Below are 55,742 nucleotides of genomic sequence, written 5' to 3' on the forward strand. Positions count from 1 at the left end.
TGGACCGCCGGATAGCGTTTGGCCAGCGTCGGCGCGTACATCCAGTGCGTCGTGGCGGGTCGGCCGTCCAGCAGTCCGGCCGCGGCGAGCACGAAGGCGCCCGTGCACAGGCCGATGATGCGTGCGCCCTCCTCGTGCGCCCGACGCAGGGCGTCGAGCGAGGCGGAGGGCGGTGGTTGGGTGATGGATCGCCAGGCGGGGACGACGATCGTCCCGGCCCGGGACAGGGCCTCCAATCCGTACGGAGCGCTCAGCTCCAGGCCGCCGGTGGTACGCAGAGGTCCCTCTTCGCCCGCGCACACCAGCAGGCGGTAGCGGGGGACGCCGGCGTCCTGCCGGTCGATTCCGAAGACGGACAGCGGGATGGAGCTCTCGAAGATCGGGCCGCCGCTGAAGAGCAGTACGGCGACGATCTCGCGGCGGCGGCGCGCGGACAGCTTGCGCGCCGGCGCAGGGCCGTGCGTTGGGTCCTGGCTCATGGAACTAAGCCCCCCTCGGTCGTCGCTTCCTTCCGGTCCTGCACATGTCCCCCGCCGTAGTCAGCCAAGATCGAATCTACTGTGTTCGACGAGGCTGATGGGACTAGTTCACCACTCGCCGCTATGTCGACAAGACAACTTGGCGTGAAGCATTCGATCACGGAGCGTTCCATTCGTCGCCGCCCCCGGGAGGGACGCCTCGTCCCCCCTGTCGTCCGTCCGCAGGGTGCACATGTTCCCCTCGGTTCTGGCCGCCCTGACGGGCGGTATCCGGATTCGCCTCTGGCAAGTTGTGTACCACGGCTGGAAGTTGGCCGAAAAGCACAGGGGTGGGGAAGGCAGGGGACGGCGTCCCCGGAAGATTGCGTTCCGCGCGGGGGGAGCGTCCTACCGCCGCCGGTGTCCGCCCCTGTGCGCCCCCGCCCCGGTGCGACCGTGCCGGCCGCGGTGCGGGCCGACCCGGTCCACCGCCGACCGGGCGGCGGTGCGCTCACAGTGCCGCAGCAGGACGTGGCAGACGGCCGTCACCAGGGCGAGTCCGCCGGTCGCGGCGATCGCGCCGCCGAGCGGGGAGCCGCACGCGAGCAGGACGACGGGGACCAGGACGCAGCCGAAGGCCGCCCAGCGGACGACCTCGTCCGCCCCGCCGACCCCGCCGCCGACCCTGCCGTTCGCCCGGTCGTCCATCCGGTCGGCCGGACGCGCCGCGGGGGAGTGCGGGCGGCGGTGGGCGCTCTTCCGCGCGGATCGGGGAGAGGGCAGGGGTGCGGGCATGCCCTGCCCAACGCGGAACCGGCGTCCCGGTCACCGCCCAGGGAACCGTTCCGGCCGCTCCACGCCCCGTGGGGAGCCTCCGGGGCCTTCTCCGGCCCTTTCCGGCCGCGGAGGCCGGAAAGGGCCGGAGAAGGCCGTGAGAGCGCTTTCAGGGAGGTTCGGGGGGTCCGTCGGGGGGCGTGGAGGGCGGGACGGGCATTGCGCAACGTCTCCCGCTCCGGCATGCTGCACCGAGCCGACAGGCCGAACCGACGGACCGAACCGACAGTGACCACGGCCCTGGGCAAGAGGGGAGTGTCGACGTACCCTCAGGGGTATGGGCTGAGGAACATGATTCCCGGTCGTATTCCAAGGCGCACGTGAAGTTACCGATGGCTGGACACGAGATCCCCGACCCCGCGGACCGCAAGCGGGTCGCCGATCCGACGGCGACACCCCAGGCGGCGGAAGAAGCGCGCCACTCCTGCGATCCGGCGTTCCAGCACGGGGTCGTGGTGGGTTTCGACGGTTCCACGTCGAGTGAGCGCGCCTTGGCCTATGCCGTCGGCATGGCCCGACGCTCCGACTCCGGCCTGATCATCGTCCACGTGGCCAACCGACTCCCCACCACCGTGTGGGCCGGCTGTGAGCCACCGGTCTTTGTGGACGTGCCCGACCACCGCACCGAGGTGTTGGGTCTGGAGCTGGCCTGCGCGGACCACCTGTCCGACGTGCCCTGGATCCTCGTCGAGCGCGGCGGGGACATCTGCCACGAGCTGGAGGAGGTCGGCCGCGAGTACGAGGCCGACGCCATCGTCGTCGGCTCCACGCACGGCCTCGTCGGCCGGATCTTCGGCTCGGTCGCGGGCCGTCTCGCCCGCCGCGCGCGGCGGCCGGTCATCGTCATCCCCTGAGCCGTCCCCCCTGAGCCACCACCCCCCTGAGCCACCACCCCCCGGGGCCGTCCTCCGGGCCGCTCTCCCGAGTCGTCCACCCCGGTCCCGGACTTCCCGGGCCGCCACGTCGCCGCGACCGACGCGCGCTCTCCCCCAACTCCCCTGCCAAAGCGGGGAATCGACAAATCTACCCGCGCGTAGAGGTGGAACACCCGCTCGATGCGGGCATACAGCAGGCAACGTGTCGCCGCGCGGGAAGTGACGGTCCCGTGGGGCGGCCCACCCGCCGGTGTGATGGGCGACGCCGGCGAGAGGGAGGCGGTCCCCTCGTGCGCTTGGTGGCACGGACGAGGGGACCGCCCGCACGTCGCGCCCTACTCCACCGTCACCGACTTCGCCAGGTTGCGCGGCCGGTCGATGTCCCGGCCCAGGGCCAGGGCCGTGTGGTAGGCGAGCAACTGGAGCGGGACGCTCATCAGGATCGGGTCCAGCTCGACCTCGTTGCGCGGCACGACGATCGTGTGATCGGCCTTCTCCTGCTCGGCGTGCGCGACGGCCAGGACGCGCCCGCCGCGCGCCTTGATCTCCTCCAGCGTGGCGCGGTTCTTCTCCAGCAGTTCGTCGTCCGGGACGAACGCCACGGTCGGCACCGCGGGCTCGATCAGGGCGAGCGGGCCGTGCTTGAGCTCGGAGGCCGGATACGCCTCGGCGTGGATGTAGGAGACCTCCTTCAGCTTCAGCGCCGCCTCGCGCGCCACCGGGTAGCCGCGCACCCGACCGACGAACATCATCGATTTCGCGTCCGCGTACTCGGCGGCCAGCTTGGCGATCGCCTCCTCCTGCTCCAGGATCTCGGCGATCTGTCCGGGCAGCCGCCGCAGGCCCTCGATGATCCGCCGGCCGTCCGCCACCGACAGGTCCCGGATGCGACCGAGGTGGAGGGCGAGCAGCGCGAAGGCGACGGCGGTGTTGGTGAAGCACTTGGTGGACACCACGCACACCTCCGGCCCCGCGTGGACGTACACGCCGCCGTCGGTCTCGCGGGCGATGGCCGAGCCCACGACGTTCACCACGCCCAGCACCCGGGCGCCCTTGCGCTTGAGCTCCTGGACGGCGGTCAGGGTGTCATAGGTCTCGCCGGACTGGCTGACCGCGATGTAGAGGGTGTCGGGGTCCACCACCGGATTGCGGTAGCGGAACTCGCCGGCCGGCTCGGCGTCGGCCGGGACGCGGGCCAGCTCCTCGATCAGTTGGGCGCCGATCTGCCCCGCGTGGTGGGCCGAGCCACAGCCGATGATCTTCACCCGACGCACCCCGCGCGCGTCGCGGGCGTCCATGTTGAGGCCGCCGAGGCGGACGGTGGCGAAACGGTCGTCGATCCGGCCGCGCAGCACCCGGTCCACCGACTCGACCTGCTCGGTGATCTCCTTGTGCATGTAGGTGTCGTGGTCGCCCATGTCGTACGACTCGGCCTCCCACTCCACCGTCGTCGGGGTGGCGGAGGTACGGCTGCCCTCGGTGGTGTAGGTGCGGTAGTCGTCGGTCGTGAGGGTGGCCATCTCGCCGTCGCCGAGGGTGATCACCTGGCGGGTGTGGGAGACCAGCGCGGCCACGTCGGAGGCGAAGAACATCTCGCGCTCGCCGATGCCGAGCACCACCGGCGAGCCGTTGCGGGCCACCACGACGCGGTCGGGGAAGTCGGCGTGGAGGACGGCGATGCCGTAGGTGCCCTCGATCGCCCCCAGCGCCTCGCGGACCCGCTCCTCCAGCGTCGGGGCCTTCGAACGGCCGATCAGATGGGCCAGCACCTCGGTGTCCGTCTCGGAGGCGAACTCCACGCCCTCGGCCGTCAGCCTCGCGCGCAGCTCGCCGGCGTTGTCGATGATGCCGTTGTGGACGACGGCCACCCGACCGCTCGCGTCCTGGTGCGGGTGGGCGTTCTCGTCGCTCGGGGCGCCGTGGGTGGCCCAGCGGGTGTGGGCGATGCCGACGGTGCCCGCGAAGCGCTCGGGAACACGGTCCCGGAGATCGCGGACGCGGCCCTTGGCCTTGACCGTCCGCAGGCCCGCGGCCCGCCCGGTCCCGGTGCCGTGGACGGCGATTCCGACGGAGTCGTACCCCCGGTACTCCAGGCGCTGAAGCCCCTCCAACAGGAGAGGGGTGACTTCGCGTTTCCCGATGTATCCCACGATTCCGCACATATCAGGTCCTCCGATTCCGTCGCGCCGCGTCCATGTCGTCCGAGGCGTCCGTGTCGATGGGGTCGTCCGCGTCGTCCGTGCCGCTCGGGACGCCCGTGCCGCTCGCGTCGCCCGCCGTGTCGTCGCGCGGCTCAGCCGTAGACGATGCGGCGCAACTGCCGTTGGGAGAGTTCGGGCGGCGCCACCGCGCGGTGCGGCAGTTCGGCCGCGATCCGCTCGAAGATCTCCGGGTTCGTCAACCCTCGGGCCTGCAACTCCCGGTGGCGGCGGCGCACGAACTCCTCGACCGTCTCGTCGAAGTACGCCAGGACGTCCAGGACCACGCGGACCGCCTCGCCGCGCCGGAGCGGCGTGGAGCGGACCAGGTGGTCGACGAGGTCTTCGTGGAGTGCGAGGCGTTCGAGCACCCGTTGATACTGCGGTTCGACGGTCCCTTGCGCAAGAAATCTGCCCGATATCGGGCAGGAGTGAGGTGAAAGAGCGACGGACGGGCCGGAAGGTGATCCGTGCTGTCCGCCCGTACCCGGACAAGAGGGGACGACGAGACCACCCCGCCGGGCCTGAGCCGGACGGGGTGGGTCGAGGTGCGGCACTCCCACGGCCGGGCCCCGGCACCCGTGTCGAGGGCGCCCGAGGGCGGCGGGACGTTCTCCGGAGCGCCGTCCCGCCGTCGGAGCTCGCCGTCGGAACCCGCCGTCAGAACCTGCGCAACACCGCCTGCTTGGCCGCGGTGAACTCCTCGTCGGTGAGGATTCCGTCCCGGCGCAGCTCGCCCAGCTCGCGCAGCCGCCGCAGCAGGACGTCGTGGTCGGTGTCCGAGGCGGCCGGGGTCTTCGGCTCGCCCTTGGTGAGCGCGGGCGGGGCGCTCTCGTCGGCGGGCAGGGCCTCACCGGCCTCGGAGACGGCCGAGGGGAAGACGGCCGAGGGGTGCGGCAGACGGGCGACGACGGCGGCGGCCAGCAGGACCGAACTGACGTCCTTCGCCTGCCGCACACCCCACAGAACCAGGCAGTTGGGGTCATGGTCGGGCTTGAGGGCGGGGTGCGCCCCCTTGGGGCGGAACCGCAGGTAGCCGTTCTCCAGGCCGATCGCCGGGGACCACTCCACGCTCTCCAGGTCGTGCAGCGCGAACGCGCGGGGGCCGGCGGAGGACTTGCTGCTCTCGGCCATCCAGTTCCATTCGAGGCGGACGCGTTCCCCGTCGAAGGACGCCGTGCCGTCGGTGCCCTGCACCGACAGCGGCACCGACGGGCCGGGCAGCAGGTAGTGGTCGCAGGGCTCCTCGGTGGGCACCTGCTCCAGCAGCAGGGCGTTGCGGACCTCCTCCACGAGGTAATCGGCGACCCCGGAGCGGCCCGGCTCCACCTCCAGGCGGTAGGGGTCGGCCGCTTCGGGCAGTCGCCCGCCCGCGGCCTGGAGGAGTGGGTCGGCCCCGTGCCGCAGCCGCAACCGCAGCCACCCGCTCTTGCGCCCGCGCTCGTACGAGATCCCGGCCACCGCCTCGAGGGGCACCGCCAGCTCGCCCAGCAGCCGCCTCAGCCTGTGCACGCTCTTGTGGTGTCCGGGCACGATGCGCACGGTGCCGCCGTCGAACGTCCAGGTCCCCGACTGCTGGATTATCTCCGCCATGGGCCGATTCTCTCAGTCCGCGACGGTGGGGGCCTCGGGGTTGCACGCCCGGGTCGTCCGGTCGCCCTCCACGCCGTCGGACGTCCGCCTCCGGTGCCCCCACCGCCTTTGACGCCTGTCACGTCCAGTACAGGCCGCGCAGGCGGGAGGTGGTGATGGTGGCCGGTTCGTCGTCGGAGGAGTCGGCCGGGTAGTAGACGGCCTCGAAGCGCAGCCTCTCGTTCCTCGCGATGCTGCCGGAGTGGTGGAAGTCGGCGTAGGTGTTCCCCGAGGTGCCGACGCGCTCGATGATGCCGGATTCCCAGCGGCTGCCGTCCGGCCGCAGATGGTAGAAGCGGCCCTGGAGGGTGGAGCCGGCCGGGATCGTGGTGGTGAGGTGCGCCATGATCTGGTAGCGCGTCGCGCCGGTCACGATGTCCGTGCCCTTGATGTCGAGGGTCGTCCACTTCCTGGGGGCGAGCCGGATGTCGCCGGTCCGGTACTCGCCGATCACGTTCGGCACGTCGTCGTCCTCCTCGTTCCGGTTCCAGCCGGGTGAGTGGTTCAGGCGCTCGCGTACGCGGGAGCGCATGGTGTTCATGGAGAAACCGCGGGGGTCGACCTTGCCGGGCTGCCACTCCAGGTGCCCGATCACGGACTCGGCCTTCCAGCCGTGGTGCCGGCACAGGGCCGCGGAGGCGCGTTCGATCGCGTCGAGCTGGGCGGCGGGCCAGGGGTCGCGGCCGTCGCCGAGGTTCTCGCACTCGAAGCCGTAGAAGTGACGGTTGCCGTCGGTGTTGGCCTCGTTGTCCGCGGGGAGGGGGGAGCGTTCGGCGATCACCGCGCGCAGCACGTCGTCGTCCCCCATGCCGGCGTGGTTGGCGCGGCCGTGGCCGACCAGGTGCACCCGGCCGTCCTTGGTGATCACGCCGTGGCACAGCGGACCGGGCAGGGAACTGTGGCCGTTTCTGCAGATCTCGACCGTCCGCGCCGATCCGGAAGTGACGGTGTGGTGGATCATCACCCCGTGCACCGGCCCCCAGGGGCCCTTGTGGTTGCGGTTGTGCGTGCGCCAGCCACCGACCTCGACGACCCTCAGCCCCTCCTTCTTCAGCGCGGCGACGAGCGCGCTCGCGCCAATGGGAGTAGCCATATGTATTCTCCTGACTACTTTGAGTAGGGGTGTTTGCTTGTTTCTTACCCACTTCCGGGTGTGCGCGCCGGGAGTTTCCATGATTTTTCAGAGCGCTTCGCCGTGCGGCGCGGGCCTCGCCGGCCCGAGGGGCGCGAGGAGGGCCGTGGCGCCCCGGATACCCTGGTGGAGCCGTCGCCCGGTGGGGCGTCGGAGGCGACCGCTCGCATCCGAGCGGCAAGGGATGTTAAGAATAGGCTTGTGATCGGACTTTTCAGCCGATCTTGGGATTCGTTGTCCCGTCTGCTCGGCACCCGTCGCCCGTCGGAACGGAGCGGGAGCGGCGGCACGGAGGGCGAGGATTCCGGGCACCGGACAAGGCGATCGTCGTCGGGGCGGCACCCCGGCTCGCTGCTGGGCGTGCGCAGCCTGGCGGGTCAGGTCTTCGTCGTACAGGCCGTGCTCGTGCTCCTGCTCGTCGTCGCCGCGGTGGTGGCCCTGCTGGTCCAGGCCGGGAACACCGCCGAACAGGAGGCCCGCAACCGGTCGATCGCCGTCGCCGAGACGTTCGCCGCCTCGCCCGGGCTGCCGGAGACGTTGGGGAACGAGAACCCCACCGAGGTCCTCCAGCCGCTCGCCGAACGGGCCAGAGAACGCTCCGGCGTGGACTTCGTCGTCGTCATGGACACGGACGGGATCCGCTACACCCACCCCCTGCGCGACCGGATCGGCGAGCGCTTCGTCGGCACCATCGAACCGGCGCTGGAGGGGGAGGTGGTCACGGAGGAGATCGTCGGGACCATCGGCCCGCTGGTGCAGGCGGTGGTCCCCGTCGTCGGCCCCGACGGCTCGGTGGTGGGTCTGGTCTCGGCGGGCATCACCGTCGGGAAGGTCAGCAGCGGGGTGCAGGAGCAACTGCCGCTGCTCTTCGGCGCCTCCGCGGCGGCGCTGCTGCTGTCCATGGCGAGCACGGCGGTGGTCGGCAGGCGGCTGCTGCGCCAGACCCACGGACTGGGGCCGGCCGAGATGACCCGCATGTACGAGCACCACGACGCCGTGCTGCACTCGGTGCGCGAGGGCGTGCTCATCGTCGGGGCCGACGGCCGGCTCCTGCTCGCCAACGACGAGGCGCGCCGGCTGCTGGACCTGCCCCCGGACGCCGAGGGCCGTTCCGTCTCCGACCTCGGTCTCCCGCCGCGCACCGGCAGGCTGCTCGCCTCCGGACGCGCGGCCACGGACGAGGTCCACCAGGTGGGGGACCGCATGCTGGCCGTCAACCACGGACCCACGGACCGCTTCGGGGGCCCGCCGGGCAGCGTGGCGACGTTCCGGGACTCCACCGAGCTGCGGGTGCTCTCCGAGAGCGCCGAGGCGGCCCGCCGGAGGCTGAAGCTGCTGTACGACGTGGGCACGGGCATCGGCACCACGCTGGACATGGTGCGCACGGCCGAGGAGTTGGCCGAGACGGTGGTGCCCCGGTTCGCCGACTTCGTCACCGTCGACCTGGCCGACGCCGTGCTGCGCGGGGAGGAACCCGCGGGCGGTGCCGTGAACATGCGCCGGGTGGCCGCCCACGGCATTCGGGAGGTCCCGTCCTTCCACCCGAAGGGCGAACTGATCACCTTCCTGCCGTCCACGCCGCAGGCGCGGGGCTACCGGTCCGGACGCGCGGTCCTGGAGGCCGACCTGACCACTGCCCGAGAGTGGCACGAGCAGGACCCCGAACGCGCGCGGCGGATCGTCGAGGAGGGCATCCACACGCTCGTCACCGTCCCGCTGCGGGCACGCGGCATCGCGCTGGGCGTGGTCAACTTCTGGCGCTCCCGGGAGCACGGGCCCTTCGACGACGACGATCTGTCGCTGGCCGAGGAACTGGTGGCCCGTGCCGCGTCCGCCGTCGACAACGCCCGCCGCTACACGCGCGAGCACACCATGGCCGCCACCCTCCAGCGCAGCCTGCTGCCCCGCGCCCTGCCCGGGCAGGAGGCCCTGGAGATCGCCCACCGCTACCTGCCCGCCCAGTCGGGGGTGGGCGGGGACTGGTTCGACGTGATCCCGCTGTCCGGGGCCCGCGTGGCGCTGGTGGTCGGCGACGTGGTCGGCCACGGCCTGCACGCGGCGGCCACCATGGGACGGCTGCGCACCGCCGTCCACAACTTCTCCGCCCTGGACCTGCCGCCCGACGAGATCATCGGACGTCTCGACGAGCTGGTGAGCCGGAGCGACCGGGACGGGGACGGCGACGGGATGCCGGACGGCACGAGCGGGATGATGGGCGCGACCTGCCTGTACGCGATCTACGACCCGGTCTCCCGGAGCTGTGTCGTGGCCCGTGCCGGACACCCGCCGCCCGCGCTCGTCCACCCCGACGGAACCGTGGAGTTCCCCGACATCCCCGTCGGCGTCCCCCTCGGCCTGGGCGGGCCGCCCTATGAGACGGCCGAGATCGAACTGGCCGAGGGCAGCCGACTGGTGCTGTACACCGACGGGCTGATCGAGGACCGGGGGCGCGACATCGACGTCGGGCTGGCCCTGCTGGGAGAGGCCCTGGCCCGGGCGGGCGAGTCCCCCGAGGAGACGTGCGACACGGTGACCGACGCGCTGCTGGCCGAGCGCCCGCGCGACGACGTGGCCCTGCTCGTCGCCCGTACCAGGGCCCTGGCGTCCGACCGGACCGCGGTGTGGGACGTGCCCTCGGACCCCGCCGCGGTCTCCGTGGTCCGCGGCGCGGTCACGCGGCGGCTGGCCGACTGGGGATTGGACGAGCTGGTGTTCACCACCGAGCTGATCCTCAGCGAGCTGGTCACCAACGCCATCCGGTATGCCACCGGCCCCGTCCAGGTCAGGTTGCTGAGGCTGGAGCGCAGTCTGATCTGCGAGGTCTCCGACACGAGCAGCACCCTGCCGCACCTGCGCCGCGCGGCGACGACGGACGAGGGGGGACGGGGACTGTTCCTGGTGGCGCAGCTCTCCGAGAGCTGGGGCACCCGGCGCACCCGGACCGGGAAGGTGATCTGGGTCGAGCAGCCGCTGCCCTCCGCCTGACCGGCCCGCGGGAGCGAGGCGCCGGACGGGCCGGACAGGAGGAGACGCACGCGCGGACCGAGGCCGCACCGGGTTCCGTTCCGCACCGGCCGGTGCGGAACGGAACCGTGGCGCACGGCGGGCCGTGCCCGTGTCGGAGCGTCAGGAGGCGACGCCCAACTCCCGGGCGATCAGCATGCGCTGGACCTCGCTGGTGCCCTCGCCGATCTCCAGGATCTTGGAGTCGCGCCACATGCGGGCCACCGGGTACTCGTTCATGAAGCCGTAGCCGCCGTGGATCTGGGTGGCCTCGCGGGCGTTGGTGACCGCGATCTCGGAGGAGTACAGCTTGGCGATGGCCGCCTCCTTCTTGAACGGCTCGCCCGCCAACAGCCGGGCCGCCGCGTCACGCCAGGCCAGACGGGCGGTGTGGGCGCGCATCTCCATGTCGGCGAGCTTGAACTGGATGGCCTGGTTGGAGCCGATCGGGCGGCCGAAGGCGTGACGGGTGCCGGCGTAGGCGACCGACTCGTCCACACAGCCCTGGGCGAGACCGGTGGCCAGGGCCGAGATGGCGATGCGGCCCTCGTCCAGGATGCGCAGGAACTGGGCGTAGCCGCGGCCCTCCTCGCCCAGCAGGTTGGAGACCGGGACCCGGACGTCGGAGAAGGACAGCTCGCGGGTGTCCGAGGCGTTCCAGCCGACCTTGGAGTAGGGGGCGGCGACGGTGAAGCCCGGAGTGCCGGAGGGGACGATGATCGTGGAGATCTCCGGGCGGCCGTCGGGCTTGCGGCCGGTGACGGCGGTGACCGTGACCAGGCCGGTGATGTCGGTGCCGGAGTTGGTGATGAAGCACTTGGTGCCGTTGATCACCCACTCGTCGCCGTCGCGGACGGCGGTGGTGCGGGTGCCGCCCGCGTCCGAGCCGCACTCCGGCTCGGTCAGGCCGAACGCGCCGAGCATCTCGCCCGAGCACAGCTTCGGCAGCCACTCGCGCTTCTGCTCCTCGGTGCCGAAGCGGTAAATCGGCATGGCGCCCAGCGAGACGGCGGCCTCCAGGGTGATGGCGATGGAGGAGTCCACCCGGGCCAGCTCCTCCAGGGCGAGGCAGAGGGCGAGGTAGTCGCCGCCCATGCCGCCGTAACCCTCGGGGAAGGGCAGGCCGAACAGGCCCATGCGGCCCATCTCGCGGACGATCTCGTAGGGGAACTCGTGGTTCTCGTAGAACTCCCCGATCTTCGGCGCGACGACGTCGTGCGCGAACTCCTCGACGGTGCGGCGCAGTTCCTCGTGCTCGGGGGAGAGGCGGTGGTCAAGGGACATGGCTTCACTGCTCCTTGTGGGAGTCGCGGGAGTCCTGGGAGGCGGTGGTGGTGCTCCGGGGGGCCAGGGCGCGGACCGTGCGGGAGGGGCTGGGGCGACCCAACCGCTCGGCCATCCACACGCTGGTGGCGGTGAGACGGCCGAGGTCGATCCCGGTGTCGATGCCGAGACCGTGCAGCATCCACACCAGATCCTCGGTGGCGAGGTTGCCGGTGGCGCTCTTCGCGTACGGGCAGCCGCCGAGGCCGCCCGCGGAGGAGTCCACGGTGGTGACGCCGTGCCGCAGGGCGGCGAGGGTGTTGGCCAGCGCCTGGCCGTAGGTGTCGTGGAAGTGGACGGCGAGACGGTCGGTGGGCACGCCCGCCTCGTTCAGGGCGGTCAACAGGGCGGTGACGTGACCGGGAGTGGCCACGCCGATGGTGTCGCCCAGGCTGAGTTCGTCGCAGCCGAGGTCGAGCAGGCGGCGGCAGACGCCGACCACCGTCGCGACGGGCACCGGGCCCTCCCACGGGTCGCCGAAGCACATCGACAGGTAGCCGCGCACCCCGGCGCCCGCCTCCTTGGCGCGGGCCACCACCGGCTCGAACATCGCCAGGGCCTCATCGACCGTGCGGTTGAGGTTGGCCTTGGCGAAGGACTCGGTGGCGCTGCCGAAGACGGCCACCTCCCGGGCGCCGAGGGCCAGCGCCCGCTCCAGGCCGCGCTCGTTCGGCACGAGCACCGGCAGCCGCACGGCCTCGTCCCCCTCGCGGTCGGCGAGGTCGAAGACGGAGGGGAACAGCCGCTCGGCGTCGGCGAGTTGGGGCACCCACTTGGGGTGGACGAAGCTGGTCGCCTCGATGGTGCGCAGCCCGGCGTCGGCGAGCCGGCGGATGAACTCCGCCTTCACCTCGACGGGGACGACGGCCGACTCGTTCTGCAGACCGTCGCGCGGCCCCACCTCGTGGACGCGGACGCGGGCCGGGAGCCCCTCGGCGGGGAAGGCCATGGGCAGTCCGTCGATCATCGCGCGGCCTCCTCGGTCGAACCGGCGGGCTTCTCGGCTTCCCCGGGCTTCCCGGACTCCTCGGGCTCCTTGGGCTCGACGACGGCGAGCACCTGGTCCATGGCGACCGTGCTGCCGGGGGCGACGTCCAGTTCGACGACGGTGCCGTCGTAGGGGGCGGCGATGACGTGCTCCATCTTCATCGCCTCCACCACCAGCAGACTCTGACCGGCGGTGACCACGTCGCCGACGGTCGCCTTGACGACGGTGACCGTGCCGGGCATCGGCGCGGTGAGCGTGTCGGCGCCGTGCGCCCCGGCACCGCCCCGCAGAGCCGCCTCGACCGGATCGTGGTCGGTGAGGCGCCAACCGACCCCGTCGCGGCCGAGCCACCGGTCGCCGGCGGCGTGGGCGTGGACGAAGGAGTGAGTCACCCCGTTCCACTCCAGCAGCACCCGGTCGGGAGCGTCGGTGCGCAGCGCGGCCCGCACCGGCGGGGCGTCACCGACGCCGACCTCGGCGTCGGCGGCCCGGCCGCGCACCCGTACGGCCACCGGGTCACGGCCCGGTATCCGCAGGTGGTGGACCGTCCAGGCGGGTTCGCCGCCGAGCCGCCAACCGGTCGGCACGGAGAACGGGTCGGTCCAGCCCGCGGCGGAGCCGGCCTCGGAGGGCGCCCCCGACCCGGTGGGTTCCAGGGAGGCGTGCCGCAGCAGGGCCGCCGCCGCGTACACCTCCTCGGGGACCTCCGACGGCAGCAGCGAGGCCGCGTCGCGGTCCACCAGGCCGGTGTCCAGATCGCCGGATACCACGGCCGGGTGCGCCAGGAGGGCGCGCAGGAAGGCGGTGTTGGTCTCCACGCCCAGGACCGTCGTCTCCGCCAGGGCCGAGCGCAGCCGCCGCAGCGCGGAGGCGCGGTCCGGGCCGTGGGCGATCACCTTGGCGAGCATCGGGTCGTAGCCGGTGCCCACCTCGGTGCCCCGCGCCAGCCCGGAGTCCACGCGGACGCCCTCGCCCGACGGTTCGGACAACAGATGGACCGTGCCGGCGGAGGGGAGGAAGTCCACCTTCCCGCCCGTGGCCCGCGCGCTCTCCGCGCAGATCCGGGCCTCGACCGCGTGGCCGTCGAGAGTGATGTCCTCCTGGGCGAAGGGCAGGGGTTCGCCGGCCGCGACCCGCAACTGCCACTCCACCAAGTCCAGGCCGGTGATCAGCTCCGTCACGGGGTGTTCGACCTGGAGGCGGGTGTTCATCTCCATGAAGCAGTACGCGCCGGGATCGCCGCCGGGGACGATGAACTCCACCGTGCCCGCTCCCCGGTAGCCGCAGGAGCGGGCGGCCCGGACGGCGGCCTCGCCCATCGCGGTACGGGTGGCCTGGTCCAGCAGGGGGCTGGGCGCCTCCTCGACGATCTTCTGATGGCGACGCTGGAGGCTGCACTCGCGCTCGCCGAGGTGCACCACGGTGCCGTGGCCGTCGGCGAGGATCTGGATCTCGATGTGCCGGGGCCGGTCGATCCACCGCTCCACCAGCAGGGTGTCGTCGCCGAAGGCGCCCCGGGCCTCGCGTCGCGCGGCGGCGATCTCGTCGGGGAGCAGCGCCTCGTCGCGGACCAGCCGCATGCCCTTGCCGCCACCGCCGGCCGACGGCTTGAGCAGCACCGGCATGCCGATCTCCAGCGCGGCGGCGGTCAGTTCGGCGTCGGTCAACCCGCTGCCGCTGCTGCCGGGCACCACCGGCACCCCGGCCGCCCGCACCGTCTCCTTGGCGCGGATCTTGTCGCCCATCAGCTCGATGGCGTCCGCGGGCGGACCGACGAAGACCAGACCGGCCTCCTCCACGGCGCGGGCGAAGGCGGCGTTCTCGGCGAGGAAGCCGTAACCGGGGTGCACGGCCCGCGCCCCCGTCCGCCGCGCCGCGTCCAGCAGCCGCTCGACCGACAGATAGCTCTCGGCCGCCGGCGCCGGGCCGATCCGCACCGCGGTGTCCGCCTCGCGCACGTGGCGGGCGCCGGCGTCCGCGTCGCTGAAGACGGCGACCGAGCGCACGCCCAGTCGGCGCAGCGTACGGATGACGCGGACGGCGATCTCGCCTCGGTTGGCGACCAGGACCGTGTCGAACATCGAACGCATCCCCCTCACATCCGGAAGACGCCGTAGCCGGGCGCCGCGGGGTCCTTCTCGGGCAGCGGCGCGTTGGCGCAGGCCGTCAGCGCCAGACCCAGCACCGTGCGGGTCTCCAACGGGTCGATCACGCCGTCGTCCCACAGCCGCGCGGTCGCGTAGTAGGCGTTGCCCTGAGTCTCGTACTGCGCGCGGATCGGGGCCTTGAACGCCTCTTCCTCCTCGGCGCCCCACTCCTCGCCGCGCGCCTCCAACTGGTCGCGCTTGACGGTGGCGAGCACCGAGGCGGCCTGCTCGCCGCCCATCACCGAGATCTTCGCGTTGGGCCACATCCACAGGAAGCGGGGCGAGTAGGCCCGACCGCACATCGAGTAGTTGCCCGCGCCGTAGGAGCCACCGACGACCACGGTCAGCTTGGGCACCCGGGTGCACGCCACGGCCGTCACCATCTTGGCGCCGTGCTTGGCGATGCCGCCCGCCTCGTACTGCCGGCCCACCATGAAGCCCGAGATGTTCTGCAGGAACAGCAGCGGTATGCCGCGTTGGTCGCACAGCTCGATGAAGTGCGCGCCCTTGAGGGCGGATTCGGAGAAGAGGATGCCGTTGTTGGCGACGATCCCCACCGGGTGGCCGTGGATGCGGGCGAAGCCCGTCACCAGCGTCGTCCCGTACTCGGCCTTGAACTCCGCGAACCGCGAGCCGTCCACGACGCGGGCGATGATCTCGCGCACGTCGTAGGGGGTGCGCGAGTCCACCGGAACCGCGGCGTAGAGCCCGGCCGGATCGACCTTCGGCTCCTCCACGGGCTCCACCGGCCACGGCAGCGGCCCGCGCCGGGGGAGGGTGGCCACGATCTCCCGCACGATCCGCAGGGCGTGGGCGTCGTCCTCGGCGAGGTGGTCGGTCACCCCGGAGGTGCGGGAGTGGACCTCGCCGCCGCCCAACTCCTCGGCGGTGACGACCTCGCCGGTGGCGGCCTTCACCAGCGGCGGCCCGCCCAGGAAGATCGTGCCCTGGTTCCGCACGATCACGGCCTCGTCGCTCATCGCGGGGACGTACGCCCCGCCCGCCGTGCAGGAGCCGAGCACCGCGGCGATCTGCGGGACGCCGGCGCCGGACATCCGCGCCTGGTTGTAGAAGATCCGCCCGAAGTGCTCGCGGTCGGGGAAGACCTCGTCCTGCATCGGCAGGAAGGCGCCGCCGGAGTCCACCAGGTAGACGCACGGCAGCCGGTTCTCCAGGGCCACCTCCTGGGCGCGCAGGTGCTTCTTGACCGTCATCGGGTAGTACGTGCCGCCCTTGACGGTGGCGTCGTTGGCGACGATCACCACCTCGCGCCCCGAGACCCGCCCGATCCCGGCGATCACGCCCGCGGCCGGGGCCTGCCCGTCGTACATCCCGTCCGCCGCGAGCGGCGCCAGCTCCAGGAAGGGCGAGCCCGGATCCAGCAGGGCGTCGACGCGGTCGCGCGGCAGCAGCTTGCCGCGTGCGACGTGCCGCGCCCGGGCCCGCTCGCCGCCGCCCAGCCGGGCCGTGGCGAGCTTCTCGCGCAGCCGCGCGGCCAGCTCGCGGTGCGCGGCCTCGTTCGCCCGGGCGGCCTCGGAGGTCGGATCGACCGAACTGACCAGCGGCGGTGCCTGCTGCATGCCCTTCGAGCCCCCTTGCTCGGTTAGTGAGCGTTAACCTCGCCATCAGGTTAACGGCCGCTAACCCGGCTGTCTACAATTCCCCCATGAGCTCCAGGACCGACGCCCCCACCCGCCGCGAGCAGATCCTCGGCGAGGCGGCCCGCCTCTTCGCCGAGCGCGGCTTCCACGGCGTCGGCGTGGACGAGATAGGCGCGGCGGTCGGAATCAGCGGTCCCGGTCTCTACCGCCACTTCGCGGGCAAGGACGCGATGCTCGCGGAGCTGCTGGTGGGCATCAGCGAGCGGCTGTACAGGGGCGGGCGCAGGTGTCTGACGGAGTCCGCCGAGGCCGGGCTCGCGCCGGCGGCCACCCTGGACGCGCTCGTCGAGCGCCACATCGACTTCGCGCTCGACGACCGGGCCCTGATCACCCTCCACGACCGGGAGCTGGACCGACTGCGCGACAGCGACCGCAAGCTGGTGCGGCAGCTCCAGCGCCAGTACGTGGAGTTGTGGGTGGGCGTGGTGCGCGAGGTCCATCCGGGGCTGCCGGAGAAGGAGGCCCGCGCCTCGGTCCACGCCGTCTTCGGCCTCCTCAACTCCACGCCCCACCTCAGCCGCCCCTCGGCCCTCCCGGACCGCGTGACGACGGCCGCCCTCCTCCACCGGCTGGCCCGCGGCGCCTTCGCCGCCGCCGCGGACGGCGTGGACGGCACGGACGGCGCAGAAGGTGCGGACGGCGCGGCGCTGTAAGACGCCGGACGGCGCCGCATGACGCCGCGTGACGCCGCATGACGCCGCGTGACGCCGCATGACGTCGGGCACACTCGCGAACATCCGATCGATCTCCTCTGGACAGCCTGAGCGACCCTTGGGTAACTTGCGCTGAGCAAGCGCTTAGTTTTCCGGCCCCAGGAGGCGAGACGTGCGTCGCACGGTGTTCAACGAGGACCACGAGGCGTTCCGCGAGACCATCCGCGACTTCATCGCCACCGAGGTCGTCCCCCACTACGACGAGTGGGAGAAGCAGGGGTACGTCCCCCGCGACTTCTACCTGAAGCTCGGGGAACTGGGCGTCTTCGGGATCGAGGTGCCCGAGGAGTACGGCGGCGCCGGCGAGACCAGCTTCAAGTACAACGCCGTCATCACCGAGGAGACCGCCCGCGCCGGCGTCAGCTTCGGCGGCTCCAGCGTCCACACCGCGCTGTGCCTGCCCTACCTGCTGAAGTACGCCACCGAGGAGCAGAAGCGCCGCTGGCTGCCGCCCTTCGTCACCGGCGAGATGATGACGGCCATCGCCATGACCGAACCCGGCACCGGCTCGGACCTGGCCGGGATGAAGACCACCGCGAAGCTGTCGGAGGACGGCACGCACTACGTCCTCAACGGCGCCAAGACGTTCATCACCGGCGGCGTGCAGGCCGACCGCGTCCTGGTCTGCTGCCGCACCGCCCCGCCCTCCCCGGAGGACCGGCGCGCGGGCATCTCCATCCTGGTGGTGGACACCAAGAGCGAGGGCTACTCCGTCGGCCGCTCCCTCGACAAGCTGGGCCTGAAGTCCTCCGACACCGCCGAGCTGTCCTTCACCGACGTCAAGGTGCCCGTCGAGGACCTCCTCGGCGAGGAGGGCAAGGCGTTCTCCTACCTCACCCACAACCTCCCGCAGGAGCGCCTGGGCATCGCGCTGGGCGCCTACGCCCAGGCCGCCGCGGCCGTCGGCTTCGCCCACGAGTACGTCAAGGAGCGCACGGTCTTCGGCAAGCCCGTGGCCTCCTTCCAGAACACCAAGTTCGTCCTCGCCGACTGCAAGGCCGACGTGGACGCCATGCAGGCCGTCGTGGACCGGGCCCTGGAGGCCCTGGACGCCGGGGAGCTGACCCCCGCCGACGCCGCCTCCGCCAAGCTGTTCACCACCGAGCTGGCGGCGAAGGTCATCGACAAGTGCCTCCAGTTGCACGGCGGTTACGGCTACATGCGGGAGTACCCGATCTCCCGCCTCTACGCCGACACCCGCGTCACCCGCATCTACGGCGGGACCAGCGAGGTCATGCGGTCCATCATCGCCAAGTCCATGGGCCTGTGAGACGGGCCGCACGGAGGGCCGCACGACCGTGAACACAGTCGGAAACGGCGGGGGCGCCGGACGGGCGCCCCTGCACGCCCTGCTCGACCTGCTGGACCTGGAGCGGGTGGACCGCGACATCTTCCGCGGCGAGAGCCGTTCCGCCGTCGTCCCCCGGGTCTTCGGTGGACAGGTCGCCGCGCAGGCGCTCGTCGCGGCCTCCCGCACGAGCCCCGAGGACCGGCTCGCCCACTCGCTGCACGCGTACTTCCTGCGCCCCGGCGACCCCAAGGCGCCCATCGTCTACACGGTGGACCGCATCCGCGACGGACGGTCCTTCACCACCCGCCGGGTCGTCGCCGTCCAGCACGGGCAGCCGATCTTCCACCTGTCGGCGTCCTTCCAGACGGACGAGGAGGGGCTGGAGCACCAGGAGGCGATGCCCGACGTCCCGGACCCGGAGACGTTGACGCCCGCGGTCGAGCTGCTGCCGCGCCACGCCCATCTCTTCTCCGACCCGGGCGTGGCCGACCGCCTCGCCGAGGCGCGGGCGCCGGTGGACCTGCGGTACGTCGACGACCCGCCGTACCTGACCGCCGGCCGGCCGCGCGAGCCGCGCTCGCGGATCTGGTTCCGCGTCAACGGCAAGCTGGACGGCGACCTCGACCGTCCGACGCTCCACCAGTGCCTGGCGACCTACATCTCCGACATGAGCCTGCTCGAACCCGTCCTCCTCGCCCACGGCCGCGGCGGCTGGACGGTCGGTGACGTGGTGGGCGCGAGCCTGGACCACGCGATGTGGTTCCACCGTCCCTTCCGCGTGGACGAGTGGCTGCTGTACGACCAGGAGAGCCCCACCTCCCAGTCCGGCCGCGGACTGGGCCGCGGCCGGATCTTCACCGCCGACGGGCGGCTGGCGATCACGGTGATGCAGGAGGGCGTGGTGCGGGTGCCGCGCGGCTGAGACCGCGCGGCCGGGTCAGGCGCTCCCGCCCGGCCCGTCCGCCTCCCCGGGTACGGCTCCGTCGGCGTCCTCGACGGGGTCGGCGTCGTCGGCGTCGTCGGTGTCGTCGGCGTCGTCGCCGAAACGGTGCGCGGAGGCGTCCACCTGGGCGATGCGGCGCAGGGCGGCGATGATCCTGTCGCCGAGGAGCGTGCCGACGACCACGGTCTCCACCAGGCTCTCCCGGTCGGCTCGTTCGGCGACGAACTCCACGTCCGCCCGGGCGATGATCTCCGCCGCGTCGGCGTAGGCGTCGAGGAGCCGTGCGAGGTCCCCGTGCCCGAGGCGCCTCATCGCGGCGACGGCCGTGACGAGCGAGTCGACGGCGGTGTAGCGGGGGGAGACCCGCCAGCCGCGCCGGGCGATGAGGGCCTCGGCCTCCGCCCGGACGGCCTCCTCCCCGTCGTCCCCGTCGTCCTCGTCCTCCCCGTCCTCGCCCCCGGCGCCCGCCTCGCCCTTCCCACCGGCCTTCCCGCCGGCCTTTCCACCGATCTTTCCGCCGTCCTCCATGCCGTGTCCCGCGATGCTCGTGGACGCCACTCCCAGCACCTGGTGCACCGGCTGCGACGGGTCGTCGATCGCCGCGAGAACCTCCGCCACGGCGGCCACGGAGAGGCCGCCGACGCCGATCAGAACGCGGACCAGACGCAGCCTGCGCTCGTGCTCCTCGTCGTAGTGCGCCTGGTTGGGGCTGGTCAGCCGGCCGGGCGGCAGCAGTCCCTCCCGCACGTAGAACTTGATCGTCGGTACGGACACGCCGGTTCTGCGGCTCAACTCGCCGATGCGCACGGTGGGTTCCCTTCCTGCGCTCCTTGTGGAACGCCCTTGCCGGAGCGGCTCCCATGGTAGATAGTTTCACTATCCGATAGCGGATAGTGCTGCTATCCATTGTCTCCGGGGGGTTCTCATGCCTTCGATCCGTCGGGCGCTCGCCTGGCACCGGCCGCTGATGCTCTTCGCCGCCGCCATGTCCGTCCTCGCGGTGGTCTCGGCCGTGGGGACGGCGGTCGACGACCGGGTCCTGGTCGGCGCTCCGATCTGGGCCAAGCCGCTGAAGTTCTCGGTCTCGTTCGTCGCCTACTGCGTGACGCTCGCGTGGATGCTGTCCCTGCTCACCCGGTGGCGCCGCACGGGCTGGTGGGCCGGGACGGTGGTCGCCGTGACCTCGGCGGTCGAGATGGCGATCATCGTTCTCCAGGTCGTCCGAGGGGAGCGCAGCCACTTCAACGTCGGAAGCTCCTTCGACCAGGCGCTGTTCGGCGTCATGGGCGCGACCATCGCCGTGCTGTGGACCGGCACCCTGGTCATCGCCCTGCTGCTGTTCCGCGGGGTGGCGACCGACCGGGCCGGCGCCTGGGCGATACGGCTCGGCGCGGTGCTCGCCCTGATCGGCGCGGGACTCGGTTTCCTGATGACGCGACCCACCCCGGAGCAGCGGGCCACCATGGTGCGGGGGACGGTGGACGTGATCGGCGCGCACAGCGTGGGCGTCCCGGACGGTGGGCCCTCGATGCCGCTCACCGGCTGGTCGACGACCGGCGGCGACCTGCGGATCCCCCACTTCGTCGGGATGCACGCGCTCCAGGCGCTCCCGCTGCTCCTGCTGGTGCTCCTGGCCCTCGCGCCGCGCTGTGCGCGTCTGCGGCACGAGGGCGTCCGGCTGCGACTGGTCCTGGTGGGCGCGGGCGGGTACGCCGCCGTGCTCGGCCTCGTCACCTGGCAGGCCCTGCGCGGACAGCCGCTGACGCACCCGGACGGCCTCACCCTCGGCGCGGCGGCCTCCGTCGTCGTCGCGGGATGCCTCGGTGTCGGGCTCGCCCTGCGCACGCCCGCCGTCCCGGCCCCCGCGCGGTCCCCGCGCCCGTGGCGGAACCGGCCCGAGGCGGACGGGCCCGGAGCGGACGGGCCCGTCCGGGGCGGACGGAGCGCTAGCGACCGCGCTCCAGCACGTGGAACAGCGTGAGCCAGTGCTCCGGCGCCACCAGTCCCACCGGCGTGTCCCGGTCCAACTCCGCGGCGCGGAAGGCCGTCCGCACCGTCCGCCCGCCGTACCGTCGCGTCAGGGTGGCGGCCAGGGAACCGCCGAGCCCGGTGAAGCCGAACGCGACGAACTCCCGGTAGTCGGCGAGCCGTCGGCGGGGCAGCAGCGGCGTCGGGCGGCGCTCGATCCGCAGGAGGGCCGAGTCGGTGCGCGGGGCCGGGACGAAGCTCTCGCGCCCGACCCGGCCGCCCGACCGCCAGTGGTGTTCCGGCCAGGTCCGCACCGTCAGCAGGGGCCAACGGCCGTAGTCCCCGGTGTGTTTGCGGGCGTACTCCCGCTGGGTGAGCAGCGTCGCCGAGGTCAGCGCGGGGGCCTCCAGGCACCACCGGACGATGGCGGAGGTGCGGGAGTAGGGGATGTTGCCCACCACGGCGAACGGCTCGCGTGGCGGCCGGGCCCGCAGGAAGTCGCCCCGGACGAGGCGGACGTCGGGGCGCCCGGCGAACCGGCGCGCCAGCCGGGCGGCCGGGCGCGGATCGATCTCGTACGCCACCACCTCCCGGCAGGTTCGGGCCAGGGCGGCGGTGAGCGGTCCCTCGCCGGCGCCGGGCTCGACGACCAGGTCGTCGGGTCCCACCCCGGAGAAGCGCACGATGCGGCGGATGACGGAGGTGTCGTACAGGAAGTTCTGGGAGAGAGTGATGCGGCGGCGTGCCACGGGCTGACGTCCTCTGGTGGAGGACAGGCCGGAGCCCGCCGTGGCGCGCTGCGGCGGCGCGCGGGCACGGATGTGTGCGGGCACGGGGTTCTCGGGCCTGTCCGGGTCTGCTTCGGACACCGGGGCCCTGGGCGCGCGAGAGAGGACGCGGAGAGTCGGGGAGGCGACCGGAGAACCCGGTGACCGGAGAACCCGGAGAAGAACGCACGGGCGGTGCGACAGGGAGCCCGTGGACGGTTCAGACGCTCGACGTGTCCCGGCGGACCAGGGCCGAACGCCGACCGCGCGGACGACGGATCATCAGCGGAGACCAGCCGAGGCACCGCGCGTCGGCGCGCGCCCCGTCGGTGATCGCCGCGCAGGCTGCGGAACACATGGGACCGACGCTAGGGACGGCCCCCGCCCTCGGGCAACCGAATTACGCGGGCGTCAGACCCGCCGTGTCCAGCAGGTACGCCGTCATGGGCTCGTAGTAGCGCGGGTTGACCACGTGGTCGTCCAGGGGGACGGTGACCGCGAGGGTGCCCTCCGCCTCGCCGATGAACAGCGCCGGGTCGTTGCAGTCCGCGAAGCCGATGGTGAGGATGCCGCGCTGCGCCGCGCGGCCCGCCCAGCCGTGGTCGGCGAAGACCAGGTCCGGCAGCGGCTCGCCCTCCCGCTGGAGGGCGTCCAGGATCGCGTTCATCGGCTCGGGGGAGTGGGTGTGCCACAGCGACGCCCCGCGCTCGTGCATCGCGATGTCCGCGAGCTGCACCACCACGCCCTGGTCCGCGATCAGCCCCAGCGGCACCCGGACGATCTCGCACCCGGCCAGGCGCAGCGCGTTCGCCACCCGGCTGTGCAGGTCGATCAGCGCGCCCGGGTGTCCGGTGGCGAACAGCACCCGGTGCCCGGCCTCCGCCGACTTGCGTAGCTGCGCCGCGGCCCGGTCCAGGGCGGCGACGGTCAGCTCCGGATCGATGGTGTCCTGGCCGTGGCGGTGCGCGGGGTCGTCGACGACCCCGCAGCGCTCGGCCATCACCGCCAGCACGTCCTGTTCGTCGGTCCACCTGTCGCCCAGCTCCAGGCCCAGCCAGTAGTGCCGGTCGCCGTTGGCGAGCCTGCGGTAGTGGTCCAGGTTGTTCTCGCGCGGTGTGGCGACGTCCCCCGCGATGCGGGTGCGGACGAGGTGGTCGATCAGCTCGGCGCGGGTGGGGGCGGCGGGGGTTATCGGCATGGGGGCATTGTCCCCCGCGCACACCGGCGAGGGCGATCGGCTTCCGCCGGAGTGCCGCCACGATGTCCTGTACGGACCGTATAAATCGCCGTGCCGGACTGTGGTGTCCGTCCATGGGAGTCCACCCGCTCCGCCCCTACTCTCGACCGCATGAGCATCGACCAGCAGCCCCGTGGCCCCGTCGACTCCTCACGTGTCCCGCGCTTCGCCGGCCCGGCGACGTTCGCCCGGCTGCCGCGTCTGGACGAGGTGGGTCGCACCGACATCGCCGTGGTCGGCGTGCCGTTCGACGCGGGCGTCTCCTACCGCCCCGGCGCCCGGTTCGGCGGCAACGCCATTCGTGAGGCGTCCCGCCTGTTGCGCCCCTACAACCCGGCCCAGGACGCGTCGCCCTTCGCGCTCGCCCAGGTGGCCGACGCCGGGGACATCGCCGCCAACCCGTTCAACATCAACGAGGCGGTCGAGACCATCGAGGCGGCGGCCGGGGAACTGCTGGACACCGGTGCCCGGCTGATGACCCTCGGCGGCGACCACACCATCGCCCTGCCCCTGTTGCGCGCGGTGGCCCGCAAGCACGGGCCGGTCGCCCTGCTCCACTTCGACGCCCACCTGGACACCTGGGACACCTACTTCGGTGCCGAGTACACCCACGGCACCCCGTTCCGCCGTGCGGTGGAGGAGGGCATCCTCGACACCTCCGCCCTCTCCCACGTGGGCATCCGCGGTCCGCTGTACGGCAAGAAGGATCTGGACGACGACGCGAAGATGGGCTTCGGCATCGTCACCTCCGCCGACGTGATGCGGCGCGGTGTGGACGAGGTCGTCGACCAGCTCCGGCAGCGCATCGGCGACCGCCCGCTGTACGTCTCCATCGACATCGACGTGCTGGACCCGGCCCACGCCCCGGGCACCGGCACCCCCGAGGCCGGTGGGCTCACCTCGCGCGAGCTGCTGGAGATCCTGCGCGGCCTGGCCGACTGCCACGTGGTCTCCGCCGACCTGGTGGAGGTGGCCCCGGCGTACGACCACGCCGAGATCACCTCGGTCGCCGCCTCCCACACCGCGTACGAGCTGACCACCCTCATGGCGCGCCAGATCGCGGAGGGCCGGGCGTAGCGCCTCGGCCCGGGGTCCACTCGGTGAGGAGACCGTCCGGCGCCGTGCGGGCCAGGGCGGTCACGAGGGTGTCCGCTCGCCACGAGTGGGGAGTTCCCGCCGGCAGGGGTGGGAGAAGAGCGTCGCCGCGCACCGTGAAGTCCTCCAGCCGGTGCGCGGCGATTCCACCTGACGTTCCGCCGGGCCACGCCGCGCGGAGCGCCGGGCGGAATCCGGAAAATGCCGGGAAAAGGACCGAATGGTTGCGGGGGCAATCGCTTTCAGCGTCCCTGGCGAGAACGGTGTGGAGAGTGGGCCTCCGGGCCGGTGTGGGACGGGTTTCGGCCGTCTTTGGCACGGGACGTATCGGGCCGTGCGCGGAACGTGTCGGAAACGTCCGAAGCGGGCCGCCGCAATGTCGCTGGTGACCAGGGGGCGTGTCCCGGCGCCCCGGGAGGATCGGGACATCACGAGAAGCCACTGGTTTACCACAGAACGTTACCGAAAACGATCGATGGGGGTGCGTTCCGCGCCGGTTCTCGACAGACTCGCGTTCGCTATCCGTTACACCCCGACGGACGGAAGGACGCGCCATGCGGAACGCGGTGACGTGCGCCCTGGCGGGCGGCGGCCTGCTGGTGGCGGGCGCGCTCGGTCCGCTGTGCGGGGCGGTGCTCGCCACGCCGTCGCCCTCGGCGCCCCGAGCGCTGGTGCTCGCCGCGCCGCCGGAGCGGTCGGATCGCACGGTCACGCTGGTCTGCGAGTCCGACGCGCCGGGCGCGCGATCCTCCGCGCACTCCGCGCTGGTCTGCACCCGGGTGGACGGCACCGACGATCCCCGGTCCCTGTCGGACGGAGGGGGGACGGCGCTGCCGGCGCACGGCGGCCCGGTGGTCGTCCCGACGGTCGCTGCCGCGGTCGCCGCCGAGGACGGCGGGCCGTCCCGTCGAACCGCCCGCGCCGACGACCGCCCGGCGCGGGCCGAGGGCCCCGAGGACGAGGAGGTCCCCGCCTCCTGAGACGACCCGGGGTTCCGGGCCCGGCCTCTCCCGGAACCCCGCACGACGGCCGGTGCGCCGTGCACGCCCGGGGACAGGCGGCGCGAGCGTCGACCGGCGGTCCCGCGGAGCCTCCTCGCCGCGGGACGGGCCGAACGAGCGGACGGGAACGGCATGTCGGTCCTGTGGGGGGTACCGGCGCACCGCCGCCCGTCGACGCCGCGGCCCGGCGAAGGGCGCGGTCCGGAGAGAATGCCTGGCTCTCCGGGCCGCGCCCACTCCGTCGTGCGCGTGGCTCCCCCCACCGGGCCCCACCGGGCCGACGAGCCGCTCGTCGGCCGCCGAGAGCGGAGCGGCCCCTCCCACTTCCCGCCGGCGGGATGAAACACTCCACCGGGCGCGTTGGATCATTGCGACTGTGTGAACACGGAGCCACACACGGTCACGTACGGCGACACACGGGCAGCGGGAGGTAATCGGACGTGGCGGGCACGGAGGCGGGGGAGACGGGGGACGCTCGGCGGCCCGGATGGGCACGGCGACTGACGGCGTACTGCCTGCGGTACCGCCGCAACGTGTGGCTCTCCCTGGGCGCCTCGCTCGCCGGGATGGCCGTGATGGCGCTCGTCCCCCTCGTCACCAAGGAGATCATCGACGGCATCGTCGACGACGACGGCGGTGGTCTCGGCCGGTGGATCGGCCTGCTGCTCGTCGCCGCGCTGGTGGTGTACGGGCTGACGTACGTGCGCCGCTTCTACGGCGGCAGACTCGCGCTCGACGTCCAGCACGACCTGCGCACCGAGATGTACGACTCCCTGGTCCGCCTCGACGGACGGAGGCAGGACGAGCTGTCCACCGGGCAGGTCGTCGGGCGGGCCACCAGCGACCTCCAGCTCATCCAGGGCCTGCTCTTCATGGTGCCGATGATGATCGGCAACGTTCTGCTCTTCGTGATCTCCCTGGTGGTGATGGTCACCCTCTCCCCGCTGCTGACGCTGGTGGCGCTGGCCATCGCGCCCGCCCTGGGATTCATCGCGCAGCGCAGCCGCACCCGTCTCTTCCCCGCCACCTGGTACGCCCAGAGCCAGGCCGGCGTCGTGGCCGGGGTGGTGGACGGGGCCGTCACCGGCGTGCGGGTGGTCAAGGGCTTCGGACAGGAGGAGCAGGAGACCGGCAAGCTGCGCGGCGCGAGCCGTGAACTGTTCGCCGCGCGGCTGCGGACGGTGAAGCTCAACGCGCGCTACACCCCGGCCCTCCAGGCCGTCCCCGCGCTCGGCCAGGTCGCGATGCTCGCCGTCGGCGGCTGGATGGCCACCCGCGGCCAGATCACCCTGGGCACCTTCGTCGCCTTCTCCACCTACCTGGCCCAGCTCGTCGGCCCGGTGCGGATGCTGACGATGATGCTCACCGTCGGCCAGCAGGCGCGGGCCGGCGTCGAACGCGTCCTGGAGCTGATCGACACCGAGCCGGCCATCCGCGAGCGCGAAGGCGCCCGCGAGCTGCCCGCCGACGCGCCCGCCACCGTCGAGTTCGACCGCGTGGGCTTCGCCTACGACACCGGCTCCGACGCGCGGCCCGTGCTGAAGGACTTCTCGCTGCGCATCGAACCGGGCGAGACCGTCGCCGTCGTCGGCACCTCCGGCAGCGGGAAGTCCACCGTCTCGCTGCTGCTGCCGCGCTTCTACGACGTGACCGAGGGCGCGGTCCGGGTCGGCGGCCACGACGTGCGCGACCTGACCTTCGACTCGCTGCGCGCGGCCATCGGCCTGGTCCCGGAGGACAGCTTCCTGTTCTCCGACACCATCCGCGCCAACATCGCCTACGGCCGGCCCGACGCCACGGACGAGCAGATCCGGGCGGCGGCGCGCGCCGCCCGGGCCGACGGTTTCGTCTCCGCGCTGCCGGACGGCTACGACACCGAGGTCGGCGAGCACGGCCTGACGCTCTCCGGCGGTCAGCGGCAGCGCATCGCCCTGGCCCGAGCGATCCTCTCCGATCCCCGTCTGCTCGTCCTGGACGACGCCACCTCCGCCGTGGACGCCCGTGTCGAACACGAGATCCACGAGGCGCTGCGCGGCGTGATGGCCGGCCGCACCACCCTGCTGATCGCCCACCGCCGCTCCACCCTCTCCCTGGCCGACCGCATCGCCGTCCTCGACGGCGGGCGGCTGGTGGACGTCGGCACCGACGCCGAGCTCCAGGGGCGCTGCGAGCTGTACCGTCGGCTGCTCAGCGACCCGGACGAGCTGGGGGGCGTCGAACGCGACCCGGCCGGACTGGCCCGGACGGCCGCCGCGGACGGCGACGGAGGCGCCGGAGAGGACGACGACCGGATCGACGGCGTCACCCCCGACCTGTGGATACGCGAGGGCGACCCCGAGGACACCGCGGGCACCGGCCCCGGCTCGCCCCCGCCCGCCACGGGAGGCGGGCCGGGCATGGCCGGCGCCCTCGCCGGGAGCCCGGCCACCCCCGAACTGCTCGCCAGGGTGGCCGCCCTGCCACCCGCCACCGACACCCCCGACGTCGACGAGGAACGCGCCGCCGCCCCCGAGACCTCCTACGGGCTGCGGCACCTGCTGCGCGGTTTCCGCGGGCCGCTGCTGCTGAGCCTGGCGCTGGTCGTCGTCGACGCCGTCGCCGGTCTGCTGCTGCCCGTCCTCGTCCGGCACGGCATCGACGAGGGCGTCCAGCGGACGGCGCTCGGCGCCGTGTGGGCCGCCTCCACCCTGGCGCTGCTGGTCGTGATCGCCCAGTGGGCCGCGCAGGTCGGCGAGACCCGCGCCATCGGCCGCACCGGCGAGCGCATCCTCTACACCCTCCGCGTCAAGATCTTCACCCACCTCCAGCGCCTCGGGCTCGACTACTACGAGCGCGAGCTGACCGGGCGGATCATGACCCGGATGACCACGGACGTGGACGCCCTGACGACCTTCCTGCAGACCGGGCTGATCCAGGCGGTCGTGGCGCTGCTGACCTTCTTCGGCATCATGGTCGTCCTCGTCGTGATCGACGCCGGACTGGCGCTGGTGGTCCTGGCGACCCTGCCGCCGCTGATCCTCGGCACGGTCTTCTTCCGCCGCCAGAGCCTGAAGGCGTACGAGCTGGCGCGCGAGCGCGTCAGCGGTGTCAACGCCGCGCTCCAGGAGGGTGTCGCGGGTCTGCGGATCGTGCAGGCGTTCCGCCGCGAGGGCCGCGACGCCCACCGCTTCGCCGAGCGCAGCGACGGCTACCGGCAGGCGCGCGTCCGCGGCCAGTGGCTGATCTCGGTCTACTTCCCCTTCATCCAGTTCCTCGCCTCCCTGGCCACCGCCGCCGTCCTGGTGGTGGGCGCGAACCGGGTGGGCGACGGCACCCTGACGGCGGGCGCGCTGGTGGCGTACCTGCTCTACATCGAGCTGTTCTTCGCCCCCGTGCAGCAGCTCTCGCAGGTCTTCGACGGCTACCAGCAGGCGGTCGTCTCCCTCGGCCGCGTCCAGGAGCTGCTGCGCGAGCCGACGACCACGCCGGCCCCCGCCGAGCCCCGCGAGGTGGGGAGGCTGCGCGGCGAGATCGTCTTCGACGACGTCCGCTTCCGCTACGGCAGCCAGGAGGGGCAGGACGGACAGGCCGGGCAGGACGGGCCGGCCGGGAACGACGCCGCCGAGGACGCGCTGTCCGGCATCGACCTGACGATCCCCGCCGGACAGACGGTCGCCTTCGTCGGGGAGACGGGCGCGGGCAAGTCCACGCTGGTCAAACTGGTCGCCCGGTTCTACGACCCGACCTCGGGAGCCGTCCGGGTGGACGGGGTGGACCTGCGCGAGATGGACCTGACGGCCTACCGGCGCCGGCTCGGGGTGGTCCCGCAGGAGCCGTACCTCTTCCCGGGGACCGTCCGCGACGCCATCGCCTACGGCCGGCCCGACGCGAGCGACGCCGAGGTGGAGGCGGCGGCGCGGGCGGTCGGCGCGCACGACATGATCGCCACCCTCTCCGGTGGCTACCTCCACCCGGTGGCCGAACGCGGACGGAACCTCTCGGCCGGACAGCGGCAACTGATCGCCCTGGCCCGCGCCGAACTGGTCCGGCCCGACATCCTGCTGCTGGACGAGGCCACCGCCGCGCTCGACCTGGCGACGGAGGCCCTGGTCAACGAGGCCACCGACCGTCTGGCGGGCCGCCGCACCACCCTGGTCGTCGCCCACCGCCTGACCACGGCCGCCCGCGCCGACCGGGTGGTGGTCCTGGACCGCGGCCGGGTGGTGGAGGACGGCACCCACGCCGAACTGCTGGAGCGCGACGGCCGGTACGCCGAGCTGTGGCGCACCTACGTGGGGGAGACGGCGCCCGCGGCGGCGTGAGCGCCCCCGAGGACGCCGGGGAGCCGCCCGCGTGACCGTCCCTCAGCGGCGGTTGCGCGGGTGGTTCCTCGCGGTGCGCTCGTTGCCGCGCCGGTAGTCGCCCGTCCAGCGGGCCATCACCGACTGCGGATCGCCGGCGGCCACCTCCGCCAGGAAGCGTTGGGCGCGGTCGCCGCGCAGGGTGGCGGCCGTGCGGCCCTGGTGGGTGACGACGACCGTGCCGTCCCGGTACCGCTGCCATGTGAAACCGTTGGGTCGGGGCATGGCGGGAACGGTACGGCTCAGGGGCGGCAGAGCGCAGCCAGATATTCGTCCACCGTCTGCACCACGCCGCCCTCCAGCGGCTCGTCGCCGTCCCGCCAGTGGATCGCGGCGATCTCCTCGTTGGGCGCGAACGGCAGTGCCTCGTCCACCTCGGCGGTGAACAGGGCGCCGTACAGCAGGCGGCGCTTCGGCCCGAGCACGGTCCTGGCGAAGCCGGCGAACCGCAGCAGCCCCGGCTCCACCACCTGGCCCGTCTCCTCTCGGAGCTCCCGCACGGCCGCCTGGCGGGGCGTCTCCCCCTCCTCGATGCCGCCGCCGGGCAGCTCCCAGCAGTCGCGTCCGCGCACCCGCACCATCAGCAGTCGTCCCCGGCGCCACAGGGCCACCACCGCGTAGCCCACCGGGGCGTCGTCGAAACGCGCCTCCTCGGGCTCCCGGTGGAAGCCCAGCAGATCCAGCCCCTGCGCTCCGCGGAGCAGCGGGGGCGGCCCGTCGTCCCCGGCCGCCCCTGTCCCGGTGTTCGTCCCGGTGTTCGTCTCGGTGTCCGTCACGGCGGTGAGCGTACGCCCGCCGACCCGTGGGCGACACAGGGGAATCCGCCGAGACGCGCGTGAGCCCAATGGGGTCTGGCGGGGCGCGCGGTGCGCCGGATAGGTTCGCGGCGTTCGTGGACGAGCCCAGGGGAGGGCACATGCGCAAGGCGCTCAGAGCGCTGTTGACGTCGCTGGTGCTGATCGGCACCACCGGCGCCGGCGGCGTGTCGGCGGGGACCGCCACCGCGGCCGAGCCCGACATCAAGGACCGCATCCTCGCGATACCGGGGATGAGCCTGATCGAGGAGAAGCCGGTCGAGGGATACCGCTTCTTCGTGCTGAACTACCGTCAGCCGATCGACCACCGCAAGCCCGGGAAGGGCACCTTCAAACAGCGCCTGACGGTGCTCCACAAGGGTGACGACCGCCCCACCGTCTTCCACACCTCCGGCTACGGCCTGAACACCAACCCGGCGCGCAGCGAGCCGACGCGGATCACCGACGGCAACCAGGTCTCCATGGAGTACCGGTTCTTCACCCCCTCGCGCCCGGAACCCGCCGACTGGTCCAAGCTCGACATCTGGCAGGCCGCCAGTGACCAGCACCGGATCTTCCGCGCCCTGCACCGGATCTACGACGAGGAGTGGATCTCCACGGGCGGCAGCAAGGGCGGCATGACGGCCACCTACTACCGCCGCTTCTACCCGGACGACATGGACGGCACGGTCGCCTACGTCGCGCCCAACGACGTGAACGACAAGGAGGACTCGGCCTACGACGAGTTCTTCGCCGGCGTCTCCACCGAGGAGTGCCGCGAGCGGCTGAACGCCGTCCAGCGCGAGGTCTTCGTGCGCCGCGACGAGATCGTGGCCCGCTACGAGGCGTGGGCGAAGGAGGAGGGCAACACCTTCGAGGTCGTCGGCAGCGCCGACAAGGCCTTCGAGAACGTCGCCCTGGACCTGGTGTGGGCCTGGTGGCAGTACGGCTCCGAGGCCGACTGCGACGAGGTCCCCCCGGCGAGCGCGAGCACCGACACGCTGTACGACTTCGTCGACGAGACCTCCGGCTTCGCCTTCTACACCGACCAGGGCCTGGAGTACTACACGCCGTACTACTACCAGGCCGGCACCCAGTTGGGCTCGCCGACGTTCGCCACCCCGCACCTGGACGGGCTGCTGCGCCACCCGGGCATCTACGAGCCCCGTTCCTACGTGCCGCGCGACATTCCGATGAGCTTCGACAAGAAGGCCATGCGCGACATCGACAAGTGGGTGCGCAAGGACGCCGAGCGGATGCTGTTCGTCTACGGCGAGAACGACCCGTGGGGCGCGGAGCCCTTCCGGCCGGGCCGCGGCACCGAGGACTCGCACGTCTTCGTCGCGCCGGGCGCCAACCACGGCGCGAACATCGCCGCGCTGGAGAAGGACGACCGGGCCGTCGCCACCGCCGCCCTGCTGAGGTGGGCGGGCCTGGACGCCGAGGCGTCGGCGAAGCGCGAGGCGGCGCCGCTCGCGCCGTACGACGCGAAGCTCGACACGGCGGAGAAGCTCGACCGGCGGATGATGCGCCCGTAAGGGGGGCGCGGACCGATCCGAGCGGACGGTGGGCGGGGCCGGAGAAGCCCGGCCCCGCCCACCGGCGCGTTCGGGGCGCGTTCGGGCGCGCGGGTGGAAGACGAACGGCAGTCCGCCGCCGTCGGCGAACGGCGAGAAGCCGCCCGCCCTCGGCAGCGACAGGAACGGGGCCTCGGTGTCCCAAGGCAGCGCGTCGGCAACTCCCTTGCGCGCGGCGTCAGTCGGCGCGCGGGGGCGCGGTGGAGGCGCGGGCCATCAGTTCGGTGCGGACGGTCGCCACACCGCCGGGAGGCGCCGACTCACGGCCCAGCGCCAGTCGTCCGGCGCGGGCGCCGGCCTCGTGGAGCGGGATGCGGACGGTGGTCAGGGCGGGGGCGGCGTCCGCGCTGAACGGCAGGTCGTCGAAGCCGGCCACGGAGACGTCCTCGGGGATGCGCAGGCCCTGGTCGCGCAGGGCGGCGCAGACGCCGAGGGCGACGGTGTCGTTGGCGGCCAGGACGGCCGTCAGGTCCGGTGCGCGACGCAGCAGTTCCAGGGCGCCGTCGTAGCCGGAGGAGCGGTCGTAGGCGCCGTGCACGGTGAGGCGCTCGGCGTCGGCGAGCAGCGCCGGGTCGTGGTCGGCCAGCGCCGTCCGGTGGCCCTCCAGCCGGTGCCGGGTGGTGGTGCGCTCGACCGGTCCGGCGACGTAGCCGATGCGGCGGTGGCCGAGGGCGAGGAGGTGTTCGGTCAGCCGGCGGGCGCCGCCGCGGTTGTCGAAGGCCACGGTGATGGGCGCGGTGGACTCGTCCTCGGCGCCGGTCCCGTCGGCGTCCCTGCCGGCCGTCCCGGAGCGGAGCGCGTCCCCCCGCCCGGACACGGCGTCCTCCGGCAGCGGCGGCCTGCCGCACAGCACGATCCGGGTGCCGGCCTCGGAGAGCCTGCGCAACCGGGCGGCCAGGGCGGCGGTGTGCTTCTCGTCCTCCACCGCGCTGCCGGTGAGGACGACGGCGGCGGCGCGCTGGCGCTGGAGGAGCGTGAGGTAGGTCAGTTCGCGCTCGGGGGAGCCGCCGGTGTTGCACACGACGGCCAGTTTCCCGCCCGCCTTCTCCGGCTCCATCTCCGACTGGACCGCGCTTGCCATGATGCCGAAGAACGGGTCGGCGATGTCGTTGACGAGGACGCCGACGAGGTCGGAGGTCGCGGCGGCCAGGGCGCTGGCCGGCCCGTTGACGACGTACTCCAACTCCTCCACCGCGCGCAGGACCCGGCTCCGGGTGGCCCCGGCCACCGGGTAGTTGCCGCTGAGTACGCGCGAGACGGTGGCGGCCGAGACTCCGGCTCGGGCCGCCACATCCGCCAGCGTCACTGCCATATCCGTCCTCCGGTGCGGTTCTTGTCTGCGGGGCTTGTCCTGGGTGCTGTGGGCAGGCTAGCTTGCCCTGGGATAGAAAGCGCTTTCTAAAGCGAGAGGGAAACGCTCATGACACGCAGGGTCGTACGGATCGCCATGAACGGCGTCACCGGCCGGATGGGGTACCGCCAGCACCTGGTCCGTTCCATCCTCGCCATCCGCGAGCAGGGAGGGCTGGACCTGGGCGACGGCGACGTGCTGTGGCCCGAGCCGGTCCTCGTCGGCCGCCGCGAGCACGCGCTGAAGGCCCTGGCCGAGCGCCACGGCCTCGACCCCGCGGCCGTGAGCTGCGACCTCGACGCCGTCCTGGCCGACGAGAGCATCGACGTCTACTTCGACGCCCAGGTCACCTCCGCGCGCGAGGCCGCCATCCGCAAGGCCATCGCGGCGGGCAAGCACATCTACACCGAGAAGCCCACCGCCACCGGCCTGGAGGGCGCCCTGGAACTGGCTCGACTCGCCCGCGACGCGGGCGTCAAGCACGGCGTCGTGCAGGACAAGCTCTTTCTGCCGGGTCTGCTCAAGCTCAAGCGATTGATCGACGGCGGCTTCTTCGGCCGGATCCTCTCCGTCCGCGGCGAGTTCGGCTACTGGGTCTTCGAGGGCGACTGGCAGCAGGCGCAGCGCCCCTCGTGGAACTACCGCGCCGAGGACGGCGGCGGCATCGTCGTCGACATGTTCCCGCACTGGGAATACGTGCTGCACGAGCTGTTCGGCCCGGTGCGCACCGTCCAGGCCGTCACCGCCACCCACATCCCGCAGCGCTGGGACGAGCAGGGCAAGCCCTACGAGGCGACCGCCGACGACGCCGCGTACGGCGTCTTCCAGCTCGACGGCGGCATCGTCGCCCAGATCAACTCCTCCTGGGCCGTGCGCGTCAACCGCGACGAGCTGGTGGAGTTCCAGGTCGACGGCACCGAGGGCTCGGCCGTCGCGGGCCTGCGCACCTGCCGCGTCCAGCACCGCTCGGTCACCCCCAAGCCGGTGTGGAACCCGGATCTGCCGGTCACCGAGTCCTTCCGCGACCAGTGGCAGGAGGTGCCGGACAACGAGGAGTTCGACAACGGGTTCAAGGCCCAGTGGGAGCTGTTCCTGCGCCACGTCGCGCTGGACGAGCCGTACACCTGGGACCTGCTGGCCGGTGCCCGTGGCGTCCAGCTCGCCGAGCTGGGCCTGGCCTCGGCCGCCGAGGGCCGCCGTCTCGACGTTCCGGAGCTGAGCCTGTGATCCGCCTTCCCGACCTCTCCGGCGCCCTGCGCGAGTACACCCCCCGCACCGAGCCCGCGATCCCCGCTCCCGGGGGCCCGCCGCTGGTCTCCCGCACGGTGTTCTCCGCCGCCCACGTCGTCGCCGACCCCTTCGCCGACGCCACGCCCGACGGCCCGGCCGTCGTGGACTGGGACGCCACGCTCGCCTTCCGCCGCCACCTGTGGTCCCACGGGCTCGGCGTCGCCGAGGCCATGGACACCGCCCAGCGCGGCATGGGCCTGGACTGGAACGCCGCCGCCGAACTGATCCGCCGCTCGGCCGCCGAGGCCGCCGCCTGCGGCGGGCGCATCGCCTGCGGCGTCGGCACCGACCAGCTCACCGGACCGGCCGGCTCCCTGGACGAGATCCGCGCCGCCTACGAGGAACAGCTCGCCGTGGTGGAGGAGGCCGGCGCCCAGGCCATCGTGATGGCCTCCCGCGCCCTGGCCGCCCTGGCCCGGGGGCCCGAGGAGTACGTCGAGCTCTACGGCAAGCTGCTGCGCCAGGCGTCCGAGCCGGTGATCCTGCACTGGCTCGGCCCGATGTTCGACCCGGCGCTCACCGGCTACTGGGGCAGCAAGGACCTGGACGCCGCCACCGAGACCTTCCTCGCCGTCATCGCCGAGAACCCCGACAAGGTCGACGGCGTCAAGATCTCGCTGCTGGACGCGGGACGCGAGGTCGACCTGCGGCGCCGCCTCCCCAACGGCGTGCGCTGCTACACCGGCGACGACTTCAACTACCCCGAGCTGATCGCGGGCGACGAGCCCGCGGCGGGAGGGCGCTTCAGCCACGCCCTGCTGGGCATCTTCGACCCGCTGGGCCCGCTGGCCGCCGAGGCCGTGCGGGTGCTGGACACCGGCGACCCGGCGGGCTTCCGCAAGCTGCTGGACCCCACCGTCGAACTCTCCCGCCACCTGTTCCAGGCGCCCACCCGCTACTACAAGACCGGTGTGGTGTTCCTGGCCTGGCTGGCCGGACACCAGGACCACTTCGCCATGGTCGGCGGTCTCCAGTCCGCGCGTTCGCTGCCCCACCTGGCGCGGGCGTACGAGCTGGCCGACTCCCTCGGGCTGTTCCCCGACCCGGCCCTGGCCGAGACCCGGATGCGGAACCTGCTGGCGGTGTACGGGGTGACGGCATGAGCACGACCATCGAGGCCCCGGCCCGCTTCTCCATCAACCAGGAGACCGTCAAGCAGCTCTCCCTGCCCGAGCTGGCCGAGGCGTGCGGCGAGCTGGGCGTCGCCGGCGTCGGCCTGTGGCGGGAGCCCGTCCGGAGGTACGGGGTGGACGCCACGGCCCGGCTGGTGCGGGACGCGGGTCTGACGGTCACCAGCCTGTGCCGCGGCGGTTTCCTCACCGCCGTCGACCCCGCCGAGCGGAGCAAGGCGCTCGACGACAACCGGGCGGCGATCGACGAGGCCGCCGGGATCGGCACCGACACCCTGGTCCTGGTCTCCGGCGGTCTGCCGGCCGGCGACCGCGACCTGTCCGGCGCCCGTGAGCGGATCGCCGACGCGCTGGCCGAATTGGCCCCCTACGCGGCCGAGCGCGGAGTGCGGCTGGCCATCGAGCCGCTGCACCCGATGTTCGCCTCGGACCGCTGCGTGGTCTCCACCCTCGGCCAAGCCCTCGACCTGGCCGAACGGTTCCCGGCCGATCGGGTCGGCGTGGTCGTGGACACCTACCACATCTGGTGGGACGACCGGGCGCCCGAGCAGATCGCCCGGGCCGGCGAGAGCGGCCGGATCGCCGCCTTCCAGGTAGCGGACTGGTGCACCCCGCTCCCGGCCGGCGTCCTGCTGGGCCGCGGACAGCTCGGGGACGGCTCGATCGACTTCCGGACGTGGCGGGACCTGGTGACCGCGGCCGGATACACGGGCTGGACCGAGGTGGAGATCTTCAACGAGGCGCTGTGGGCCCGCGACGGCCGCGAGGCCCTGGCGGAGACGGTGGAACGCTTCCGCGCCCACGTGTTGTAGCCGCCCGCGCGCCCCTCGGGGCGTCCCGAACCGCCGACGCGGTGGACATGTCGCGCCCGGTCCGCGTCGGCCCGCCGCCGTCGCCTCCCGCGCACCGGGAGGCGACGGCGGCGTCACCGTTCGCCGCGGTCCTGCTCGGCCCCCTCCGCGTCCTTCCGGTCGCCCTCGGCCTGGGAGGGCGTGGCGGCCCGACCGCCGCGCTCCTTGGCCTTCCCGGCCTCCTCGGCGGCCTTCTCGGCGGAGTGCCGCTCGCTCAGTCCGCGGGACTGGTCGACGCCCTCGTCGTCGTCCCGCTCACCCTCGGCCTGGGATGGAGTCCACCCGCTCATGCGCCGCCTCCTTCTGTGGTTCCGGTCCGCTGGGGACGGTCGGTCTCGCAGCGCTTCCCGAGTACCCAGGCGATCGCCGAATCCACCCGGAAGGCGCGGGCCGACCCGGTGCGCGCGAGCCCGTCGGGAACCGGTCGGGAGCCGGTCGGGAGCCGGTCGGGAGTCCGCCGGAGGAATCCGCGAAAAAAATCATGTTCCGCCGTGCAACCCTTCCGGAGCCTCGTGGGTCATAGCTGGTGTCGGCCGCACCGGGGGGGTGAGAGGGCCGACGGGGGGACACGAGGGGTCCGGCCGCGGCCGGACCCCTCGTAAGCTTCCGACGGGCTTCCGGCGAGATGCCGACGGGATTCCGGCGCCGCTTCGACGCCCGCCGTCCCCACCACCCGATCCCCGGTTGTCGGCGGCCGGCGTTACCGTCTGTGACATGTCCTTCCAACCCGCCGTGCTCGAGGGAGTCCTCGAACGCATCACCTACGCCAACGAGGAGAACGGTTACACGGTGGCCCGCGTCGACGCGGGGCGCGCCGGCGGCGAACTCCTCACCGTCGTCGGCTCGCTGCTCGGCGCGCAGGTCGGGGAGTCGCTGCGGATGGAGGGCCGGTGGGGCTCCCATCCCCAGTACGGTCGCCAGTTCCACGTGGAGAACTACACGACGGTGCTGCCCGCCACCGTCCAGGGCATCCGGCGCTACCTGGGCTCCGGACTGATCAAGGGCATCGGACCGAAGATCGCCGAGCGGATCGTGGACCACTTCGGCCTGGAGACGCTGGAGGTCATCGAGAACACGCCCGAGAGGCTGATCGAGGTGCCCGGGCTCGGGCCCAAGCGCACCAAGCTGATCGGCGCCGCCTGGGAGGAGCAGAAGGCCATCAAGGAGGTGATGGTCTTCCTCCAGGGCGTGGGCGTCTCCACCTCGATCGCGGTGCGCATCTACAAGAAGTACGGCGACGCCTCGATCTCGGTGGTGAAGAACCAGCCCTACCGGCTGGCCGCCGACGTGTGGGGCATCGGCTTCCTCACCGCCGACCGCATCGCGAGGGCCGTCGGCATTCCGCACGACAGCCCCGACCGGGTCAAGGCCGGGCTGCAGTACGCGCTCTCGCAATCCGCCGACCAGGGGCACTGCTACCTGCCGGAGGAGCGGCTGATCGCCGACACCGTGAAGCTGCTCCAGGTGGACACCGGTCTGGTCATCGACTGCCTGCACGAGCTGGCGGGCGAGGAGGAGGGCGTCGTGCGCGAGCCCGTCCCCGACCCGCAGAACCCGGCGGAGACGGTCACGGCGGTCTATCTGGTGCCCTTCCACCGGGCCGAGCTCTCCCTGGCGGGCCGGCTGAGGCGGCTGCTACGGGCCGAGGAGGACCGTCTGCCGGCCTTCCGCGACGTGGACTGGGAGGTGGTCCTGTCCTGGCTGGCGAAGCGCACCGGCGCCGAACTGGCCCCCGAGCAGGAGGCCGCGGTGCGGTTGGCGCTGACCGAGAAGGTCGCGGTGCTCACCGGCGGCCCCGGCTGCGGCAAGTCCTTCACCGTGCGGTCCGTGGTGGAGCTGGCGCGGGCCAAGCGGGCGAAGGTGGTGCTGGCCGCGCCCACCGGACGGGCGGCCAAACGGCTGTCGGAGCTGACCGGAGCCGAGGCCTCCACGGTCCACCGGCTGCTGGAGCTCAAGCCCGGCGGGGACGCCGCGTACGACCAGGACCGCCCGCTGGACGCCGACCTGGTGGTGGTCGACGAGGCGTCGATGCTCGACCTGCTGCTCGCCAACAAACTGATCAAGGCCGTGCCGCCGGGCGCCCACCTGCTGCTGGTGGGGGACGTGGACCAGTTGCCGTCGGTGGGCGCGGGGGAGGTGCTGCGGGATCTGCTGGCCGAGGGCGGCCCCGTCCCGGCGGTGCGGCTGACGCGGATCTTCCGGCAGGCCCAGCAGTCCGGCGTGGTGACCAACGCGCACCGCATCAACTCCGGGGTCCCGCCGATCACCCGGGGTCTGTCGGACTTCTTCCTCTTCGTGGAGGAGGACACCGAGGAGGCCGGGCGGCTGACCGTCGACGTGGCGACCCGGCGCATCCCCGCGAAGTTCGGCCTCGACCCGCGCCGTGACGTTCAGGTGCTCACCCCGATGCACCGCGGCCCGGCCGGCGCGGGCAACCTGAACGGCCTGCTCCAGCAGGCCGTCACCCCCGCCCGTCCGGACCTTCCGGAAAAGCGATTCGGCGGACGGGTTTTCCGGGTGGGCGACAAGGTGACTCAGATTCGCAACAACTACGAGAAGGGAGCCAACGGGGTCTTCAACGGCACGGTGGGCGTGGTCACGTCCCTGAGCCCGGAGGAACAGCGGCTGACCGTGCGGACGGACGAGGACGAGGAGGTCCCGTACGACTTCGACGAACTGGACGAGCTCGCGCACGCCTACGCGGTGACCATCCACCGCTCGCAGGGCAGCGAGTATCCGGCGGTGGTCGTCCCGGTCACCACCGGGGCCTGGATGATGCTGCAGCGCAATCTGCTCTACACGGCCGTGACGAGGGCGAAACGCCTCGTGGTGCTGGTGGGCTCCCGAAGGGCTCTGGGGCAGGCCGTACGGACGGTGTCCGCGGGACGCCGCTGTACCGCTCTGGACCATCGATTGCGCGGCACGCCACACCCCGCGTAGCTTTCCGGAGGCACTCCGTGCCATCCACGGTCCCGCTGATCGACCCCGAGTGCACCGCACGGCGCCGGATGGGAGACAGTGGGAAGAGGACAGGGCACTCGAAGAAGAGGCACTACGTCGGTGAGGGATGACGTGAGCGACAACTCTGTAGTACTGCGGTACGGGGACGGCGAGTACAGCTTCCCGCTGGTGAACAGCACCGTCGGTAACGGTGGGTTCGACATCTCCAAGCTGCGCGCCCAGACCGGTCTGGTGACCCTGGACTCCGGTTACGGCAACACCGCCGCATACAAATCGGCGATCACCTTCCTCGACGGCGAGAAAGGCATCCTCCGCTACCGCGGCTACCCGATCGAGCAGCTTGCCGAGCACGGCACGTTCCTCGAGACGGCGTATCTGCTGATCTACGGAGAGCTGCCCACCGCCGACCAGTTGGACGGGTTCCGGAACGAGATCACCCAGCACACCCTGCTGCACGAGGACGTCAAGCGGTTCTACGACGGTTTCCCCCGTGACGCGCACCCGATGGCGATGCTGTCCTCCGTGGTCAGCGCGCTGTCCACCTTCTACCAGGACAGCCACAACCCGTTCGACGACGAGCAGCGTCATCTCTCCACCATCCGCCTGCTGGCCAAGCTGCCCACCATCGCGGCCTACGCCTACAAGAAGTCGGTGGGCCACCCGGTGGTGTACCCGCGCAACGACCTGGGCTACGTGGAGAACTTCCTCCGCATGACCTTCGCGGTCCCGGCGGAGGAGTACGAGCTGAACCCGGTCGTGGTCGACGCGCTGGACAAGCTCCTCATCCTCCACGCCGACCACGAGCAGAACTGCTCGACCTCCACCGTGCGCCTGGTCGGCTCCTCCCAGGCGAACATGTTCGCCTCCATCTCCGCGGGCATCAGCGCCCTGTGGGGCCCGCTGCACGGCGGCGCCAACCAGGCGGTGCTGGAGATGCTGGAGCGCATCCGGGCCGAGGGCGGCGACGTCGACTCCTTCATCCGCCGGGTGAAGAACAAGGAGGACGGCGTCCGGCTGATGGGCTTCGGCCACCGCGTCTACAAGAGCTTCGACCCGCGGGCGAAGATCATCAAGGCCGCGGCGCACGACGTCCTCTCGGCGCTCGGCAAGTCCGACGAGCTGCTGGACATCGCGCTGAAGCTGGAGGAGCACGCGCTGGCCGACGACTACTTCGTCGAGCGCAACCTCTACCCGAACGTCGACTTCTACACCGGCCTGATCTACCGGGCCATGGGCTTCCCGACCACCATGTTCACCGTGCTGTTCGCGCTGGGCCGCCTGCCGGGCTGGATCGCCCAGTGGCACGAGATGATCAAGGAGCCGGGTTCCCGCATCGGCCGCCCGCGCCAGGTCTACACCGGCGTCGTCCAGCGTGACTACGTCCCGCTGGAGAAGCGCGACTGACGCGACTCGACGGATCGACCAAGCGGATCGACGTCCCGCGCGGCACGCGGGGCGAGACGCCGTGGGCCCCGCTTCGCACACGTGTCCGGAGCGGGGCCTCCGCGCGTCCTCGGGGACGACCGCACCCCGAAGTGCGGAGGAACCGTGAAGAAAAAGTGACGTAGGTCACACAGGTAAAGGGGTAACCATCCGGGGCCCTCGTGTGTCTAACGGGGTGGCGGTCGGTACTCCGGCGGAGCCGCCGCCGCCCGCCGTGTTCGTCTGTGGGGGACGGAGACGGTGGTCCGCGGAGGCGACGTGCCTCGGGGGAGCTTGAGCGGCCCTCTCGCCCGTACGTCGCCCGGCAGACACCCGGCCAGGATCCCGTGGGGGGAGTCCATGACCGGGAGAAGGAGAGCGCCCTGTGGCGGGCCCGTGGGGGGACCCGTCGTGGGGCGCTCTCTGTTATGCGGCCCGACCCCGGGCCTCCGACCGGGATCCCCGGCGCTGAGCCCCCCTTTCTCGCGGGACCGCCGCCCCTGGACGGCCGTCCACCACACCGGGCCGAATCCGAAAACCACCGGAGTTCCGGTTCCAGAATCCCGCTGTTCCGCTGTCCCGTTCTGTCCCGGACGGGATTCCGGGTCTCGCGCTGTTCCGCAGGGGTCCCGGACTGGCTAGCGTTTCCAGAGTCGTAAAGGGCGTACCGCGTCACCGGTACCGGTCCGCGGCGCCATTCTCACCGGAAAAAGGGGAAACACCGTGCCAGTGACATCGATTGCCTCGCAACTGTCCGGGAACGGCCTGCAGCAGCACCTCTACTCAGAGCCCACCGCGGTTGCCGAGGAGTGCCGTATGGCCGGTTACAGCTGCTGGTTCGACTCGGACTGCTGCAACGAGTCGGTCAGCCTCATCTGCGAGTGGTGGACCTGCCGCTACGCGTGAGCGCCCCTGCCGTGAACCGCGGGCGACGGATTTTCAGCCACCGCGGTTCCATGAAATGAGAAAAGCGGAATCCGTCGGACAGCGGCGCGGGCCAGCGCCGGCGGCCCGGCGGATTCCGCCCGCGGAATTCCTTCCGCGATGAACGAGGAACCGGGAAACGGAAAATCGGGGACGCATGGCGACAGGATTGCTCGCACTGCCACGCTCCGCGCGCGAGGCGGCCACCTTCTTGGCGGCGGCGCGTGCCGGCGGCGGCATCTACCAGCTCGACCGGTGGCCGGCCAGGCGCGGCAACCGACGGCCGACTCCGCGGGCCGTGGCCCGGGCCGTCGTTCGGCTGCGAATCGCGCAGCGGCTCACGACCGGTTTCCTCGACCCCGTCGAGGACGCTCTCTACCTCACGGCGGGCCTGCGCGGAGTCGGCCTGCCCGCCACGTTCCACCTCGGCCGGGAAATCGTTCCCGCCTCGTCGTTCGCGGGCTTCTACGCCTGGGTGGAGTGCGACGGGCAGGTGGTGAGCACCTCGCTGCCCGTCCGGGAGGAGTACATCGAGGTGCACAGATCGGCGGAGGGGTGAGCGCCGTGCTGGGTGTGGTCGAGATGTCCGGCGGCGTACTGCGCTGCACGGAACCGGACGAGCCCGCCGCCGCACTGGGGGCGAACGTCGAGCGCACGGACCGCTCCTTCGAGCTGAGCCGCCTCCGTCCGGAGACCCGGCCCTGCTACTTCCGGGTGGGCTACGGGCGGCTGGAGTGGGGTGGGGACCCGACCGCCTTCCTGCCCGCGGGCGCGCGCCCGACCCCCGAGCCCGGCGCGCTCCTGGCCATGGTGCACGGGCAGGCCGCGCCGCCGGACTCCACACCGCTGCCCGGGGTGCGCAGGCTGACACCAGGGACGCGGATTCGGGTGGACGCGGACGGCGTGACCGTCACTCAGGGACAGTGCGAGCTCCCGCCGGTGGAGGGCAGCCTGGCGCGGGCGGTGACGCGGGCGCTGGCCTCGGCGGGCGACGAGTACGTCCTCGCCTACAGCGGCGGCCTCGCCTCCGCGTTCCTGGCCGTGCTCGCGGTGGCCGCGGGCCACCGCGTACACCTGGTGCACGCTGATCTCGGCCTGCCGGGCACTCGGCAGCCGCCGGCGCCCGTGCCGGGAGGCACGCCACGCCGGGTGGCGCTGGACCTCCACGAGTTGCTCGACCATCACACCGTCAGCGGCACCGAACCGCTGCCGCCGCTGCCCGACTTCGAAGTGCCGGGCCGACTGCATGGGGCCTTGGCCGGAGCGGCCGGGCTGCCGCTCGTCACCGGGGCGCTGCTGGAGTCCCTCGTCTCCGTCAAACTGCCCGACGTACCGCGCGGGACGAGGGCGTGGCGGCTGCTGGGCTGCGAGCCGTTCCACATCTCCGGCACGCTCGGCACGCTCGGCGAGGCGCTCGAACTGCTCGACAACCGGGTCGTCTACACCCCGGGGCGCCGTGACACTGGCGGCAGCGGCCCCGACGCGCAGCAGTTGGGCGCGCCGCCGCCTCCGTCGCCGACGGGGGGCAGCAAACTCCCCTGGCTCACCGCAGAGGGGAAGCAGGCGTATGAGACGACCCACCGCGGCTCGATGGCGGTTTGGCAGGATCGGCTCGACGCAGCGAAACCGGTGATCGGCCGGATCATCGGAGGGCTGGAGGAGCGCGGCACGGCCGGCGCTTTTCTGCCCGCCCTGGACACCGGGGTGCTTGCCGCCGCGGCCGCCCTGCCGGCCCGCAGGCTGGGTCGGATCCGCCGCGGTGTCTTCGAGAACCACCTGCCGCTCCGCCGCGCGGTCGCCGCCGCGGGCGTCACGGGGCTGCGGACGGCCTCCCCCGGTCACTGGCTGCGGCTGGCGGCGGCGGCCCACCTGCACCGGGAACGCAGGAAGATCGTGTCCGAGCTCGAACGCGAGTGCGCCCTGGGCGATCTGGGGCTGGTCGAGCCGCGGCTCGTCGCGGCCGGCCTGCGCGAGGGGCGCGACATCTCGTCCCACGCTCTGCCCCTGCTGCGCCTGGTGTGGCTGGACCGCTGGCTGAGGGAGCGCTCATGACCGCCGAACCATCCGCACCGCAGCCCTCGCCCCGGCTCGACCCGCTGCCGCCGCCCGGTACACCGCTGCGGCTCGGCCCGTCCATCACCCTGACCCCCCTGCCGTTCGGCGGCGCCGTCCTGGCCGACGGCCGCAGCCTGGCCGTGGCCGAGTGCGGAGAACGCGACGCGGCGGTGGTCGACCGGCTGCTCGGCGTCGGCGTCCCACCGCCCGAGGCCGGGGCGGGCGTGGCCCTCTTCACCGCACGGATGATCGCAGCCGGCTGGCTCGTACCGGATCGGAGTTCCTGACCATGTCCGCCCTGTCCGTCCTGAGCGACCGGCTGCCGGATCTCGCTCTCGCCGCCACTGCGGGACCGCTCGCCGTCGCGGGCGCGGCCAAGCTCGTTACCGCCCCGGAGAAGCTGTCCTGGCCCATCCGCTCGGGTCCCCTGGCCGCGCCGACCGGCCCCCGAGCGGTCGGCGCGGGTGAAGTCGCCGCGACCGTCGCCGTGGTGGTGCTGCCCGTCCGCTGGGCGGCCGCCATCGCCCTCCTGACCTACGCCGTGCTCACCGTCGTCGCCGTACGCTCCCGGGGGCAGAAGTGTGCCTGCTTCGGGCTCGCGCGCCTGGCTGCCGTGGGTCGTGTCCACATCGGTGCGAACGCGGCTGCCGCCGCCCTCGCGGCGGCCGTGCTCACCCTGTCCGACGCGGGCGCGTGGCCCCTGCCACGCGCGGTGGCCACCGCAGCGGCGGCCGGCGTCACCCTCACCGTCCTGCTGGTGGTCGACCGGCGCCGCGAGGCGGCCCGGCTGCACGTCCCGCCGTGCGCGGAGCAGATCAGGGGGGTACGGCTGTACGTTGCCGACGACTGCCCGTCCTGCCGTTCGCTCAAGCACCTCCTGGCTGCAGGAGAGCCCGAACGGTTGGCCGCCGTCACCATGGTCACCGTGGCGAAGGAGGCCGAACTGCCGGGTTCCCTCCAAGGGCTCGGCGTGCCGTGCGCGACCGGCCTCGACGCCGCCGGAGAACCGGTGTGTGCCCCGGCCTCCGGCATCGGCGCCGTCAAGGGGCTGATCGACGGCATCACCCTCGCGAGCACTCCGGTGGACAGCCGTGCCCACTGACCTCGAACGCTGCTGGAAACGCCGGGACGCGGCTCCGGATGGACGGACCTGGGCCATGGTGACCGTTCCCGCCCACCCGTCCGTCACCGAGCGGCACCCCTCTCCCGTCCACTGGCGCTCCCTCGTGCTCGACCCAGCCCTGGCCGGGGCCGTACCGGGCCGGGCGCGGCCCAGACGCGTGGAGTTCTTCACGGCGCGGCGACCGGACGACGGCTGGGAACTTCCACTGGCCGACGTCCTGTCCGTCCCCCTCGCCTGGCATCCGCGGCAGCCCCTGGCGGCAGGACTCGCGGTGCGTGGCCACCGGGCTCACCCGTGGATCGCCGACCTGGCGGCCCGGACGGTGCGGTTGTACGAGGACGTGACCGCCGCCACCGGTCTCACCGAGCCGGGCCGCCCCCCGATCGTCTGGCTCGATGACGGCCGGCTCGCGCTGCTGGTCCCGGCACCCCGGCACGAGCCCGCCGCGGAGCCGCCGGCCTGGCGGGCCGCGGCCTTCGAAGCCACGGGGCCGGGGTTCGTCTCCTTCGAGCCCGGCCTGGAGGAACTCCGGCGCGCCGCGGGCACCCGTCCGGCACTGCTCGACTCGGCGGACGGCACGGTGAAGGTGCTGGGCCCGCCCCTGCTGGTCCGCTCGCTGGCCGCTGTGGACGGTGCCCTGTTGGTCGGGCACGTCGACCCGACGGGCACCGGCCCGGACGAGCACGGACTGTCGTGGAGCGTCTCGCTGCTGCGCCCGGCGGAACCGGGGCGGCTGCGCCCGGCCACCGTGTCCGCTCCGGACGCGTCGCGCGCCTCGGCGGAGCCGGGCCCGGCCACCGGGGCGTCCCCGGCGTGGCCGTCTCCCGGCCCCGACACCGTCCACCCCGTCGCCACCGGCTTCGCCGACGCCCGGCTCATGGTTCCGCCCGGCGGCTCCGGCCCGCTGCTGCTGTGGATACGGGCGCTGCGCCGAGGCGAGACCCCGTCGCCCGGGGTGCCGCACTTCCTTGCGGCGGCCGGACACCGCACCGCAGTACTCGACCTGCCGCTGCACTGGCCGGACGACGCGACACCGGACCTGCTGCACGGCCAGATCACCGGTGCGGTGGCCACCGCCCTGGAGATCCTGGACACCCGCGGCAGCACGGTCGCCGTCGGAGGACACAGCTTCGGCGCGACGCTCGCGCTGTACGCGCTGGCCCACCTGCCCTCGCCGGCGGGAGGGATCGCCCACAGCGGCTGCTACAACCGGACCCTCACCCCGACCGGCTTCCACTACGAACGGCGCTCGCTGTGGACCGCGCCGGAGATCTACCGGGCCTTCAGCGCACTGCACTTCGCGGACCGGCTCGACCGTCCGGTGCTCATCCTGCACGGCGCCGAGGACACGAACCCGGCCACCACCCCGGACCAGGCCGTCGAGCTGTACCGGGGAGTCGTCGCCACCGGCGGAACCGCCCGGCTGGTGCTGCTGCCGCAGGAGGGACACACCTTCCGGTCGCGTGAGGCCCTCGCCACCGTGGCCGGGGAGCACCACGCCTGGCTGGAGAAGCTGGAGGCGAACTGAATGACCGGTGACCGGAGCGCTTCGGTGTCCATGCGGGAGCTGACGGGATGCGCGCTGTTCGCGATGCGGCTGGCGTGGCGGGCCGACCGGCGCAGTCTGCTCCAAGTGCTCCTCGCCCAGTCCGTCTCGGCCGTCGGCCTGGTGACGGTCCTGCTGCTGGTCCGGTACGCGATCGGCGGAGCCGTCGCGCCGGGCGGCGGCGGGGCCCGGGCCACGCAGAACGAATGGCTGATCGCCGTCCTGGCCGGTCTGGTGGCGCTCGGTACGGGCGCCGGCGTCCTGAGGGCCGTCGCGGGCGCGCGGCAGCGGGTGCTCGCGGTCAAGGTGGACCGGTTCGCCCTCGACATGGTGCTGCGGGCCGCCGGGCGGGCGGAACTCCCGGAGTTCGAGCACCCGGCCTACCACGACCGGCTGCAGCGTGCGGTGTTCGCCTCGCGCGCACAGCCGGCGATGGTGGTGACGGCGCTGGCCACGGGCCTGCAGGCCGTCCTGACCGTGGCCGCGGTCACCACGGTGTTCGCCGTCCTGGCGTGGTGGCTTTTGCCGTTCGCTCTGCTCGCCGTCCTGCCCACCCTCAAGGCGGCCCGCGACGAGCGCAGCGCGGGCTACGACCTGCACCGCTCGCTGTCCGAGAACCGGCGGGCCCGCCAGTACTTGGAGCGGCTGCTGACGGGCCGCGACGAGGCGAAGGAGATCCGCGCGCTGGGCCTGGGCGGGATGCTCCGGCGGCGCTGGACGGCGCGGTACGGCCAGGAGATCGAGCAGGTCCAGGCCATGCACCGGGTCCACGTCCGACGCAAGATCACGGCGCGGCTGGCGGGCGACTTGACGACGGCCGTGGTCATCGGTGCGATGTGGTGGCTGGTGGCGGCCGGCCGGGTCGGGCTGCCGACCGCGCTCGCGGCCCTGGTGGGCCTGTGGCAGCTCTCGCTGCGGATGCAGATGATCGGCGCCCTGCTCAACGGCCTCGGTGAGTCGGTCCTGTATCTGAAGGACCTGCGGGGCTTCGCCGCCACGGACATGGAGGAGCCCGCCGCCGACCGGCTCCCCGCGCCCGCCCCGGAGTTCACCTCCCTGAGCGCGGAGTCCGTCGCCTTCGGCTATCCCGGCTCCCCCGTCCGCGCCCTGCGGGACGTCACCGTCAGGGTGCGGGCGGGGGAGATCGTGGCCCTGGTCGGAGCCAACGGATCGGGCAAGACCACCCTCGCCAAGATCCTGGCCGGGCTCTACCGGCCGGACAGCGGGCGGCTGGTGTACGGGGAGGACACGGACCCCGGGCCGGAGCGGCTGCGCGCGGCGAGCGCCGTGGTGTTCCAGGACTTCGTGCGCTACAAGCTCCCGGCCGTCGACAACATCACGTTCGGTCGCCCGGAGACCCCGCCCGACCGGGCCCGCGCTGTACGGGCCGCCGAGCGGGCCGGGGCCCATGGCTTCCTCGCCCGGCTGGGGGACGGCTACGAGACCGTGCTGAGCAAGGAGTTCACGGGCGGCACCGACCTGTCGCTCGGGCAGTGGCAGCGCCTCGCCCTGGCCAGGGCCTTCTACCGGGACTCCCCGTTCGTGATCCTCGACGAACCCGCCGCCTCGCTCGATCCGCAGGCCGAGGCCGACCTTTTTGGCCGTATCCGCGAACTGTTCGCCGAGCGCGCGGTGCTGCTCATCTCGCACCGCTTCGCCAATGTCCGCGAAGCCGACCGGATCTACGTCCTGGACGCCGGCCGGGTCATCGAGCAGGGCGGTCACGAGGAACTCATGGCCCGGGACGGCACCTACGCCCGGCTGTTCCGGCTGCAGGCCGAGGCGTACCAGGAGGTGTAGGTCCTGTTCCCCGGCGGCGGCCGGGGAACAGGACCGGCCCGCGGAGGCCCGGAGGACGAATCCGGGACACATACGTCCCGCACCGCTTGACACCCCCTCTCGGATTGTTTCATCATGCTTTCACTAACTGATTAGTGAAAGGGTGTTGGGTGATCGAGTTCCGGATCGACCGTCGCTCCGGGGTGGCCACCTACCTACAACTGGTCCACCAGGTCAAGCACGCGCTGCGGCTCGGCCTGCTGGAGGCGGGGGACCGGCTCCCCACGGCCAGGGAGGTGGTTGCCGCCACGGCGGTGAATCCGAACACGGTGCTCAAGGCCTACCGGGAACTCGAGCGTGAGGGGCTGGTCGAGCCGCGGCCGGGCCTTGGAACGTTCGTCCGGCGGTCCCTGGCCAGTCCGGCGGCGGCGGCGGACTCCCCGCTGCGCCGCGACCTCGAGGCGTGGATGGCGGCCGCGCGGGCCGAGGGGCTGACCCGCGACGACGTCGAAGCGCTGGTCAAGGCCGTCATCGACACGCAGTACTGAGCACATGAGCGCACGAAGGAGCGTGACCGGTTGAGTACGACCGAGGGCAGTGCCGCACTGGCGGCGGAGGGGCTGGGCAAGCGCTACAAGCGCGGCTGGGCGCTTCAGGACTGCACTTTCGAACTGCCGCGCGGGCGGGTGTCCGCGCTGGTCGGCCCCAACGGGGCCGGCAAGAGCACGCTCATGGCACTGGCCACCGGCCTGCTGACTCCCACTACTGGGGCAATCCGGGTCCTGGGTGAGGAGCCGGGGAGGGGCGGGGCCCACCCCCGTTTAGCTTTCCTCGCCCAGGACAAGCCGCTCTATCGCCGGTTCACCGTCGAGGAGATGCTGCGGGCCGGTCGTGCCCTCAACCAAGAGTGGGACCGGGCGTACGCGCGTAGCCTGGTCGACGCCGCCGGGGTTCCGCTCGGAGCCAGGATCTCCACCCTCTCCGGCGGGCAGCGCACCCGCGTCGCACTCGCGATGGCCCTCGGCCGGCGGCCCGAATTGATCGTGCTGGACGAGCCGTTGGCGGACCTGGATCCGCTCGCCCGCGAGGAGGTGATGCAAGCCCTGATGCAGGAGGTCGCCGAGACCGGGATGACCGTCCTGCTCTCCTCGCACGTCCTTGCCGACCTGGAGGGCATCTGCGACCATCTGCTGCTCCTCGCCGGCGGCCGGATGCGGCTGGCCGGGGACGTCGAGGACCTGGTCGCCGGCCACCGGTTGATGATCGGGCCGAGCCAGGGTGCGGAGGGTGGCTTCCCCGACGAGATCGTCGTGGAGGCCCGCAGCACCCAGCGCCAGGCCACCGTCCTGATCCGGGGCGCGGCCCCGGCCGGGCTGCCGGGCTGGGAGGCACACGAACCGACTCTGGAAGAGTTGGCGTTGGCCCATCTGCGGTCCTCGCGGAAGGCGGGGGACAGGAGCGCGGCGACGGAGGTGGCGGTCGCATGATCTGGGTCGCCTGGCGCCAGCAGCGCCTCCAACTCCTCGTCACCACTCTGCTCGTCGTGGCGGTGGGCGCGGTGATGCTCTACCACCGGGCCGACGCCGTCGCCTTCATGCAGGACCGCGGCATCGCGGGCTGCCTCCGGATCGGCGACGCGCCCTGTACGCGCGGCGCGATGGCCGCGCTGAGCGAGGAGTACAGGACGTACGTCTCGATCATCCCGATGGTGCTGCTGTGCCTGCCAGTGCTACTGGGGATGTTCGCCGGGGCACCCCTGTTCGCCCGCGAGTTCGAGCAGGGCACCCATGTCTTCGGGCTCACCCAGTCCGTCGGCCGGGGCCGCTGGTGGGCCGTGAAGTTGCTCGTGGGCGGCGCCCCGGTGGCCCTGCTCATGCTGATCCTCGGACTGGTCGGCGTCTGGGCCCTGAAACCGCTGAACCACGTGACGCGCGGCCCGATGATGACTCCCGGTTTCGAGACCCAGGGCCCGGTGCTCGCCGCTTACACCGTCCTGGCCTTCGCCGTCGGGGTGACCGCGGGCTTGCTGTTCCGGAACACCCTCGCCGCCATGGCGATTACGCTGGGGATCTACCTCGTCGTCCTGGTCGGGGTCGGCGGCGGGGTCCGGCCGCACTACTTCGCGGCGGAGCGGATCACCGGGACGGTCGCCCAGAGTACCGGGGAGAGCGAGCGCGGCGGGACCAGCTGGATCCCCGACGACGCCTGGCGGGTCGGGTCGACGTACTACGACAGGGAGGGGCGGGAGATCTCCTTCGATCCCTCCGGCTGTGACGGCACAGAGACCATCCAGAGCTGCCTGGGTAGGCAGGGGGTGGCGGCGCAGAGCGCCGATTACCACCCGGCTGGACGGTTCTGGGACTTCCAAGCGGTCGAGAGTGGCATCTTCCTCGCGCTGTCGGCCGGCCTCCTGGGTCTCGGGGCCTGGTCACTGCGCCGCCGCGTGCTGTGAGTCGGTTTTCCGGCCCGCCCCGGCTCTCGTCCATGGCCATGGACGAGAGCCGGGGCGGGCCGGAAGACTACGCGTCCCCGCGGTCCGGAGCTCCGGACGCGCCCTGGACCGCGAAGGCCGCGGCCCAGGGCGTCACCGGGAACCCGGAAACCTCCTCCGCGATCCTCCGGCCCTCCCGGGTACCGCCGGGCAGTCCGCGCGGCCGGCCGGTCCGAACGGCACCTCCCGCGAGTTCCGTGCGGGCCTGCTCCCTGGCGAAGCACCTGAGGACGTCGTACATGCGGTAATGGCCCGACGGGGTGCTCTCGATCAGGTGACCATCCAGCAGCAACTCGACCGCCCACTCGGCCCGCGCACGCGGGATCCTCAGCGACTCGGCCACCGTCGTCGGGCGGACCTTGGACATGCCCGGTTGTCCGAAGAGCAGGAAGGCTCGTGTGAGGGTGCGGTCCGCGTCGTCGACGCGGGCGAGGGTCTGGTAGCTGGCGGCGAGGCTGGCCCGTACCTCCAGGTCGTCCACGCGCAGGGCGCTCAGGCGGTGCCGTTCGTCCGCCAGTTGGCGGACGAATTCTCCGGCCGACAGATCTGTCCGGGCGTTCAGCCGCGCGGCCGCCACCCGGAGCGCGAGCGGCAGACCCCCGCAGTACGAGGCAAGTTTGCGCAGCGTCTCCGGGCCCGGCGTGGCGCGCTCGCCGTCGAGCAGTCGCCGCAGTACGGCCTCGGCCTCCGGCGGCGGTAGGGGGCGCAGTCGGACAAGGCGGGAGCCGTCGAGGGAGACCAGGCCGGAGCGGGAGGTGATCAGCACCGCGCTGTGCCCGTGCGCCGGGATCAAGGAGCGCACCTGCCCGGCAGAGGCGGCGCCGTCCAGGACGACCAGGACCTTGCGATCGCTCAGGACGGTGCGGAGCAGGGCCATGCGCTCCGAGGCGTCGGCGGGCAACTGGGCCGCGGGTATGCCCAGGCCACGCAGCAGCCTGCCGACGATCCTCTCCACGGGCAGCGGTTCGGCCTCTGGCGTCGCGCCGCGCAGCTCCACGTATAACTGGCCGTCGGGGTAGTGCGCCGCAGCGCGTCTGATGGCGCGCAGCGCCAGGACCGACTTCCCGACCCCCGGCGGGCCGGTGATCACGGTGACCGGCGATGGCGCGTAGGGTGCCGTCAGCCAGTTCGCGACCGATCGGAGCTCCTCCTCGTGGCCGACCAGGTCGGGCGGGCAGTAGGGCATCTGCCATGGGCGGGCCGCAGGGTCGCCGGAGCCGGAGCCGGGGGCCGTGTCCCGATGGGCGACCCTGCAGTACGCCTTCCGCCACGGCTCCGGGTCCAGGCGGCAGGCCTGCACGAGGGTCGTGACGAACTCCTCCCTCGGCAGAGTGGTGCGGGCGAGCACGGAGGCGATGGTGGAACGGGGCAGGTGGTGCCCCGCGCGGCGGGCGCGGCTCTCCAACTGGCGGTAGGTCAGCCCCGTGCGATTCTTGAGCATCCGGAGCCCCGCGATCAGTTCGCGTTCGGTGTGGATCCCGTCGGGGTCCGGAAGCAGGTGGGCGGGTAACGGCAGGAGTTCCTCGGACACGCTTACCCCTTGGTCGTTCGTCCGGTCGGGTCAGTCTCTGCTGCCGAAGGGTTCGTCGTCTGGCCGGCACACGGTCCCATGTCGGGGGATTCCCCTTCCCAGCAGATAGTCCGTGGTGATGGCGTCGACGCAGTCGCTCAGGCCGAGTGCCGTGTGACCGATCATGTCGACGGTCACGAGTTCGGCTCGCCCGAGCTGATCGGTCATGTGTTTGGAGAATCGATACTGCGTGACCGGGTCGTGGCGATTGCCGATCACGAGGATTGGCCGGTCGGTCGGCCGGTTCCAGGGCCCGGTGTACCGGTCGGTCTCCCGGGCACGTACCGGCCAGGTGGCGCAGACTGTCGACTCGAAGGCCACCATCCGGCCGAAGGTCGGCGCGTGGCGCTCCCAGCGGTCCGCTCGTGCGGGCCAGGAGCCGGGGGCCGGAGGGTAGGGCTTGTCCAGGCAGTTGTACGCATCCTCGGAGTCGTCCCCGCGGTACGGTGCGTCCGCCCCGGCGGTGCGGTCGGTGCCGGCCGCGTGCGCGACGCGCGGTGCCGACTCCAGGAGGGCCAGCGTGCGGGCAAGGTCGGGGAGCCGGGAAGGGATGGCCAGCGCGTTGGCGACCTGCGCGGTGAAGGTGCTCAGGGTCACGACGGTGCCGTCGGGCAGGCCCAGCGGGCCGCCCCGCAGCCGCTCGCGGATCCGGTCGAACGCCCGGCCGGGGTTGCCCGAGCCGAAGGCGCAGTCGGTGCCGGCCCGGCCGCAGTCGCGCAGGAACTCGGCGAGCGCGATCTCCATGCCGACGGCGCGCTGCCGGTCGTACTCAGGACCACTAAGCGAGCGTAGACGGGGATCGACGTTGCCGTCGAGGACCATGGCGTCGACGCGGTGCGGGTAGAGGTTGGCGTATGTGGCGCCCAAAAGGGTGCCGTAGGAGAACCCCACGAAGCCGATGCGCCGCTCCCCGATCGCCTCGCGCAACCGCTCCATGTCCCGGGCGGCCTGGAGGGTGGTCATGTGCGGCAGTAGCGGGCCGGCGTTGCGGGCGCAGGCCGCCGAGTGCCGGGCGGCCGCCCGTGTGGTTCCCCCGATCTCCGCCGCGGTCACCGGTACGGGAACCGCCCCCCTCAGTGCGTCGTCATGTTCGCCCTGGCTGCGGAAGCACTTCAGCGGATCGCTCAGGTTGACACCGCGCGGATCGAAGCCGATGACGTCGTACCGGGCCAGGACCTCCGGGTCGAGGAAGCGCTCGGCGCGGTAGGCGGTGTGCAGGCCGGATGCGCCGGGACCGCCCGGGTTGACGAAGAGCGCGCCCCTCCGGTCGTCCGGGTCGGTGGCCCTGCGGCGCAGCACCACGATCTCCATGGAGCCCGCGGAGGGGTGTGCGTGGTCCAGTGGGACGCGGTACCGCGAACAGTCGGCGACCGCCGGGTCCACGGGTGCTCCGGTCAATTCCCGGCAGTCCTGCCAGCGAATTCCGAGAGACGCGGACCCGGTGTCCGGCGGCGGGGCGGCGGAGGCGGGAGGACTCGCGGCGCCCCAGACGACGGCGGTGAGGAGGGCGGTTGCGCACGCCGACAGGCGGCGCGGCACGGACAGGATCTCGCGGACCAAGGAAGCTCCTCTTGGCTGGGAGGGCGATGAGGAAGGCAGGGTGACCGGGAGCGGCTCCGCGCCACGCGCGCACGGGGCCGTGGGAGGGACGAAGGCAGAAGAGGGGGAAGGAGGTCAGGCGGCGGGGAGAAGTTCACGCAACTGCGCTGCCACCGTGGCCGCGTAGGGGCGGGCGCGGTTGGCGCCGAGCCAGGTGAGCGCGTCCCGCCACAGCAAGGCGCGGCTGACGATGCCCGGGAACGAAGCCAAGCGGACGGCTTCGGCCAGCCGCCCGGCGTCGGCGGCGCCGTCCCAGGCCGCCAGGTAGGCGTTCGTCACCCGGCGCGCGGCGCCGGAGTCGCCGGGCACGAGAGAACGCAGGTCGCGCAGCACGACGTCGAGAGAGACGAACGGGTGCCCCAGCACACTCTCCGCCCAGTCGAAGATCAGCGGTCCCGCGTTGGTGAGGGTGTGGTTGCCGCGCCAGATGTCCAGGTGCACGATCGTCTGCGGTATCCCGAACGCGGCAAGCTGTGCGCAGTGGCTCCGGAAGGTCTCGGAGAAGCCGCCGAGCCGCCGTCTCTCGGCAGCGCTCAGCCCCTCGGTGCCGGAGACGAGTTCGTCGTAAAGGCCGGGGAGGACCTTGAGCCGGTGGTCCGGGCACCCCGCGGAGAGCAGCGCGTCGGCCCGGTCGGCCATGCCGCGCTGGATGCGCGCCAGTTCCGGCACCATCCGCGCGTATGCGTCGACGGCCTCCGCCGGGCTCGAGGAGTGGGAGACCGTGCCGAAGTCCTCGGTGAGCATCCAGTTCTGCCGGGTGTCGACGGCGAGAACCCTGGGAACGGCGGTGGGGAACCTCTCCGAGAGCAGGAGGCTGACCGCGGCCTCGTGGCCGTACACCGGAGGCGACGCCTTGAAGTAGAGGTCACGAGGGGCGGCGGGCAGGCGTAACTGGCGGGACCAGGCGCGCATCCCGGGCTGCTCCGGGCGCCCGGTGCTCCGGGAACCCGCGGCGGACAGTCCCTCCAGCGCCCACTGAACCGCCGAGGAGTACCAGCCCGGACGGGTCCACGGCGGCCGTCCCGCCGCGCCGTCGTCCACCACTTCCGCCAACCAGTGGTGGAGCGCTGCCCGCTGCCCGGGAACGGGCAGGGCGATTCCGGGTAACTCCTCCGCGCGGAACCAGCGGCCTTCCTTGGGGGGCCGCTCGTCCACCGGCTCGTGCACGAAGAACCGTGGGTCCTGGCCCACGCAGTCGAGCGTCGCCACGGAAAAGCCCAACCGGTCCGCGATGTCGGCGTGGACGTCGTGGAGGCCGGAGTTGAGCTGATGGGGAAGGGCCCAGCCGTCCGGGCCGGCCAGGAGAAGTACTTCGGTGGCGGTCTTCCGTCTGCGGGCGATGATCGCGAACTGGCGTGGTGCGGACTTTCTCACACGGCCCCCTAAGCACTTTGTCTTTTCATATGACAATGAATGGACGCTAGTGTGGCCTCTGTTGTGCGTCAACGGTGCGACGACCCTGCGGCGAGGGGGCGTGACCTGCCCGAATGTCGCGAGCCCGAGGAAGGACGCCGGTAGGCAGCTTTGCCTAGGGCCGGCTGGACGCGGTCCGGCCGAAGGTGCGCAGGCGGAGACTGTTGCCGACGACGAAGACCGAGGAGAAGGCCATCGCGGCGCCGGCGATCATCGGGTTGAGCAGGCCGGCGGCGGCCAGCGGCAGGGCGGCCACGTTG

General features: G+C 72.6%; 43 protein-coding genes and 1 pseudogene (1 of these 44 only partly in view). 24 read left to right on the top strand and 20 right to left on the bottom strand.

Annotated features, from left to right (window positions below; all coding sequences use genetic code 11):
• Together IF47_RS0116405 and IF47_RS27905 are read right to left on the bottom strand one after the other, a co-directional pair.
• On the bottom strand, positions 1–479 hold the start of the coding sequence (locus tag IF47_RS0116405) for a helix-turn-helix domain-containing protein (RefSeq protein ID WP_031509541.1). Its footprint begins 796 nt before the window's first position; only the first 479 of its 1,275 coding nucleotides appear in the window; its start codon is at positions 477–479; its stop codon lies beyond the left edge, outside the window.
• Between the two features lie 387 nt (positions 480–866).
• Entirely contained in the window at positions 867–1,253 is a 387-nt protein-coding gene (locus IF47_RS27905; RefSeq protein WP_037732758.1) for a hypothetical protein, read from the bottom strand.
• 371 nt (positions 1,254–1,624) lie between these two features.
• Here IF47_RS27905 and IF47_RS0116415 point away from each other — a divergent pair, with 371 nt between their 5' ends.
• The gene (locus IF47_RS0116415; RefSeq protein WP_031509543.1) at positions 1,625–2,146 is read left to right on the top strand and encodes a universal stress protein; all 522 of its coding nucleotides are present in this window, start codon (positions 1,625–1,627) and stop codon (positions 2,144–2,146) included.
• Positions 2,147–2,502: 356 nt separating this feature from the next.
• On the opposite strand, the gene glmS is transcribed toward IF47_RS0116415, so the two are convergent.
• The 4 genes and pseudogenes from glmS to IF47_RS31575 form a co-directional block, all read right to left on the bottom strand.
• Complete coding sequence (gene glmS, locus IF47_RS0116420) at positions 2,503–4,329, bottom strand: glutamine--fructose-6-phosphate transaminase (isomerizing) (RefSeq protein ID WP_031509544.1); 1,827 nt, start codon at positions 4,327–4,329, stop codon at positions 2,503–2,505.
• A 131-nt stretch (positions 4,330–4,460) separates the two neighbouring features.
• Positions 4,461–4,736 carry a hypothetical protein gene (locus IF47_RS0116425; protein WP_031509545.1) on the bottom strand — a complete coding sequence of 92 codons (276 nt, stop codon included), beginning with the start codon at positions 4,734–4,736 and terminating at the stop codon, positions 4,461–4,463.
• Between the two features lie 289 nt (positions 4,737–5,025).
• On the bottom strand, positions 5,026–5,958 hold the full coding sequence (locus IF47_RS0116430) for a DUF4429 domain-containing protein (RefSeq protein ID WP_031509546.1): 933 nt from the start codon (positions 5,956–5,958) through the stop codon (positions 5,026–5,028).
• A 544-nt stretch (positions 5,959–6,502) separates the two neighbouring features.
• Positions 6,503–7,090, bottom strand: a pseudogene (locus tag IF47_RS31575) (N-acetylmuramoyl-L-alanine amidase); the annotation flags it as partial.
• Positions 7,091–7,480: 390 nt separating this feature from the next.
• On the opposite strand from IF47_RS31575, the gene IF47_RS0116440 reads away from it, so the two are divergent.
• Positions 7,481–10,114 (top strand): SpoIIE family protein phosphatase, encoded by a 2,634-nt coding sequence (locus IF47_RS0116440; protein WP_031509548.1) that lies wholly within the window; start codon positions 7,481–7,483, stop codon positions 10,112–10,114.
• A 141-nt stretch (positions 10,115–10,255) separates the two neighbouring features.
• Here the strand turns inward: IF47_RS0116440 and IF47_RS0116445 are convergent, their stop codons facing one another.
• From IF47_RS0116445 to IF47_RS0116460, 4 genes are read right to left on the bottom strand one after another with little or no spacing between them, the layout of a single operon-like run.
• Positions 10,256–11,416, bottom strand: a complete 1,161-nt coding sequence (locus IF47_RS0116445; RefSeq protein WP_031509549.1) for an acyl-CoA dehydrogenase family protein — start codon at positions 11,414–11,416, stop codon at positions 10,256–10,258.
• Positions 11,417–11,420: 4 nt separating this feature from the next.
• Complete coding sequence (locus IF47_RS0116450; protein ID WP_031509550.1) at positions 11,421–12,422, bottom strand: hydroxymethylglutaryl-CoA lyase; 1,002 nt, start codon at positions 12,420–12,422, stop codon at positions 11,421–11,423.
• Positions 12,419–14,524, bottom strand: coding sequence for an acetyl/propionyl/methylcrotonyl-CoA carboxylase subunit alpha (locus IF47_RS0116455; RefSeq protein WP_078591890.1), 2,106 nt, complete (start codon positions 14,522–14,524; stop codon positions 12,419–12,421). The genes IF47_RS0116450 and IF47_RS0116455 overlap by 4 nt, the downstream gene beginning before the upstream one ends.
• 14 nt (positions 14,525–14,538) lie before the next feature.
• Complete coding sequence (locus IF47_RS0116460; protein ID WP_031509552.1) at positions 14,539–16,170, bottom strand: carboxyl transferase domain-containing protein; 1,632 nt, start codon at positions 16,168–16,170, stop codon at positions 14,539–14,541.
• Positions 16,171–16,256: 86 nt separating this feature from the next.
• Between IF47_RS0116460 and IF47_RS0116465 the strand changes: the two genes are divergently transcribed.
• The 3 genes from IF47_RS0116465 (at position 16,257) to tesB (ending at position 19,177) form a co-directional block, all read left to right on the top strand.
• Positions 16,257–16,904: an SACE_7040 family transcriptional regulator gene (locus IF47_RS0116465; protein WP_051717780.1), complete on the top strand. Its 648-nt coding sequence runs from the start codon at positions 16,257–16,259 to the stop codon at positions 16,902–16,904.
• 172 nt (positions 16,905–17,076) lie between these two features.
• On the top strand, positions 17,077–18,234 hold the full coding sequence (locus IF47_RS0116470; RefSeq protein ID WP_031509554.1) for an acyl-CoA dehydrogenase family protein: 1,158 nt from the start codon (positions 17,077–17,079) through the stop codon (positions 18,232–18,234).
• Positions 18,235–18,262: 28 nt separating this feature from the next.
• Positions 18,263–19,177, top strand: coding sequence for an acyl-CoA thioesterase II (gene tesB / locus IF47_RS0116475; RefSeq protein ID WP_051717781.1), 915 nt, complete (start codon positions 18,263–18,265; stop codon positions 19,175–19,177).
• Positions 19,178–19,192: 15 nt separating this feature from the next.
• On the opposite strand, the gene IF47_RS0116480 is transcribed toward tesB, so the two are convergent.
• Positions 19,193–20,005, bottom strand: coding sequence for a MerR family transcriptional regulator (locus IF47_RS0116480; protein WP_051717782.1), 813 nt, complete (start codon positions 20,003–20,005; stop codon positions 19,193–19,195).
• A 178-nt stretch (positions 20,006–20,183) separates the two neighbouring features.
• On the opposite strand from IF47_RS0116480, the gene IF47_RS0116485 reads away from it, so the two are divergent.
• A complete protein-coding gene (locus IF47_RS0116485) occupies positions 20,184–21,179 on the top strand; it encodes a hypothetical protein (RefSeq protein WP_245641140.1) in 996 nt (331 codons plus the stop codon).
• On the opposite strand, the gene erm is transcribed toward IF47_RS0116485, so the two are convergent.
• Entirely contained in the window at positions 21,145–21,942 is a 798-nt protein-coding gene (gene erm / locus IF47_RS0116490) for an ErmE/ErmH/ErmO/ErmR family 23S rRNA (adenine(2058)-N(6))-methyltransferase (RefSeq protein ID WP_245641141.1), read from the bottom strand. The genes IF47_RS0116485 and erm overlap by 35 nt on opposite strands.
• A 391-nt stretch (positions 21,943–22,333) precedes the next feature.
• Positions 22,334–23,131, bottom strand: a complete 798-nt coding sequence (locus tag IF47_RS0116495; RefSeq protein ID WP_031509559.1) for a phosphatase — start codon at positions 23,129–23,131, stop codon at positions 22,334–22,336.
• A 150-nt stretch (positions 23,132–23,281) separates the two neighbouring features.
• Between IF47_RS0116495 and speB the strand changes: the two genes are divergently transcribed.
• The 3 genes from speB to IF47_RS0116510 all read left to right on the top strand — a co-directional run bounded on the left by speB (position 23,282) and on the right by IF47_RS0116510 (position 29,567).
• Positions 23,282–24,247 (top strand): agmatinase, encoded by a 966-nt coding sequence (gene speB, locus IF47_RS0116500; protein ID WP_031509560.1) that lies wholly within the window; start codon positions 23,282–23,284, stop codon positions 24,245–24,247.
• A 572-nt stretch (positions 24,248–24,819) separates the two neighbouring features.
• The gene (locus IF47_RS0116505) at positions 24,820–25,245 is read left to right on the top strand and encodes a hypothetical protein (protein WP_031509561.1); all 426 of its coding nucleotides are present in this window, start codon (positions 24,820–24,822) and stop codon (positions 25,243–25,245) included.
• Between the two features lie 461 nt (positions 25,246–25,706).
• Positions 25,707–29,567: an ABC transporter ATP-binding protein gene (locus IF47_RS0116510; RefSeq protein ID WP_051717783.1), complete on the top strand. Its 3,861-nt coding sequence runs from the start codon at positions 25,707–25,709 to the stop codon at positions 29,565–29,567.
• Between the two features lie 42 nt (positions 29,568–29,609).
• On the opposite strand, the gene IF47_RS0116515 is transcribed toward IF47_RS0116510, so the two are convergent.
• Both IF47_RS0116515 and IF47_RS0116520 read right to left on the bottom strand, forming a co-directional pair.
• The gene (locus tag IF47_RS0116515; RefSeq protein ID WP_031509563.1) at positions 29,610–29,831 is read right to left on the bottom strand and encodes a hypothetical protein; all 222 of its coding nucleotides are present in this window, start codon (positions 29,829–29,831) and stop codon (positions 29,610–29,612) included.
• Positions 29,832–29,848: 17 nt separating this feature from the next.
• On the bottom strand, positions 29,849–30,382 hold the full coding sequence (locus IF47_RS0116520; RefSeq protein WP_078591892.1) for an NUDIX domain-containing protein: 534 nt from the start codon (positions 30,380–30,382) through the stop codon (positions 29,849–29,851).
• 140 nt (positions 30,383–30,522) lie between these two features.
• On the opposite strand from IF47_RS0116520, the gene IF47_RS0116525 reads away from it, so the two are divergent.
• Positions 30,523–31,938, top strand: a complete 1,416-nt coding sequence (locus IF47_RS0116525; protein WP_031509565.1) for a S28 family serine protease — start codon at positions 30,523–30,525, stop codon at positions 31,936–31,938.
• Positions 31,939–32,155: 217 nt separating this feature from the next.
• On the opposite strand, the gene IF47_RS0116530 is transcribed toward IF47_RS0116525, so the two are convergent.
• Complete coding sequence (locus IF47_RS0116530; protein ID WP_031509566.1) at positions 32,156–33,289, bottom strand: LacI family DNA-binding transcriptional regulator; 1,134 nt, start codon at positions 33,287–33,289, stop codon at positions 32,156–32,158.
• 108 nt (positions 33,290–33,397) lie between these two features.
• Between IF47_RS0116530 and IF47_RS0116535 the strand changes: the two genes are divergently transcribed.
• Genes IF47_RS0116535 through IF47_RS0116545 form a run of 3 tightly spaced genes read left to right on the top strand, consistent with a single transcriptional unit; the run spans position 33,398 to position 36,560 of the window.
• A complete protein-coding gene (locus IF47_RS0116535; protein ID WP_031509567.1) occupies positions 33,398–34,555 on the top strand; it encodes a Gfo/Idh/MocA family protein in 1,158 nt (385 codons plus the stop codon).
• Positions 34,552–35,721 (top strand): dihydrodipicolinate synthase family protein, encoded by a 1,170-nt coding sequence (locus IF47_RS0116540; protein ID WP_031509568.1) that lies wholly within the window; start codon positions 34,552–34,554, stop codon positions 35,719–35,721. Before IF47_RS0116535 ends, IF47_RS0116540 begins: the two co-directional genes overlap by 4 nt.
• On the top strand, positions 35,718–36,560 hold the full coding sequence (locus IF47_RS0116545) for a sugar phosphate isomerase/epimerase family protein (RefSeq protein WP_031509569.1): 843 nt from the start codon (positions 35,718–35,720) through the stop codon (positions 36,558–36,560). Before IF47_RS0116540 ends, IF47_RS0116545 begins: the two co-directional genes overlap by 4 nt.
• 113 nt (positions 36,561–36,673) lie before the next feature.
• Here the strand turns inward: IF47_RS0116545 and IF47_RS0116550 are convergent, their stop codons facing one another.
• Positions 36,674–36,889 carry a hypothetical protein gene (locus IF47_RS0116550; RefSeq protein WP_031509570.1) on the bottom strand — a complete coding sequence of 72 codons (216 nt, stop codon included), beginning with the start codon at positions 36,887–36,889 and terminating at the stop codon, positions 36,674–36,676.
• Between the two features lie 424 nt (positions 36,890–37,313).
• On the opposite strand from IF47_RS0116550, the gene recD2 reads away from it, so the two are divergent.
• The 11 genes from recD2 (at position 37,314) to IF47_RS0116610 (ending at position 50,861) form a co-directional block, all read left to right on the top strand.
• Positions 37,314–39,539, top strand: a complete 2,226-nt coding sequence (recD2, locus tag IF47_RS0116555; RefSeq protein ID WP_031509571.1) for an SF1B family DNA helicase RecD2 — start codon at positions 37,314–37,316, stop codon at positions 39,537–39,539.
• Between the two features lie 132 nt (positions 39,540–39,671).
• Positions 39,672–40,964 carry a citrate synthase gene (locus tag IF47_RS0116560; RefSeq protein ID WP_031509572.1) on the top strand — a complete coding sequence of 431 codons (1,293 nt, stop codon included), beginning with the start codon at positions 39,672–39,674 and terminating at the stop codon, positions 40,962–40,964.
• 1,099 nt (positions 40,965–42,063) lie between these two features.
• The gene (locus tag IF47_RS0116570) at positions 42,064–42,465 is read left to right on the top strand and encodes a lasso peptide biosynthesis protein (protein WP_106982576.1); all 402 of its coding nucleotides are present in this window, start codon (positions 42,064–42,066) and stop codon (positions 42,463–42,465) included.
• The gene (locus IF47_RS0116575; RefSeq protein ID WP_031509574.1) at positions 42,462–43,958 is read left to right on the top strand and encodes a hypothetical protein; all 1,497 of its coding nucleotides are present in this window, start codon (positions 42,462–42,464) and stop codon (positions 43,956–43,958) included. Before IF47_RS0116570 ends, IF47_RS0116575 begins: the two co-directional genes overlap by 4 nt.
• Positions 43,955–44,248, top strand: a complete 294-nt coding sequence (adfB, locus tag IF47_RS30750; RefSeq protein ID WP_031509575.1) for an actinodefensin-associated protein B — start codon at positions 43,955–43,957, stop codon at positions 44,246–44,248. Before IF47_RS0116575 ends, adfB begins: the two co-directional genes overlap by 4 nt.
• Positions 44,249–44,250: 2 nt before the next feature.
• Entirely contained in the window at positions 44,251–45,063 is an 813-nt protein-coding gene (locus IF47_RS0116585; RefSeq protein WP_031509576.1) for a hypothetical protein, read from the top strand.
• Positions 45,064–45,118: 55 nt separating this feature from the next.
• On the top strand, positions 45,119–46,612 hold the full coding sequence (locus IF47_RS0116590) for an alpha/beta hydrolase family protein (RefSeq protein WP_031509577.1): 1,494 nt from the start codon (positions 45,119–45,121) through the stop codon (positions 46,610–46,612).
• Positions 46,613–48,430 carry an ABC transporter ATP-binding protein gene (locus IF47_RS0116595; RefSeq protein ID WP_051717784.1) on the top strand — a complete coding sequence of 606 codons (1,818 nt, stop codon included), beginning with the start codon at positions 46,613–46,615 and terminating at the stop codon, positions 48,428–48,430.
• 149 nt (positions 48,431–48,579) lie between these two features.
• Complete coding sequence (locus IF47_RS0116600) at positions 48,580–48,957, top strand: GntR family transcriptional regulator (RefSeq protein WP_031509579.1); 378 nt, start codon at positions 48,580–48,582, stop codon at positions 48,955–48,957.
• 30 nt (positions 48,958–48,987) lie between these two features.
• Positions 48,988–49,896 (top strand): ABC transporter ATP-binding protein, encoded by a 909-nt coding sequence (locus tag IF47_RS0116605; RefSeq protein WP_031509580.1) that lies wholly within the window; start codon positions 48,988–48,990, stop codon positions 49,894–49,896.
• Complete coding sequence (locus tag IF47_RS0116610) at positions 49,893–50,861, top strand: ABC-2 transporter permease (protein ID WP_031509581.1); 969 nt, start codon at positions 49,893–49,895, stop codon at positions 50,859–50,861. Before IF47_RS0116605 ends, IF47_RS0116610 begins: the two co-directional genes overlap by 4 nt.
• A gap of 67 nt (positions 50,862–50,928) precedes the next feature.
• Here IF47_RS0116610 and IF47_RS27915 read toward each other — a convergent pair whose 3' ends face one another.
• The 3 genes from IF47_RS27915 to IF47_RS0116625 form a co-directional block, all read right to left on the bottom strand.
• Complete coding sequence (locus IF47_RS27915) at positions 50,929–52,431, bottom strand: AAA family ATPase (RefSeq protein ID WP_031509582.1); 1,503 nt, start codon at positions 52,429–52,431, stop codon at positions 50,929–50,931.
• A gap of 30 nt (positions 52,432–52,461) precedes the next feature.
• On the bottom strand, positions 52,462–54,030 hold the full coding sequence (locus tag IF47_RS0116620; protein WP_051717785.1) for an alpha/beta hydrolase: 1,569 nt from the start codon (positions 54,028–54,030) through the stop codon (positions 52,462–52,464).
• Positions 54,031–54,144: 114 nt separating this feature from the next.
• Positions 54,145–55,443 carry an aminoglycoside phosphotransferase family protein gene (locus IF47_RS0116625; RefSeq protein ID WP_031509584.1) on the bottom strand — a complete coding sequence of 433 codons (1,299 nt, stop codon included), beginning with the start codon at positions 55,441–55,443 and terminating at the stop codon, positions 54,145–54,147.
• Positions 55,444–55,742: the final 299 nt, after the last annotated feature.

It is taken from the genome of Streptomyces megasporus (assembly GCF_000718985.1).
In the GTDB taxonomy this organism is placed as follows: domain Bacteria; phylum Actinomycetota; class Actinomycetes; order Streptomycetales; family Streptomycetaceae; genus Streptomyces; species Streptomyces megasporus.

Excerpts from the sequence above, each read along its gene's own strand:
- IF47_RS27905 (WP_037732758.1), bottom strand. The coding sequence starts at position 1,253 with ATGCCCGCACCCCTGCCCTCTCCCCGATCCGCGCGGAAGAGCGCCCAC.
- IF47_RS0116415 (WP_031509543.1), top strand. The coding sequence starts at position 1,625 with ATGGCTGGACACGAGATCCCCGACCCCGCGGACCGCAAGCGGGTCGCC.
- glmS (WP_031509544.1), bottom strand. The coding sequence starts at position 4,329 with ATGTGCGGAATCGTGGGATACATCGGGAAACGCGAAGTCACCCCTCTC.
- IF47_RS0116430 (WP_031509546.1), bottom strand. The coding sequence starts at position 5,958 with ATGGCGGAGATAATCCAGCAGTCGGGGACCTGGACGTTCGACGGCGGC.
- IF47_RS0116445 (WP_031509549.1), bottom strand. The coding sequence starts at position 11,416 with ATGTCCCTTGACCACCGCCTCTCCCCCGAGCACGAGGAACTGCGCCGC.
- IF47_RS0116450 (WP_031509550.1), bottom strand. The coding sequence starts at position 12,422 with ATGATCGACGGACTGCCCATGGCCTTCCCCGCCGAGGGGCTCCCGGCC.
- IF47_RS0116455 (WP_078591890.1), bottom strand. The coding sequence starts at position 14,524 with ATGTTCGACACGGTCCTGGTCGCCAACCGAGGCGAGATCGCCGTCCGC.
- IF47_RS0116460 (WP_031509552.1), bottom strand. The coding sequence starts at position 16,170 with ATGCAGCAGGCACCGCCGCTGGTCAGTTCGGTCGATCCGACCTCCGAG.
- IF47_RS0116465 (WP_051717780.1), top strand. The coding sequence starts at position 16,257 with ATGAGCTCCAGGACCGACGCCCCCACCCGCCGCGAGCAGATCCTCGGC.
- IF47_RS0116485 (WP_245641140.1), top strand. The coding sequence starts at position 20,184 with ATGTCCGTCCTCGCGGTGGTCTCGGCCGTGGGGACGGCGGTCGACGAC.
- IF47_RS0116495 (WP_031509559.1), bottom strand. The coding sequence starts at position 23,131 with ATGCCGATAACCCCCGCCGCCCCCACCCGCGCCGAGCTGATCGACCAC.
- speB (WP_031509560.1), top strand. The coding sequence starts at position 23,282 with ATGAGCATCGACCAGCAGCCCCGTGGCCCCGTCGACTCCTCACGTGTC.
- IF47_RS0116505 (WP_031509561.1), top strand. The coding sequence starts at position 24,820 with ATGCGGAACGCGGTGACGTGCGCCCTGGCGGGCGGCGGCCTGCTGGTG.
- IF47_RS0116515 (WP_031509563.1), bottom strand. The coding sequence starts at position 29,831 with ATGCCCCGACCCAACGGTTTCACATGGCAGCGGTACCGGGACGGCACG.
- IF47_RS0116525 (WP_031509565.1), top strand. The coding sequence starts at position 30,523 with ATGCGCAAGGCGCTCAGAGCGCTGTTGACGTCGCTGGTGCTGATCGGC.
- IF47_RS0116530 (WP_031509566.1), bottom strand. The coding sequence starts at position 33,289 with ATGGCAGTGACGCTGGCGGATGTGGCGGCCCGAGCCGGAGTCTCGGCC.
- IF47_RS0116535 (WP_031509567.1), top strand. The coding sequence starts at position 33,398 with ATGACACGCAGGGTCGTACGGATCGCCATGAACGGCGTCACCGGCCGG.
- IF47_RS0116545 (WP_031509569.1), top strand. The coding sequence starts at position 35,718 with ATGAGCACGACCATCGAGGCCCCGGCCCGCTTCTCCATCAACCAGGAG.
- IF47_RS0116550 (WP_031509570.1), bottom strand. The coding sequence starts at position 36,889 with ATGAGCGGGTGGACTCCATCCCAGGCCGAGGGTGAGCGGGACGACGAC.
- recD2 (WP_031509571.1), top strand. The coding sequence starts at position 37,314 with ATGTCCTTCCAACCCGCCGTGCTCGAGGGAGTCCTCGAACGCATCACC.
- IF47_RS0116570 (WP_106982576.1), top strand. The coding sequence starts at position 42,064 with ATGGCGACAGGATTGCTCGCACTGCCACGCTCCGCGCGCGAGGCGGCC.
- adfB (WP_031509575.1), top strand. The coding sequence starts at position 43,955 with ATGACCGCCGAACCATCCGCACCGCAGCCCTCGCCCCGGCTCGACCCG.
- IF47_RS0116585 (WP_031509576.1), top strand. The coding sequence starts at position 44,251 with ATGTCCGCCCTGTCCGTCCTGAGCGACCGGCTGCCGGATCTCGCTCTC.
- IF47_RS0116590 (WP_031509577.1), top strand. The coding sequence starts at position 45,119 with ATGGTGACCGTTCCCGCCCACCCGTCCGTCACCGAGCGGCACCCCTCT.
- IF47_RS0116595 (WP_051717784.1), top strand. The coding sequence starts at position 46,613 with ATGACCGGTGACCGGAGCGCTTCGGTGTCCATGCGGGAGCTGACGGGA.
- IF47_RS0116610 (WP_031509581.1), top strand. The coding sequence starts at position 49,893 with ATGATCTGGGTCGCCTGGCGCCAGCAGCGCCTCCAACTCCTCGTCACC.